The organism is Lactobacillus sp. ESL0684 (genome assembly GCF_029392675.1).
In the GTDB taxonomy this organism is placed as follows: Bacteria; Bacillota; Bacilli; order Lactobacillales; family Lactobacillaceae; genus Lactobacillus.
In genome coordinates, this window is the sequence record NZ_CP113941.1 from 280,686 (window position 1) to 338,356 (window position 57,671).

General features: G+C 39.1%; 47 protein-coding genes, 6 tRNA genes, 3 rRNA genes and 1 riboswitch (2 of these 57 cut by a window edge). Of the genes, 46 read left to right on the plus strand and 10 right to left on the minus strand.

Annotated elements, in window-relative coordinates; all coding sequences use genetic code 11:
• The 16 genes from serS to OZX56_RS01395 all read left to right on the plus strand — a co-directional run.
• Positions 1-1,228, plus strand: the 3' portion of a protein-coding gene (gene serS / locus OZX56_RS01320) for a serine--tRNA ligase (RefSeq protein ID WP_277139904.1). Its footprint begins 80 nt before the window's first position; 1,228 of the gene's 1,308 nt are visible here — the last part of the coding sequence; the start codon falls outside the window, past its left edge; its stop codon occupies positions 1,226-1,228.
• Positions 1,229-1,718: 490 nt separating this feature from the next.
• Positions 1,719-3,283 (plus strand): 16S ribosomal RNA (locus OZX56_RS01325).
• A gap of 208 nt (positions 3,284-3,491) precedes the next feature.
• A 23S ribosomal RNA gene (locus OZX56_RS01330) occupies positions 3,492-6,409 on the plus strand.
• Between the two features lie 88 nt (positions 6,410-6,497).
• Positions 6,498-6,614 (plus strand): 5S ribosomal RNA (rrf, locus tag OZX56_RS01335).
• The 16S, 23S and 5S rRNA genes sit together here with 5 tRNA genes alongside, the layout of an rRNA operon.
• A gap of 12 nt (positions 6,615-6,626) precedes the next feature.
• Positions 6,627-6,699: transfer RNA gene (locus tag OZX56_RS01340), tRNA-Asn, on the plus strand.
• Between the two features lie 6 nt (positions 6,700-6,705).
• Positions 6,706-6,795, plus strand: a tRNA-Ser gene (locus OZX56_RS01345).
• 79 nt (positions 6,796-6,874) lie between these two features.
• A tRNA-Val gene (locus OZX56_RS01350) sits at positions 6,875-6,947 on the plus strand.
• A gap of 76 nt (positions 6,948-7,023) precedes the next feature.
• A tRNA-Glu gene (locus OZX56_RS01355) sits at positions 7,024-7,095 on the plus strand.
• Between the two features lie 4 nt (positions 7,096-7,099).
• Positions 7,100-7,172 (plus strand) — tRNA-Val (locus OZX56_RS01360).
• A 64-nt stretch (positions 7,173-7,236) separates the two neighbouring features.
• Positions 7,237-7,323, plus strand: a riboswitch (SMK box riboswitch).
• A complete protein-coding gene (gene metK, locus OZX56_RS01365) occupies positions 7,321-8,520 on the plus strand; it encodes a methionine adenosyltransferase (RefSeq protein ID WP_277139905.1) in 1,200 nt (399 codons plus the stop codon). Its footprint overlaps the riboswitch before it by 3 nt.
• Before the next feature lie 18 nt (positions 8,521-8,538).
• A complete protein-coding gene (locus OZX56_RS01370; protein ID WP_277124856.1) occupies positions 8,539-9,993 on the plus strand; it encodes an MDR family MFS transporter in 1,455 nt (484 codons plus the stop codon).
• 128 nt (positions 9,994-10,121) lie between these two features.
• Positions 10,122-11,468: a 23S rRNA (uracil(1939)-C(5))-methyltransferase RlmD gene (gene rlmD / locus OZX56_RS01375; protein WP_277139906.1), complete on the plus strand. Its 1,347-nt coding sequence runs from the start codon at positions 10,122-10,124 to the stop codon at positions 11,466-11,468.
• 209 nt (positions 11,469-11,677) lie between these two features.
• Positions 11,678-12,682 carry a PTS sugar transporter subunit IIB gene (locus OZX56_RS01380; protein WP_277139907.1) on the plus strand — a complete coding sequence of 335 codons (1,005 nt, stop codon included), beginning with the start codon at positions 11,678-11,680 and terminating at the stop codon, positions 12,680-12,682.
• 15 nt (positions 12,683-12,697) lie between these two features.
• Positions 12,698-13,504 (plus strand): PTS mannose/fructose/sorbose transporter subunit IIC, encoded by an 807-nt coding sequence (locus tag OZX56_RS01385; RefSeq protein ID WP_277124850.1) that lies wholly within the window; start codon positions 12,698-12,700, stop codon positions 13,502-13,504.
• Positions 13,505-13,530: 26 nt separating this feature from the next.
• The gene (locus OZX56_RS01390; RefSeq protein ID WP_277139908.1) at positions 13,531-14,445 is read left to right on the plus strand and encodes a PTS system mannose/fructose/sorbose family transporter subunit IID; all 915 of its coding nucleotides are present in this window, start codon (positions 13,531-13,533) and stop codon (positions 14,443-14,445) included.
• Positions 14,446-14,451: 6 nt separating this feature from the next.
• On the plus strand, positions 14,452-14,811 hold the full coding sequence (locus OZX56_RS01395) for a DUF956 family protein (protein WP_277124846.1): 360 nt from the start codon (positions 14,452-14,454) through the stop codon (positions 14,809-14,811).
• Between the two features lie 50 nt (positions 14,812-14,861).
• Here OZX56_RS01395 and OZX56_RS01400 read toward each other — a convergent pair whose 3' ends face one another.
• Positions 14,862-16,229: an amino acid permease gene (locus tag OZX56_RS01400; protein ID WP_277139909.1), complete on the minus strand. Its 1,368-nt coding sequence runs from the start codon at positions 16,227-16,229 to the stop codon at positions 14,862-14,864.
• A gap of 163 nt (positions 16,230-16,392) precedes the next feature.
• Between OZX56_RS01400 and OZX56_RS01405 the strand changes: the two genes are divergently transcribed.
• Positions 16,393-16,947: a GNAT family protein gene (locus OZX56_RS01405; RefSeq protein ID WP_277139910.1), complete on the plus strand. Its 555-nt coding sequence runs from the start codon at positions 16,393-16,395 to the stop codon at positions 16,945-16,947.
• Positions 16,948-16,970: 23 nt separating this feature from the next.
• Here the strand turns inward: OZX56_RS01405 and galE are convergent, their stop codons facing one another.
• Positions 16,971-17,960, minus strand: a complete 990-nt coding sequence (galE, locus tag OZX56_RS01410; protein WP_277139911.1) for a UDP-glucose 4-epimerase GalE — start codon at positions 17,958-17,960, stop codon at positions 16,971-16,973.
• 151 nt (positions 17,961-18,111) lie between these two features.
• Between galE and OZX56_RS01415 the strand changes: the two genes are divergently transcribed.
• The 3 genes from OZX56_RS01415 (at position 18,112) to OZX56_RS01425 (ending at position 19,811) form a co-directional block, all read left to right on the plus strand.
• Positions 18,112-18,870 (plus strand): NADPH-dependent oxidoreductase, encoded by a 759-nt coding sequence (locus OZX56_RS01415; protein ID WP_277139912.1) that lies wholly within the window; start codon positions 18,112-18,114, stop codon positions 18,868-18,870.
• A gap of 68 nt (positions 18,871-18,938) precedes the next feature.
• Positions 18,939-19,011, plus strand: a tRNA-Thr gene (locus OZX56_RS01420).
• Positions 19,012-19,649: 638 nt separating this feature from the next.
• Positions 19,650-19,811: a hypothetical protein gene (locus OZX56_RS01425; RefSeq protein ID WP_277139913.1), complete on the plus strand. Its 162-nt coding sequence runs from the start codon at positions 19,650-19,652 to the stop codon at positions 19,809-19,811.
• 238 nt (positions 19,812-20,049) lie between these two features.
• On the opposite strand, the gene OZX56_RS01430 is transcribed toward OZX56_RS01425, so the two are convergent.
• A complete protein-coding gene (locus OZX56_RS01430; RefSeq protein WP_277139914.1) occupies positions 20,050-20,199 on the minus strand; it encodes a hypothetical protein in 150 nt (49 codons plus the stop codon).
• A 366-nt stretch (positions 20,200-20,565) separates the two neighbouring features.
• Between OZX56_RS01430 and OZX56_RS01435 the strand changes: the two genes are divergently transcribed.
• The 6 genes from OZX56_RS01435 (at position 20,566) to OZX56_RS01460 (ending at position 25,310) form a co-directional block, all read left to right on the plus strand.
• Positions 20,566-21,738 (plus strand): MFS transporter, encoded by a 1,173-nt coding sequence (locus OZX56_RS01435; RefSeq protein WP_277139915.1) that lies wholly within the window; start codon positions 20,566-20,568, stop codon positions 21,736-21,738.
• A gap of 79 nt (positions 21,739-21,817) precedes the next feature.
• Positions 21,818-22,168 carry a metalloregulator ArsR/SmtB family transcription factor gene (locus tag OZX56_RS01440; RefSeq protein WP_277139916.1) on the plus strand — a complete coding sequence of 117 codons (351 nt, stop codon included), beginning with the start codon at positions 21,818-21,820 and terminating at the stop codon, positions 22,166-22,168.
• A 255-nt stretch (positions 22,169-22,423) separates the two neighbouring features.
• On the plus strand, positions 22,424-22,717 hold the full coding sequence (locus tag OZX56_RS01445) for a PBECR4 domain-containing protein (protein WP_277139917.1): 294 nt from the start codon (positions 22,424-22,426) through the stop codon (positions 22,715-22,717).
• A 22-nt stretch (positions 22,718-22,739) separates the two neighbouring features.
• A complete protein-coding gene (locus OZX56_RS01450; protein ID WP_277139918.1) occupies positions 22,740-23,108 on the plus strand; it encodes a cupredoxin domain-containing protein in 369 nt (122 codons plus the stop codon).
• A gap of 16 nt (positions 23,109-23,124) precedes the next feature.
• Positions 23,125-23,391, plus strand: coding sequence for a cupredoxin domain-containing protein (locus OZX56_RS01455; protein WP_277139919.1), 267 nt, complete (start codon positions 23,125-23,127; stop codon positions 23,389-23,391).
• Positions 23,391-25,310: a copper-translocating P-type ATPase gene (locus OZX56_RS01460; RefSeq protein ID WP_277139920.1), complete on the plus strand. Its 1,920-nt coding sequence runs from the start codon at positions 23,391-23,393 to the stop codon at positions 25,308-25,310. Before OZX56_RS01455 ends, OZX56_RS01460 begins: the two co-directional genes overlap by 1 nt.
• Positions 25,311-25,343: 33 nt before the next feature.
• On the opposite strand, the gene OZX56_RS01465 is transcribed toward OZX56_RS01460, so the two are convergent.
• Positions 25,344-25,898 (minus strand): TetR/AcrR family transcriptional regulator, encoded by a 555-nt coding sequence (locus OZX56_RS01465; RefSeq protein ID WP_277124826.1) that lies wholly within the window; start codon positions 25,896-25,898, stop codon positions 25,344-25,346.
• An 89-nt stretch (positions 25,899-25,987) separates the two neighbouring features.
• Here OZX56_RS01465 and OZX56_RS01470 point away from each other — a divergent pair, with 89 nt between their 5' ends.
• Positions 25,988-27,592, plus strand: a complete 1,605-nt coding sequence (locus OZX56_RS01470) for an FAD-binding protein (RefSeq protein WP_277139921.1) — start codon at positions 25,988-25,990, stop codon at positions 27,590-27,592.
• A gap of 94 nt (positions 27,593-27,686) precedes the next feature.
• On the opposite strand, the gene OZX56_RS01475 is transcribed toward OZX56_RS01470, so the two are convergent.
• Complete coding sequence (locus OZX56_RS01475) at positions 27,687-28,766, minus strand: lipocalin-like domain-containing protein (protein WP_277139922.1); 1,080 nt, start codon at positions 28,764-28,766, stop codon at positions 27,687-27,689.
• Positions 28,767-28,882: 116 nt separating this feature from the next.
• On the minus strand, positions 28,883-29,476 hold the full coding sequence (locus OZX56_RS01480; protein WP_277139923.1) for a TetR/AcrR family transcriptional regulator: 594 nt from the start codon (positions 29,474-29,476) through the stop codon (positions 28,883-28,885).
• Between the two features lie 154 nt (positions 29,477-29,630).
• Between OZX56_RS01480 and OZX56_RS01485 the strand changes: the two genes are divergently transcribed.
• Positions 29,631-30,011, plus strand: a complete 381-nt coding sequence (locus tag OZX56_RS01485) for a hypothetical protein (protein ID WP_277139924.1) — start codon at positions 29,631-29,633, stop codon at positions 30,009-30,011.
• Between the two features lie 45 nt (positions 30,012-30,056).
• Positions 30,057-31,187 carry a lipocalin-like domain-containing protein gene (locus OZX56_RS01490; protein ID WP_277139925.1) on the plus strand — a complete coding sequence of 377 codons (1,131 nt, stop codon included), beginning with the start codon at positions 30,057-30,059 and terminating at the stop codon, positions 31,185-31,187.
• 111 nt (positions 31,188-31,298) lie between these two features.
• On the opposite strand, the gene OZX56_RS01495 is transcribed toward OZX56_RS01490, so the two are convergent.
• Both OZX56_RS01495 and OZX56_RS01500 read right to left on the minus strand, forming a co-directional pair.
• Entirely contained in the window at positions 31,299-31,862 is a 564-nt protein-coding gene (locus OZX56_RS01495) for a UbiX family flavin prenyltransferase (RefSeq protein ID WP_277124814.1), read from the minus strand.
• Between the two features lie 6 nt (positions 31,863-31,868).
• A complete protein-coding gene (locus OZX56_RS01500; protein ID WP_277139926.1) occupies positions 31,869-33,341 on the minus strand; it encodes a UbiD family decarboxylase in 1,473 nt (490 codons plus the stop codon).
• Between the two features lie 102 nt (positions 33,342-33,443).
• Here OZX56_RS01500 and OZX56_RS01505 point away from each other — a divergent pair, with 102 nt between their 5' ends.
• On the plus strand, positions 33,444-33,872 hold the full coding sequence (locus tag OZX56_RS01505; RefSeq protein ID WP_277139927.1) for an amino acid decarboxylase: 429 nt from the start codon (positions 33,444-33,446) through the stop codon (positions 33,870-33,872).
• A gap of 27 nt (positions 33,873-33,899) precedes the next feature.
• On the opposite strand, the gene mmuM is transcribed toward OZX56_RS01505, so the two are convergent.
• Positions 33,900-34,823: a homocysteine S-methyltransferase gene (gene mmuM / locus OZX56_RS01510; protein WP_277139928.1), complete on the minus strand. Its 924-nt coding sequence runs from the start codon at positions 34,821-34,823 to the stop codon at positions 33,900-33,902.
• A gap of 100 nt (positions 34,824-34,923) precedes the next feature.
• Here mmuM and OZX56_RS01515 point away from each other — a divergent pair, with 100 nt between their 5' ends.
• The 6 genes from OZX56_RS01515 to OZX56_RS01540 all read left to right on the plus strand — a co-directional run bounded on the left by OZX56_RS01515 (position 34,924) and on the right by OZX56_RS01540 (position 42,790).
• Positions 34,924-36,297 (plus strand): amino acid permease, encoded by a 1,374-nt coding sequence (locus tag OZX56_RS01515; protein WP_277139929.1) that lies wholly within the window; start codon positions 34,924-34,926, stop codon positions 36,295-36,297.
• A gap of 175 nt (positions 36,298-36,472) precedes the next feature.
• Positions 36,473-37,318, plus strand: a complete 846-nt coding sequence (locus OZX56_RS01520; protein WP_277124804.1) for a PRD domain-containing protein — start codon at positions 36,473-36,475, stop codon at positions 37,316-37,318.
• A 94-nt stretch (positions 37,319-37,412) separates the two neighbouring features.
• Positions 37,413-39,323 carry a beta-glucoside-specific PTS transporter subunit IIABC gene (locus OZX56_RS01525; protein WP_277139930.1) on the plus strand — a complete coding sequence of 637 codons (1,911 nt, stop codon included), beginning with the start codon at positions 37,413-37,415 and terminating at the stop codon, positions 39,321-39,323.
• Between the two features lie 17 nt (positions 39,324-39,340).
• On the plus strand, positions 39,341-40,795 hold the full coding sequence (locus OZX56_RS01530; RefSeq protein WP_277139931.1) for a family 1 glycosylhydrolase: 1,455 nt from the start codon (positions 39,341-39,343) through the stop codon (positions 40,793-40,795).
• A gap of 90 nt (positions 40,796-40,885) precedes the next feature.
• Complete coding sequence (locus tag OZX56_RS01535) at positions 40,886-41,350, plus strand: MarR family transcriptional regulator (protein WP_277139932.1); 465 nt, start codon at positions 40,886-40,888, stop codon at positions 41,348-41,350.
• 42 nt (positions 41,351-41,392) lie between these two features.
• Complete coding sequence (locus OZX56_RS01540) at positions 41,393-42,790, plus strand: MDR family MFS transporter (protein WP_277139933.1); 1,398 nt, start codon at positions 41,393-41,395, stop codon at positions 42,788-42,790.
• A gap of 49 nt (positions 42,791-42,839) precedes the next feature.
• On the opposite strand, the gene OZX56_RS01545 is transcribed toward OZX56_RS01540, so the two are convergent.
• Positions 42,840-44,192, minus strand: a complete 1,353-nt coding sequence (locus OZX56_RS01545; RefSeq protein WP_277124794.1) for a threonine/serine exporter family protein — start codon at positions 44,190-44,192, stop codon at positions 42,840-42,842.
• 132 nt (positions 44,193-44,324) lie between these two features.
• Between OZX56_RS01545 and OZX56_RS01550 the strand changes: the two genes are divergently transcribed.
• The 10 genes from OZX56_RS01550 to OZX56_RS01595 all read left to right on the plus strand — a co-directional run.
• On the plus strand, positions 44,325-44,579 hold the full coding sequence (locus OZX56_RS01550) for a Veg family protein (protein WP_277124792.1): 255 nt from the start codon (positions 44,325-44,327) through the stop codon (positions 44,577-44,579).
• A gap of 114 nt (positions 44,580-44,693) precedes the next feature.
• Positions 44,694-45,524, plus strand: a complete 831-nt coding sequence (gene purR, locus OZX56_RS01555) for a pur operon repressor (protein ID WP_277139934.1) — start codon at positions 44,694-44,696, stop codon at positions 45,522-45,524.
• A 58-nt stretch (positions 45,525-45,582) separates the two neighbouring features.
• Entirely contained in the window at positions 45,583-46,968 is a 1,386-nt protein-coding gene (gene glmU / locus OZX56_RS01560; protein WP_277139935.1) for a bifunctional UDP-N-acetylglucosamine diphosphorylase/glucosamine-1-phosphate N-acetyltransferase GlmU, read from the plus strand.
• 134 nt (positions 46,969-47,102) lie between these two features.
• Positions 47,103-48,653 carry an SLAP domain-containing protein gene (locus tag OZX56_RS01565; RefSeq protein WP_277139936.1) on the plus strand — a complete coding sequence of 517 codons (1,551 nt, stop codon included), beginning with the start codon at positions 47,103-47,105 and terminating at the stop codon, positions 48,651-48,653.
• 123 nt (positions 48,654-48,776) lie between these two features.
• Positions 48,777-49,829 carry a MupG family TIM beta-alpha barrel fold protein gene (locus OZX56_RS01570; protein WP_277124784.1) on the plus strand — a complete coding sequence of 351 codons (1,053 nt, stop codon included), beginning with the start codon at positions 48,777-48,779 and terminating at the stop codon, positions 49,827-49,829.
• 140 nt (positions 49,830-49,969) lie between these two features.
• On the plus strand, positions 49,970-50,839 hold the full coding sequence (locus OZX56_RS01575) for a MurR/RpiR family transcriptional regulator (protein WP_277124782.1): 870 nt from the start codon (positions 49,970-49,972) through the stop codon (positions 50,837-50,839).
• Positions 50,840-50,945: 106 nt separating this feature from the next.
• Positions 50,946-52,937: a glucose PTS transporter subunit IIA gene (locus OZX56_RS01580; protein WP_277139937.1), complete on the plus strand. Its 1,992-nt coding sequence runs from the start codon at positions 50,946-50,948 to the stop codon at positions 52,935-52,937.
• A gap of 7 nt (positions 52,938-52,944) precedes the next feature.
• Positions 52,945-53,841: an N-acetylmuramic acid 6-phosphate etherase gene (gene murQ, locus OZX56_RS01585; protein ID WP_277124778.1), complete on the plus strand. Its 897-nt coding sequence runs from the start codon at positions 52,945-52,947 to the stop codon at positions 53,839-53,841.
• Positions 53,842-54,040: 199 nt separating this feature from the next.
• On the plus strand, positions 54,041-56,494 hold the full coding sequence (locus tag OZX56_RS01590) for an SGNH/GDSL hydrolase family protein (protein ID WP_277139938.1): 2,454 nt from the start codon (positions 54,041-54,043) through the stop codon (positions 56,492-56,494).
• 241 nt (positions 56,495-56,735) lie between these two features.
• Positions 56,736-57,671, plus strand: the 5' portion of a protein-coding gene (locus tag OZX56_RS01595) for a ribose-phosphate diphosphokinase (protein WP_277124774.1). Its footprint extends 36 nt past the window's final position; the window shows 936 of its 972 coding nt (coding positions 1-936); its start codon is at positions 56,736-56,738; the stop codon falls past the right edge of the window.

A 57,671-nucleotide genomic window follows, 5' to 3' on the forward strand; every position in this document is an offset into this window, starting at 1 on the left:
AATTGATGAATTAATTGGCATCGATGCTGATCGGCGCCAGAGTTTGAATGAAAGTGAGCAGTTAAAGGCTAAACGTAACACTGTTTCTCAAAAAATTGCTCAAGCTAAACGCAATCAAGAGGATGCCTCTGCGGCGATTGCAGAGATGCGTGAAACTGGCAGCCAAATTAAAGAGTTAGACGCTAAAGTTAATGAATTAACTACAAGGCAGAATGATATATTGCTACGTCTACCAAACTTTCCTGATGATTCTGCACCAGTTGGTCCTGATGAAGATTATAATGAGGAAGTTCGTAAATGGCATGAACCGACTAAATTGACTTTTACACCAAAAGCACATTGGGATATCGGAACTGATTTAGATATTTTAGACTGGGATCGTGGAGCAAAAGTTTCTGGTGCACGCTTTGTCTACTATAAAGGTGCCGGTGCATTATTAGAGCGTGCAGTTTTTAACTTCTTTTTGGATGAAAATACCAAAGCTGGTTATACAGAAGTTATTCCTCCATATTTAGTTAATAAAGAATCAATGCAGGGAACTGGACAATTTCCGAAATTCACTGAAGACGTCTATACGATTGTTGATAATGATGATCCCGAAAAGGAATTAGAGCTGACATTAATTCCAACAGCAGAAGTACCATTGGTTAATTATTTCCGTGATGAAATTATCCATGAAGATCGTTTGCCAATTAATGTAACTGCCCTTTCTCCAGCTTTTAGAAGTGAGGCTGGTTCGGCTGGGCGTGATACGCGTGGTTTAATTAGAATGCATGAGTTTCGTAAAGTAGAAATGGTTAAGGTATGTAAGCCTGAGGATTCATGGGAAGAGTTAGATAAATTGACCCATAATGCAGAAAGCTTGCTCCAAAAACTAGATTTACCGTATCACGTTGTTGCACTAGCGACTGGGGATGCTAGTTTTACTAGTGCTAAAACTTATGATTTAGAGGTCTGGATGCCTCAACAAGAAAAGTATCGGGAGATTTCTAGCTGTTCGAACTGTACAGATTTCCAAGCACGGCGTGCGCAAATTCGTTACCGCGCGGAAGATGGTAAGCTGTATTTAGCACATACACTTAACGGTTCTGGACTAGCGGTTGGCCGGACAGTTGCAGCTATTTTAGAAAATTACCAAAATGAAGATGGTACAGTAACTGTACCGGAAGTTTTAGTCCCATATATGAATGGCATGAAAAAAATTGTTAAGCAACCAAGCTTGATATAAAGCTAAAAGAGATCTTTTATGATCTCTTTTTTTATTTTTTTAGAAAAAGTTTTGAATAAAATTTTATACTGAAAGCACTTAATACCGAATAATAACATCAACAAAATTGTTTTTAATCAAAGATATCCGTTTTAAAAAGGATTAATCGCAACTTTTTAAGTTAATAATTAGCCTAATTAGCGAACAAATAGTCAAACTTGACGAAGAAAGCAAAAGAGGGTAAAGTATTACTTGCGCTTGAGAGAGCTGGTTAGCTTAATCAGGTTAGCGAGAAATAAAGAGCAGAAAGTTATTGACAAGATCAAAACGGTCTGCTAGAATAGAAAAGCGCTGCTATAAGCAGCAGGTAGTACTTTGAAAACTGAACAATGTTTTCGCAAAAGTGTGCGGGTGTAAAAGCCCAAAACAAGAGCGAAGTCAATTTCGCAAGCAAATAAATCCGAGATGCAAATCTTGGAGAACGAATGAGCAAACATTCAAACAAACAGATAAAAATGAGAGTTTGATCCTGGCTCAGGACGAACGCTGGCGGCGTGCCTAATACATGCAAGTCGAGCGAGCAATTTTAACAGAATACCTTCGGGTAGGAAGCTAAGAGCGCGAGCGGCGGATGGGTGAGTAACACGTGGGTAACCTACCCTATAGATTGGGATACCACTTGGAAACAGGTGCTAATACCAAATAAGAAGTAAGATCGCATGATCAAGCTATAAAAGGCGGCTTTCGAGCTGTCGCTAAAGGATGGACCCGCGGTGCATTAGCTAGTTGGTAGGGTAAAGGCCTACCAAGGCAATGATGCATAGCCGAGTTGAGAGACTGAACGGCCACATTGGGACTGAGACACGGCCCAAACTCCTACGGGAGGCAGCAGTAGGAATCTTCCACAATGGACGCAAGTCTGATGGAGCAACGCCGCGTGAGTGAAGAAGGTTTTCGGATCGTAAAGCTCTGTTGTTGGTGAAGAAGGATGTATAGAGTAACTGCTATATATTTGACGGTAATCAACCAGAAAGTCACGGCTAACTACGTGCCAGCAGCCGCGGTAATACGTAGGTGGCAAGCGTTGTCCGGATTTATTGGGCGTAAAGCGAACGCAGGCGGGAAGACAAGTCAGATGTGCAAGCCCTCAGCTTAACTGAGGAATTGCATCTGAAACTGTATTTCTTGAGTGCAGAAGAGGAGAGTGGAACTCCATGTGTAGCGGTGGAATGCGTAGATATATGGAAGAACACCAGTGGCGAAGGCGGCTCTCTGGTCTGTAACTGACGCTGAGGTTCGAAAGCATGGGTAGCGAACAGGATTAGATACCCTGGTAGTCCATGCCGTAAACGATGAGTGCTAAGTGTTGGGAGGTTTCCGCCTCTCAGTGCTGCAGCTAACGCATTAAGCACTCCGCCTGGGGAGTACGACCGCAAGGTTAAAACTCAAAGGAATTGACGGGGGCCCGCACAAGCGGTGGAGCATGTGGTTTAATTCGAAGCAACGCGAAGAACCTTACCAGGTCTTGACATCTAGTGCAAATCATAGAGATATGATGTTCTCTTCGGAGACACTAAGACAGGTGGTGCATGGCTGTCGTCAGCTCGTGTCGTGAGATGTTGGGTTAAGTCCCGCAACGAGCGCAACCCTTATTATTAGTTGCCAGCATTAAGTTGGGCACTCTAATGAGACTGCCGGTGACAAACCGGAGGAAGGTGGGGACGACGTCAAGTCATCATGCCCCTTATGACCTGGGCTACACACGTGCTACAATGGTTAGTACAACGAGGAGCGAACCTGTGAAGGCAAGCGAATCTCTTAAAGCTAATCTCAGTTCGGATTGCACTCTGCAACTCGAGTGCATGAAGCTGGAATCGCTAGTAATCGCGGATCAGCATGCCGCGGTGAATACGTTCCCGGGCCTTGTACACACCGCCCGTCACACCATGAGAGTCTGTAATACCCAAAGCCGGTAGGATAACCGTAAGGAGTCAGCCGTCTAAGGTAGGACAGATGATTAGGGTGAAGTCGTAACAAGGTAGCCGTAGGAGAACCTGCGGCTGGATCACCTCCTTTCTAAGGAAGAGCGAATAGGTGGAGAGTAGGAATACTAAAAGAAGCCTAGGAGCAAGGAAGCACACAGAAGCGAAGACATTGTTTAGTTTTGAGGGTAGTACCTCAAGTTAGGACATTGAAAACTGAATATAATCTAGAAAAAACCGAGAAACAATCAAAGAGAAAAACAGATTGCACGAGCGACCGAGAGAGAAGATCTTATAGGTAAGGTCAAGAAAAAGAAAGGGCGCACGGTGAATGCCTAGGCACAAGAAGGCGAAGAAGGACGCGACAAACAGCGAAATGCTTCGGGGAGCGGTAAGTACGCAGAGATCCGGAGATATCCGAATGGGGGAACCCAATACAAGAAATTGTATTACTTATTAGTGAATACATAGCTAATAAGGGTAAGACGCAGTGAACTGAAACATCTAAGTAGCTGCAGGAAGAGAAAGAAAAATCGATTTCCATAGTAGCGGCGAGCGAAACGGAAAGAGCCCAAACCAGATGATTTATCATTTGGGGTAGTAGGACTGCAATAAAGGTAGTGTAAGAGATAGCAGAATTATCTGGGAAGATAAGCCAGAGAGGGTGAGAGCCCCGTAAGCGAAATTTCAAGCACGCTGAGCAGTATCCTGAGTAGGTCGGAACACGAGGAATTCCGATTGAAGCAGCGAGGACCATCTCGTAAGGCTAAATACTCACTTGTGACCGATAGTGAACCAGTACCGTGAGGGAAAGGTGAAAAGAACCCCGGGAGGGGAGTGAAAGAGAACCTGAAACCGTGTGCTTACAAGTAGTCAGAGCCCGTTAAAGGGTGATGGCGTGCCTTTTGTAGAATGAACCGGCGAGTTACGTTAAATAGCAAGGTTAAGTCATAAAAGGACGGAGCCGTAGCGAAAGCGAGTCTGAAAAGGGCGCAGTAGTTATTTGATGTAGACCCGAAACCAAGTGACCTACCCATGACCAGGTTGAAGGTGCGGTAAAACGCACTGGAGGACCGAACCCACGTAAGTTAAAAATTGCGGGGATGAGTTGTGGGTAGCGGTGAAATTCCAAACGAACTTGGAGATAGCTGGTTCTCTCCGAAATAGCTTTAGGGCTAGCCTGGTGCGAGAAAAGATAATGGAGGTAGAGCTCTGTTTGGACGAAGGGCCCGTCAAGGGTTACTGAATTCAGATAAACTGCGAATACCAGATATCTGCGCACTGGAGTCAGACTGCGAGTGATAAGATCCGTATCGAAAGGGAAACAGCCCAGATCACCAGTTAAGGTCCCAAAATCTATGCTAAGTGGAAAAGGATGTGGAGTTGCGTAGACAACTAGGATGTTGGCTTAGAAGCAGCCATCATTAAAAGAGTGCGTAATAGCTCACTAGTCGAGTGACGCTGCGCCGAAAATTTACCGGGGCTAAGCATAGTACCGAAACTGTGGATGCATTATGAAAGTAATGCGTGGTAGGAGAGCGTTCTAAGAGCGGAGAAGCTTAATCGAGAGGATAAGTGGAGCGCTTAGAAGTGAGAATGCCGGTATGAGTAGCGCAAGATAGGTGAGAATCCTATCCGCCGAAAGACTAAGGTTTCCTGGGGCAGGCTCGTCCGCCCAGGGTAAGTCGGGACCTAAGGTAAGGCCGAAAGGCGTAGCCGATGGACAACAGGTAGAGATTCCTGTACTGCATTAGATCGTTAATAACGATGGAGGGACGCAGAAGGTGAAGCACGCATGGCGCTGGAAGCCATGTTCAAGCGTTAAGTGAGAGAGTGAGTCAAATGCTTACTTTCGATAATCACAAGACGTGATGAGGAGCGAAATAAAAGTAGCGAAGGTGAAGTAGTCACACTGCCAAGAAAAGCTTCTAGTGAGAGCTAATGTACCCGTACCGCAAACCGACACAGGTAGTCGAGTGGAGAACACTAAGGTGAGCGAGAGAACTCTCGTTAAGGAACTCGGCAAAATAGCCCCGTAACTTCGGAAGAAGGGGTGCTGGTGTAAGAACCAGCCGCAGTGAATAGGCCCAAACAACTGTTTATCAAAAACACAGGTATCTGCAAAGTCGTAAGACGACGTATAGGTGCTGACACCTGCCCGGTGCTGGAAGGTTAAGGAGAGAGCTTAGCGCAAGCGAAGGTTCGAACTGAAGCCCCAGTAAACGGCGGCCGTAACTATAACGGTCCTAAGGTAGCGAAATTCCTTGTCGGGTAAGTTCCGACCTGCACGAAAGGTGAAATGATTTGGGCACTGTCTCAACGAGAGACTCGGTGAAATTATAATACCCGTGAAGATGCGGGTTACCCGCGACAGGACGGAAAGACCCCATGGAGCTTTACTGCAATTTGATATTGGGTAGCTGTTAAACATGTACAGGATAGGTAGGAGCCAGAGAAGATAGTACGCTAGTATTATCAGAGGCAATGTTGGGATACTACCCTTGTTTGATGGCTACTCTAACTAGGATCTCTAAGCGAGATTTAGGACAGTGTCAGACGGGCAGTTTGACTGGGGCGGTCGCCTCCTAAAGAGTAACGGAGGCGCCCAAAGGTTCCCTCAGAATGGTTGGAAATCATTCATAGAGTGTAAAGGTAAAAGGGAGCTTGACTGCGAGAGAGACAACTCGAGCAGGGACGAAAGTCGGGCTTAGTGATCTGGTGGTACCGCATGGAAGGGCCATCACTCAACGGATAAAAGCTACCCTGGGGATAACAGGCTTATCTCCCCCAAGAGTTCACATCGACGGGGAGGTTTGGCACCTCGATGTCGGCTCGTCGCATCCTGGGGCTGTAGTAGGTCCCAAGGGTTGGGCTGTTCGCCCATTAAAGCGGCACGCGAGCTGGGTTCAGAACGTCGTGAGACAGTTCGGTCCCTATCCGTCGTGGGCGTAGGAAATTTGAGAGGAGCTGTCCTTAGTACGAGAGGACCGGGATGGACATACCGCTGGTGTACCAGTTGTCTTGCCAAAGGCATAGCTGGGTAGCTAAGTATGGCAGGGATAAGCGCTGAAAGCATCTAAGTGCGAAGCCCCCCTCAAGATGAGATTTCCCATACGTAAAGTAGTAAGACACCTCAAAGACGATGAGGTAGATAGGCTAGGAGTGGAAGAGTAGTGATACTTGGAGCGGACTAGTACTAATCAGTCGAGGACTTGACCAAAAGCGAGTGCAATTTGGTAAGAGAGTGGAACGGTAAAAGAGTAGATTATATTTAGTTTTGAGTGTAAAAACTCAAAGAGAATAAAAAGTACGGTGGCAAGAGCAAGAAGGAAACACCTGTAACCATGTCGAACACAGAAGTTAAGCTTCTTAACGCCGAGAGTAGTTGGTGGGAAACTGCCTGCGAGGGTAGGACGTTGCCGTGCTTTTTTTAATATTCCGGCTTAGCTCAGTTGGTAGAGCGCTTGACTGTTAATCAAGATGTCGTCAGTTCGAGTCTGTCAGCCGGAGCGCGTTGGAGTGTTGTCCGAGTGGCTTAAGGAGCATGATTGGAAATCATGTATATGGGTTAATCCTGTATCGAGAGTTCAAATCTCTCACACTCCGTATTATGTTTGTCGCTTATTTGCTAATTGAAGTAGACAATACATAATTATTATGCTATTATGTTTTGAAGTGGTAGACTGGAGGATTAGCTCAGCTGGGAGAGCATCTGCCTTACAAGCAGGAGGTCACAGGTTCGAGCCCTGTATCCTCCATTGAGTAGTGGTGGTGTAGTAATTGCACCACCATTACTCATGGATTTGGTTATTAAATTCAAAATATTGTAATTATGACCCGTTGGTCAAGTGGTTAAGACATCGCCCTTTCACGGCGGTAACATGGGTTCAAATCCCGTACGGGTCACTTTGGAGGATTAGCTCAGCTGGGAGAGCATCTGCCTTACAAGCAGGAGGTCACAGGTTCGAGCCCTGTATCCTCCATCGTTCTGAGACTACCGGTTATCGGTAGTCTTTTTTATATGGTATAATTCAGAACGAAATATATTATCGGTTCAAGTCCTGAGAGGATTCACATTGAAGTGGAGATGCCTTGTAACCGAATAGCTATTGTCTATATAGGGGGACTATTATGGAAAAAAGATTGTTTACTTCAGAATCGGTTTCTGAAGGACATCCTGACAAAATCGCGGACCAAATTTCAGATGCGATTTTGGATGCAATTATTAAGCAAGACCCTGATGCCCATGTGGCTTGTGAAACGATCGTTACTACGGGTATCGTATACGTTTTTGGAGAAATATCGACTAGCGCATATGTTGATATTCAGGGAATTGTGCGTAAGACGGTTTTACGGGTTGGTTATGATAAGCCAGAACTTGGTTTTGATGGCAATAATTGTGCGGTATTAGTTGATATTGATGAACAATCACCGGATATTGCCGAGGGCGTCGATAATTCGCTTGAAATTCGTGAGCAAAAAGTTGATACGGATCAACTTGATCAAATAGGTGCAGGTGATCAAGGGTTAATGTTTGGTTTTGCGACTAAAGAAACGCCTGAATTAATGCCGTTACCGATTTCACTTGCGCATCGCTTAATGCGCCAGGTAGCACAATTGCGTAAAGATGATACTTTGAAGTGGTTACGTCCAGATGCCAAGGCGCAAGTAACAGTAGAATATAATGAGCAAAATCAGCCACAACGGGTAGATACTGTACTGATTTCAACTCAAACTGATGATCAAGTTTCAAATAAAGAAATTAGGCAAGCGATGATTGAGCAGGTAATTAAGCAAGTTATTCCTGCTAAGTATCTTGATAAGCAGACAAAATTCTTAATCAATCCTTCAGGTCGATTTGTAATAGGTGGCCCCAAAGGTGATTCTGGGTTAACTGGTCGCAAAATTATTGTGGATACTTATGGTGGCTATGCACGTCATGGCGGTGGTGCCTTTTCAGGTAAAGATCCGACTAAGGTTGATCGTAGCGCTAGCTATGCAGCACGTTACGTTGCTAAAAATATTGTAGCTGCAGGGTTAGCTGAACGTTGTGAAGTGCAACTTGCTTATGCAATTGGAGTCGCTCATCCGGTTTCTGTAATGATTGACACTGCCAAGACCGGTAAAGTAAGTGACGAATTGCTAACTAAGGCGGTTAGAACAATTTTTGATCTGCGTCCAGCAGGAATTATCAAAATGCTTGACTTACAGCGGCCAATTTATGAGCAAACTGCAGCTTATGGCCATTTTGGTAGAACTGACATTGATTTACCATGGGAAAAAACAGATAAAATTGCAGCTTTATGCGATTTTATCAAGCAAAATAAATAATTTAGAAGAGGAGTAAATATGAAAAAAACCAATGTACCAATAGTTACAATTGCGATTTTTATGACAACTTTTATGACTGCAATTGAAGGGACAATTGTGTCAACTGCTATGCCAACAATTGTTTCTGATTTAAATGGTTTAGAAATAATGAATTGGGTTGTTTCAATTTTTCTATTTATGACGGCTGTATCAACTCCTTTATATGGAAAACTGGCGGATAGCATTGGCCGTAAGCCAGTTTTTTTATTTGGAATTGCTTTATTTGTTATTGGTTCTGCACTTTGTGGTCAAGCCAATAATATGATCGAATTAATCTTATTTCGGGTTATTCAAGGACTTGGTTCAGGTGCCGTTCAGCCTGTTGCCATGACTATCATTGCCGATATGTATACTTTAGAAAAACGGACTAAAATGTTGGGATTAAATTCTGGCTTTTGGGGCGTTGCATCAGTTATTGCGCCACTGCTGGGTGGATTTATTGTGCAAAACTTGTCGTGGCATTGGATTTTCTATATTAATGTTCCGATTGGGTTGATTGCTTTGGCATTAGTAGTCATTTTTTTGAAAGAGCCAAAAGAAAAGAAGAGTGCCAAATTAGACTTGCAGGGAACATGCTGGTTAACGGTTTTGCTGTTGACTTTAATGTTTACTTTGCAAGAATTAGGGACGTTAAAGCCTGTAATAATTGGTTTGCTGATTATTTTAATTGGGATTAGTGCAGTTGCCTTTTATCATGCAGAAAAGCGCGCAGCAGATCCAATTATGCCGTTGTCAATGCTAAAGAATAAGGAATTTTTAGCAGTAAACTTAATTACCTTATTTATCGCTGGAATTGTTATTGGTTTTGAATTTTATATTCCAACCTGGATGCAAGGAATTTTGGGGACTAGTGCCACAATTGCTGGCTTTGCAGTAACACCAAGTTCAATTATGTGGGTCGTTGGCTCATTCTTTATTGGTGGTATGCTCAGCCGTTGGGGAGTTCGTAATACCTTCTTTGGCTTATTGAGCCTACTATTAGTTGCTGATGTGTTGTTATTAATAGTTCCTCTACATACTCCATTTTGGGTCTTTTGCGTAATTGCAACGTTAAATGGTTTTGGCTTTGGTTCAATAATAACGGCTGCACAAGTTCGTTCGCAGGTTTTAGTTGATGCTGAAAACGTTGGGGTTGCTACTTCTTTTAATACATTGATGAAATATTTAGGACAGACCATGTTAGTTTCTATTTACGGAATTGCCTTTAATACGGTAGTTGCTGATCAATTACGTCATTATCCCAAGTTAACACAGGGAATGATGAATAAAATTGTTTCTTCAGCTAAAGCCAAGGAATTAGCAGCTAACTTAGTTCCACAACTACGGCAAGTATTGTTTAGTGCTTTAAAAGGTGTCTACGTTATTTCCTTTATTGCGATTATTGTTTCGTTTGTGTTTAATTTTCTCTATAAAGGACGTAAAACAGAAGAATAATTGTTGATTTTGAGGCTAAGTAGGATCAGATCATGATGTTACTTGGCTTTTTATTTGTTATTATTGTTTAAAATAATTGTCCCTAGTAAAATATAATTATAAATAGTGTTTGTAAAAAAGGACCGAAGATGGAAAAAAATCAAATTATTGAATTAGAAATTACCGATTTGTCATACGAAGCAATGGGTGTTGCACATTATGAAGGCATGACAGTTTTTGTAACTAATGCTTTGCCAGGTGAAGTAGTTAGTGCAAAGGTGCTAAAAGTTAAGAAGCGCTTTGCCTTTGCTAAGATTGAAAAAATTATTAAGAAGAGTCCCAATCGAGTTGAAATTGAACTCAACCAATGGGTGCAAACAGGTCTAGCCTCACTAGCCCATCTTAGTTATGATCAGCAGCTTGAATTTAAACGTGAGCAGGTAGTAAATTTACTCAAAAAGGCTCACTTAGACCAAGTTGAAGTTGGTCAAACGGTGCCAAGTCCTGATCAAACTGGTTATCGTAATAAGGCCCAAGTTCCAGTGAGAATGGTCAATGGACAGCTTGAGATTGGCTTTTTTAGAAAACATTCCCATGATTTAGTCCCACTAACTAATTTCTTTACTACTGATCCAGAAATTGACCGAGTTTTAGTTAAAGTAAGGGATATTTTGCGGGAGAACAAAGTTCCAGCTTATGATGAGGTGCACAATAGCGGTGAAGTACGTTATCTTGATGTACGTCGCAGTCAGGCAACTGGCGAAATCATGGTAATTTTAGTTTGCTTAGATAAAGATTTTGCACAATTACCGCAAGTAGCAGAAGAAATTAAACAGATTGCCGGTGTCACTAGTTTGGTACTGAATCATAATCCTAAGAAAACTAACGTTATTTTGGGTAAAACGGATTATTTAGTGTTTGGTTTACCGCAAATTACAGATCGCATAGGTGAAGTTGAATTTAAAATTTCACCTGAAAGTTTCTTCCAAATCAATTCTAAGCAGACACCAAGATTGTATGATTTGGCCATTAAGCAAGCGCAACTTAAGCCAACAGATGTTGTTATTGATGCGTACTCTGGAATCGGTACAATTGGTCTGAGCGTTGCTAAGCATGTTAAAAGTGTCCGCGGAATCGAAGTAGTGCGTGATGCTGTTAAAGATGCTAATAATAACGCTGAATTAAATGATATTCATAATGCCAAATATTTTGCTGGTAAAGCTGAAGAACTAATGCCGCGTTGGGCTAAAAAAGGAATTACAAGTGATGTAATTTTTGTTGATCCACCAAGAAAAGGCCTGACACCGGAGTTTATTGAAGCCGCAGTTAAGACCGGTCCGCAAAAGATTGTCTATATTTCTTGTAATCCTGCAACTATGGTGCGGGATTTACAAGAATTCCAAAAGCAAGGATATGATTTTAATCGAATCGATCCAGTTGATATGTTTCCACAGACTCCTCATGTTGAGGCTGTCACGGTGCTTACCAAAAAATAACTTAATCAGGCACAACTTATAAAATATTTTTAAAGCTTAGCTCATGAAACTATTAGACTTTCATGAGCTTTTTATTTTATCCACAGCAAAAACTATTTTGTTGATATCATTGAGTTTTGACGGGTATTTACTGTGGATAAGTTATTTATTAACTCTACTTGTATGGTATAATTGGAGCGGATACATTTATTTTAAAAGGGGGAATTCGCATGGTGGGAATTATATTAGCCAGCCATGGTGGGTTCGCTGATGGGATCGCGCAATCTGCGCAGATGCTGTTTGGCGGACAAGAAAATTTTGCCCATGTCATTTTGACACCTGAAGAAGGGCCAGATGATATTCGCAATAAGATGGAGCAGGCTGTAGCTTCATTTAAAGAGTGTACGGATGTACTGTTTTTAGTTGATCTTTGGGGAGGAACCCCCTTTAATCAGGCTAATGGGTTACTTGAAAAACATCCTAATTGGGCAGCAGTTGCTGGAATGAATTTACCAATGGTTGTTGAAGCTTTAACGCAGCGTTTGACTAATCCGGATGCTTCGGCGCATGAAATCGCGACTGCAATTGTGGAACCGGCTAAAGATGGTGTTAAAACTAAGCCAGTTGACTTGATGCCGCAAAACAGCCAAAAACAAGCAGCACCAAAGGAAAGCATAGCTAAACAAGCAATTCCTGAAGGTACTGTTGTTGGTGACGGTAAAATTAAGATTGTGTTAGCACGAATTGATTCAAGGTTATTGCATGGTCAGGTAGCTACGGGCTGGATTCCGACGATGCATCCTGATCGGGTGATCGTGGTTTCAGATAGTGTTGCCAAAGACGAAATGCGCAAAAGTATGATTCGTGAGGCAGCGCCTGCCGGTGTTAAGGCACATACAGTTCCACTAGCTAAAATGGTTGAAATTGCTAAAGACCCACGTTTTGGTGATACTAATGCTTTGCTATTGTTTGAAAATCCTGAAGATGTTTTAGCAGTAATTAAAGCCGGTGTTGAGATCGAAACGGTCAATGTGGGTTCGATGTCGTATGCACCAGGCGATGTTAATGCGAATAATGTGTTATCAATGAATCAAAAAGACGTGGATACTTTCCACGAACTTGAAAAATTGGGTGTTAAGTTTGATGTGCGGAAGGTACCAACTGATAAGACGGGTGCTTTAGAACCAATTCTCAATAAGGCACAGAATTTACTTAATGAGCAAAAGAATAAATAAAAGGAGAGCGAAAAAATGAACGCTATTCAAATGATTTTAGTGGTTCTAATTGCCTTTCTCGCAGGGATGGAAGGAATCTTGGACCAATGGGAGTTTCACCAACCATTGGTGGCTTGTACATTAATCGGTTTGGTAACTGGACACCTTGACTTAGGGATTATTCTTGGTGGGCATTTACAAATGATTGCTTTAGGTTGGGCTAATATTGGTGCGGCGGTTGCACCAGATGCAGCGCTAGCTTCAGTAGCATCGGCAATTATTTTAGTTCAAAGTGGCAAAGGTACTGATGGTATCGGGATGGCCACGGGAATTGCGATGCCGTTAGCTGTTGCTGGGTTATTTTTAACCATGATCGTACGGACTATTTCCACAGGGATTGTCCATATTATGGATGCAGAAGCTAAAAAGGGTCATTGGCGCAAGATTAATATGTGGCAATGGATTGATGTTTGTTTACAAGGATTAAGAATTGCTATTCCGGCTGGCTTACTACTATTAATTCCAACTTCGACTGTGCAGTATTGGCTTGGATTAATGCCAAAATGGTTAAGTGATGGAATGTCAATCGGTGGTGCCATGGTGGTGGCTGTTGGTTATGCAATGGTTATCAACATGATGGCTTCTAAAGAAGTATGGCCATTCTTTGCTATTGGTTTTGCATTAGCAGCAATCAAGGACTTAACCTTGATTGCTCTAGGCGCAATTGGTCTAGCGATGGCGATTATGTATCTGGCACTTGAATCAAAAGGCGGCAATGGTGGTACTAATTCGCAAGCAAGCGATACTGGTGATCCACTCGGCGATATTATTGATGACTATTAAAGTGATATTAAGAGGAGGATTTTATAATGGCTGATAAAAAAATAACATTGACCAAGGCCGACCGCTTCAAAGTTATGTGGCACTCGCAATTTTTGCAGGCTTCTTGGAACTATGAAAGAATGCAAAATGGTGGTTTTGTCTATTCGATGATTCCAGCATTAAGAAAGTTATATCCGAAAAAAGATGAATTAGCAGAAGCTTTAGAGCGGCACCTAGTCTTCTTTAACGTGCACCCGTATCTAGCTTCCCCGATTCTAGGAGTTACCTTAGCGCTAGAAGAGGATAAGGCTAATGGGGCTGAAGTTGAAGATGAGGCGATTCAAGGTGTGAAGGTCGGAATGATGGGACCTTTAGCTGGTGTTGGTGACCCAGTCTTTTGGTACACGGTTCGGCCAATTGTTGGCGCACTTGGTGCATCGATGGCGATTCAAGGTAATATCTTGGGACCAATCTTATTCTTCGTAATTTGGAACGTAGTGCGCTTAGCATTCATGTGGTATACGCAAGAATTTGGTTATAAAGCTGGTTCAGCAATTACTAACGATGTATCTGGTGGATTGCTGCAAAAGGTAACCCGTGGCGCGTCAATGATGGGGATGTTTGTCCTTGGTTCGTTAATTGAACGTTGGGTTAATATTAACTTCACGCCAATTGTTTCTAAGACACCTGTACAAAAAGGTGGCTACATTGATTGGGGGTCCTTACCAGCAGGAGCTAAAGGAATTCAACAGGCGTTGTTGCAACAGCAACAAGGATTGTCGTTAACTAATTTTAAGACGACGACGCTGCAACAGAATCTTGATAGCTTAATTCCGGGATTAGCCGGATTATTGCTGACATTCTTCTGTATGTGGTTACTCAAGAAGAAGATTTCACCAATTGTGATCATCATTGCGATTTTCATTGTTGGGGTTGTCCTGCATGTTTTGCACGTTCTTTAATTTTATATGGTTAAATCGAGTAATGCCGTAAGTGAGTTATCGATTAGCGCGACTTGGTTTCGGGGCGTCGCGACTTATGGCAAGGTAATGATTGGCGATCATGCTTTTGAATTCTATAATGACCGTCATCTTGAAGATTATGTCCAGATACCGTGGGATGAAATCACCTATGTTGTGGCAGATGTTCATTTTGGTGGACATTATATTCCGCGATTTGAATTACGGACTAAAAGTAATGGAACGTTTATTTTTTCAACGCGAAAAAATAAACAGACGCTACATGCAATTCGTAATCATTTTCCGGCTGATAAAATGCGCAAGTCATTAACTTTATGGCAAAAAATCAAAGCTAATTTTACTAAATAGAGCATAAAAATACCTCCTTAATTTTGATAGTTAAGGAGGTGTTTTTTTAATTAATTTTGTTTTGTACGAAATATTTTAGTGCTAGCAGCTAAAACTGCAAATAACACGATCGCGGCAATCATTGAAACACGATTGTCTGGTAGGATAAGCAGTAAAACAATCATTGAGACAAAGAATAAAATAGTTGCGTAATCAAGGTATGGGAATCCCGGCATCTGAAATTCAGTTAGCTGATCAGGAGCTGTATTTTTACGGTAAGCAATGTGAGTTAAAAGCATCAAACACCAAATGATTAAAAACATACTTGTTGAAGTTGATGAAATAAAGCTAAACGCTTGATCACCAATTACAACGATAATAATTGGTGCTATTGCCATTAGGCAGGCAGATAGCATCAATGCGTTTTGTGGTAGTTGTCTGCGCAAATGGCCAAAGGTCTGACTCCATTTTCCTTTACCATCAAATGAGACTGAAAACAGGATGCGTCCCGCACTATATAAAATACTGTTGGTTGAAGAAACCGCGGCAGAGATAACCACGAAGTTAATAATTGATCCAGCGTTCCGAATTCCAGTTGCTCCAAGCGCCTGGACGAATGGACTAGAGTTAGTGGCTACCTTATTCCAAGGGATGACTACTAGGATAGCGACAATAGCTAGCACGTAGAATAAAATGATTCTTAGTGGTACCTCATTAATTGCTTTTTTAATTGTGGTTTGTGGATTTTGAGCTTCAGCAGCGGTTAAACCAACTAATTCTACGCCGACAAAACTAAAAATCACCATTTGAAATCCTGACCAGAAGCCAGAACTGCCTTTAGCAAAAAAGCCACCATGTTTGACTAGATTATCAAGTGCGACTGGGCCAAAGCTGGTTTGATCGCCTTTTATTAGTAAAAAGCCAACTAGTAATACAAAAGCGATAATCGTCACAATTTTAATAATGGCAAAACTAAATTCTAGGTTGCCGAATAGTCGAGCTGATAGCAGATTAATAAATAGCAAAACAACAATAGTAACCAGCCCTGGAATCCAAGTAGGTAAATGAGGGAACCAATACTGAAAGTAAATTCCTAAAGCGGTCATTTCAGCCATCCCCAAGGTAATCCAACTGAGCCAATAGAGGTAACCTGTGATATGGCCAATATCATTACCTAAATATTTTTCGATGAAATCGATGTAGGTATGCTTGGATAAATCGGAAACAATTAATTCGCCTAATGCCCGCATTAATAGAAATAGAAAAATTCCGACAATAATATAAATTAAAATTACACTTGGACCAGCTGCTTGAATACTATTACCCACACCGAGAAATAGCCCAGTCCCGATGGTACCGCCTAACGCAATTAATTGAATATGTGCATTGGTCAGGGTACGCTCATAGCCAGTGCTATTTTTAGGATCTTCCTTACTCATTAAACTACTCCTATTCTTAAATAATATATAACACCTTATTATTGTAGCAAATTTGAATGATTTATGCTTTACTGGGACTGTTAATATTAAATGATAGTGGTAAATAAGATTGTTTTTTTGCCGAAATATCAGTATTATTAAGAAATGGTTAAGGAGGTTAAAAATGTTTAAACTTACAGAGTTTATGGTTAATGATTTAGCAATTCAACTGGTTTTGCCAGAAGTCAGTCAAGCAGAAGCGATCTATCAACAAGTAGCTGACAGTCGTGCTAGTCTTGCTCGCTTTCTGCCTTGGGCTAAGTCGATGTCGAGTGTGCAAGATGAAGCAGAATTTATCAAAATGACTAGAACTAAAACTGCTAATTATGAAATGTTAGAATTGGTGATTACTGTTGCTGGTCAGCCAGCGGGAATGTTAGATTTACATCAAGTTGATTGGACTAATGAAAGTGCGGAAATTGGCTATTGGTTAGGCGAGTCATATCGGGGTAAAGGGATTATGACTGAAAGTGTGCGGCAATTAGTAGCCATCGCTTTTAATGAATTAGGCTTGCACAGACTTAACTTATTAGCAGATCATAAAAATACGACCAGTCGTGCTGTTGCACAACGTTTGAATTTTACCCATGTGGCACTTTTACGAGATGAATTTAAGCATGATAACCAATTTCACGATATGGATTTATATACGATAATTAATGAAATAAAAAATGACTAGCTCAGTTTGCTAGTCATTTTTGTTTAATCATTATAGCCTTGGGGATGAGTTTGGTGCCACTTCCAAGCACTAGTCATAATTTCTGTTGCACTTTCATGACGAGGCTGCCAGTTAAGAATAGTGCGAGCCTTAGTTGAATCAGCAACTAGCGAATCTGGATCGCCGGCACGGCGTGGCCCAATGGTATAGGGAATTTCTTTGCCAGTTACGCTACAAGCAGCTTGCAGGATTTCTAAATTAGAATAACCGTGTGCTGTACCTAAATTGAAGACATCTGATTGATTAGTTTTGACTAAGTGATTTAAGGCTAACAAGTGAGCATCAATTAAATCTTCAACTTGGACATAGTCGCGCACATTAGTTCCGTCAGGAGTGTCATAGTCATTACCAAAAATAGTAAATTGTCCATCACCTGAAACTGCACTGCGTAAAATATTTGGAATTAAATGGGTTTCTGGGCTGTGATCTTCACCAATACTGCCATCGCTTAAAGCACCAGCAACGTTGAAGTAGCGCAAGGCAATTGACTTAATGCCGTCAGCCTTGTCTGCCCAATGCATAATCTTTTCCATCATGGCCTTGGTGTCACCATAAGGATTAATCGGATTCAGCAGTGAATCTTCGGTAATTGGCAGTTTTTGCGGGATACCATAAGTTGCAGCGCTAGAAGAAAAGACGAGATACTTAACATCAGCATCTTTCATTGCTGTCAAAAGGGCGATCATGCCAGAAACGTTGTTATCATAATATTTGAGCGGCTTTGCTACAGACTCTGGTACTAAAGAATATGCGGCAAAGTGCATGACTGCATCAATTTTTTCATTACGCAAAATTTGGCTGACTAAGAACTGATTTTGGAGATCGCCTTGGTAAAACTTGGCTTTAGGATCGACCGATTTTCGATGACCGGTGTATAAAGCATCCAATACGATTACTTGATTGCCAGCTGCCAGCAACTTCTTGACTGCGATTGAACCGATATAACCGGCTCCACCAACGACTAATATACGCATAATTGCCTCCAATTAAGAATCTGGTTTTAGTTAAATTTTACCATAGCTATTAGGAAAAAAGTTTAACTTTTCGCAAAATAGGTTTAATTGACACTAAGCAAAATTTGCCATAAACTTACTTTTAGTAAGAAATAGAGAAAGAGGTAAGTAAATGATTCATAATGAAACAATCGATCAGCAACTTGAGCATCGTTCAATTCGTAAATTTAAGGCTGAAACTTTAAGTGTAGACGAGTTAACTACTTTATACACGGTTTTTCAACATACAGCGACCAGCATGTTCATGCAAAATGCTTCGTTATTGCATATTACGGACGAACATAAGAGAGCGCAAATTCGGCAATTGTGTAACCAACAATATGTTGGTTCAGAAGGTGATTTGTTCATCTTTGTCGTGGATTTATATCGTAATCAGCAAATTCGCCAGCAATTGGGACAAGATGATGGACGAGTGCATACGACTGATATTTTCTTTCAGGGATTGGATGATACTTTGTTATCTTTTCAAAATGTCGCCAATGCGGTAGAGAGCATGGGATTGGGCATGGTGCCACTTGGTACGATTAACGACCACCCGTTAGAAATGCTCAAAGTTCTGGATTTGCCTAAGTTAACTTTTCCAGCGTTAGGAATGCAGGTAGGCGTACCTGATCAACAGCCACAACTCAAGCCGCGTTTACCACTGAAATTTACTACCTTTGAAAATGAATATCCACGCGATTTTAAAGTAAGTGATTTAGCAGATTATGATGCTGAAGTGACGACTTACTATGATTTGCGGGATGCTAATCGCCGCATTGATTCATTTACTAAGCAAATTACTGGCGACAAGCTGAACGACAAGCGGATTGATCGTGACCAATTACCGCAACTATTGCATGAGCAGGAATTATGTCTTGATTGGCAATAATCAGCAAAGGAGTGTAATTTAATTTGCACGCCTTTTTTAGTTCTGGTATAATTTAAACGTTGCGAGTTGCTGATTTAGCTCAGTTGGTAGAGCGTTTCCCTCGTAAAGAAAAGGTCGCCAGTTCGATTCTGGCAATCAGCATTTTTAATAGTAATTCAAAGTAATCAACCTTGATTTATCAACGTTTTTCGAAGATAAGTTAAGGTTGATTTTTGTTAATAATAGATATTTGGCACCAAAAATGGCACCAATAAAATTGATGTGGTGCCAAAATTGAAATGGTGGAGCAGAATATATGTTGAAATGGTGGGCTTTATACCCGCTTTTTATGCTGGAATATGTAAATTGATTTAAGAGAGATTTATTCTAAACACATGCTTTTCTCTTGAAGATAATTGAGTTAAATAATTATCGTACATTTTAGATAGTATTTTATCTTTAGTAAGCTCAGAATGATTAAATTTTTTAAAATTGTGCATAGGTTATATCTGTAAACTCTTTTAAATGAATATTGATCTGTGAAGTATTAAATGAATATTGATCTGTGAAGTATTAGATACAAAAACTATGACCTAATCGATCCAATAATCAGTAATCACGAAAATAATGTAAATTACGAATTTACCGATAAATTCATAATTAATTTTTGTTATAATTAATAGTGAACATGAGCAAAAAGCTAGATAGTGGTGACTAATTTCTAGACTGAGGAAGTGGTTCCTATGGTGTAACAGCTATCAACCTTAGATTTCTAAAGAAAGGATTAGTCAAGTATCCACATGGATATTGTTATTGCCTTTGGTCTAACCATTGCAATAATTATTTTGGTATTGGCGACAGTAGTTAAGCAATTAAATCTGCTTATTACTGAAATTATCAAGATAGTTAACGCTTTGAACAAGCTAAAGGCTGCTTTAAAGAAATTTAAAGCGAAAAAATAACCGCTCTAGTTCGATGGCTGGCGGTTATTAGTTGTAATAATTGTTAAGTCACCGCTTTTTATGCGGAAACCCATGTTCAGGAAGTCTTAATGCCAATAGGGCTTCCTTTTTGTTTACAACAATATTATAGCATGATCCTAAAGAGTAGGCAATTTAATAATTTTTTGGGTTAGTGTCAACTTTTTGTGGGTAATAAACTCTTAGCCTTTACCTGCTGCTTTTCGTAGTTTTTGCTTTTTTAAATTATTTGCTCTGGTAATTCAATTAATTGTCCACCATTAATGATTCCTTGATTCCAATAATGGGGCTTGGCTGCTTCTCCAAACTCAGCCTGCAACTCTTCATAGTACGGTAAGCTCTTGGCTTTAACCCGTTGATCTACTTGCATAATTCTTTGCGCTTTAGCAGTTTCGTTAGCGTAAAGTATTTGTGAGGAAAATAAAAAAAGAAGTTTACTACAAGCCTTACAACTTTTGTTAGATAATTTGACTGCTAATGCTAATAAGCTACTGGGTAATCAGCATTTTTAAGAGAAATTCAAAGTAATCAACCTTGATTTATCAACATTTTTCGAAGATAAGTTAAGGTTGATTTTGTTTAATAATAGATATTTTTGAGTAAGACATATGCTGAAATGGCAGGCTTTATGCTCGCTATTTTTGTGTAACTGTGAGTAATTATAAAAAATCTGTTTGACTTCATATTTATATATCTATATAATTCGATATATAAATTAGAAGGAGGGCTAAATAAAATGTTTTTAAATTATAAAAAGTCTGAAAATACAGTAGGACTTTTAACGTTAGGGCTAGGCGGTTTTGGTATAGGTCTAGCTGAACTGGGAATTATGGGATTGTTACCCAATATTGCTGAAAGTTTTTCAATTAGCGAAAGCTTAGCTGGGTATTTGGTTTCTGGATATGCTTTGGCAGTTGCAGTTGGTGCTATTTTGATTCCCTTAATTTTTCGAAAAACCGAACGTAAAAAATTGCTTTTAGGGTTAATTATACTTTTTATCATTGGCAATGCGCTTTCGGCATTATCGGCTAATTATTTAATGTTGCTAATTGGTCGAATTATTGCGGCTTTATGTCATGGTGCTTTTTTTAGTGTAGGTTCAGTCGTAGCTGCTGCTTTGGTTCCTGAAAACAAAAAGTCTAGTGCAATCGCTATAATGTTTGCTGGATTGACTGTTTCAAATGTTGTTGGTACGCCATTAGGTACTTTTTTGGGACAAGCTGCTGGTTGGCGGATAACTTTTTGGGCGATTACTTTAATTGGAGTTTTAACTTTTATTGGCATCACTTTCTTTATTCAGGTAACTGTGACAACAGAAAAAGATTTGCAACTTAGCCAGGAAATTATTATTTTCCGTAAGCCACAAGTTTGGTTGTCAACTTTGGTTAGCATTCTAACCTTTGGTGGACTGGTTGGACCATACTCTTACGTTGCTTTTATTTTAACTAAAGAAACTCATTTTCAAACTTCGGAGGTTCCTTGGATACTATTAGTATTTGGTGTTGGAACTTTAATTGGTAATTTTATCGGTGGGAAAGCGGCTGATCATAATCTTGATCAAGCCTTATTGAGTATTATTTTGGGTATGGTTGTAGTCCTAAGTATTCTTTTTGTGATCATTCATAATCAAATATTAACCATTATTTGTATGTTTTTGTGGGGTTTAATTGGCTACGCAACTGCTCCGGGTTTACAAACACGTTTGATGAATTATGCTGCTGAAGCTCCAACGTTAGGATCAGGTGTTAATATTGCTGCTTTAAATGTTGGTAATGCTGTTGGTGCCTGGTTAGGTGGATTAACAATAGAGGCTGGCTTTGGCGCAGCGTCACCTTTGGGTGTTGGTGTAATTCTTAATATTGGTGCATTAATTATTTTAACTATTTCGGTATTTTTGAATAAAAAGTAAAATGATTTGTTCTTTCACAGCAAGCGAAAAATCATTTATACTAGAGAGGGGATAAAACATGTAACAGAGAGGTTTTATAATGGCAATGGCGCAAAAAAACATTAGTGAAGAGCAAATAAATGAGCTTACGCAATTCTTAAAGGCCTTAAGTAATCCAATACGGCTAAAAATCTTGATTTATCTACAAGAACCACGACGCTATTTTCCAATTGAGCAGGCAATTGCTGACCCAGATACTGTTGGTGTTTGTGTAACACAAATTCAAGAAAAGGTAAATTTGGCACAGTCTACTGTTTCTTCTTATATGGCAACTTTGGAAAGAGCGAATCTGGTTATTTCAACGAGAGTAGGTAAATGGACGCATTATAAAAGAAATGAGCAGCAGATTCAGAAATTTACTGAATTATTAAGCAGCAAATTGTTGCAATAAAGCCGTATTATCCAAGAAATTTTGATGGTTAATAATACTTGCTTTATATTTCAAAAGTCATGTAACATAACTTTTGAAAGCAGATAACTAGAGTATCTGTTAGATGTAGATCTGAGTTAGGTGAATTGGACTTAGTTGCACTTTCTCAAGGAGTCTTTGAAGGGTTGTGTGTGAACACCTCGAGCCAATAGAAAACACTCATTGTGAATAATTTTAGGAACTCTTAGGAGTTCCTATTTTTTTGAGAGAAAATAAATGATGGTTGAAAAATCTGAAAAGGACTTATTAATAACAGCTGCAAGAGAGTATGAAAAGCTAATTGATAAAAAAATCAAAATGATACTAGGACATAAAGGAAAAAGTGAATCTGTCACTATTCTTTTTGATGCTAGTGACTTTCATCATTTGGCTGGCTTACATAAATTAACTGAGTATCGCAAGAAACCAGGCAATCAGCCTGTTTTTTTGTATAATTTGAGCCAAAAAAGTTGCAGTAATGTTTACAAATGTAAATCATGTGGTATCATAAATATAAGTTTACAAGTGTAGACAGTGATTTGGGAGAATAATTATGAGGATCAGTGTAGCAATTATTGGATTAATATTAATCGGCTTTATTGTTTGGTGGTTTTTTGGTAAACATGATGTGCAAACTGAGCAAGCAACGATAGCTTCTGCAAAACAAAAAATTAATATTGAAGTTAAAGGTGGATACTCACCAGAAAAGATAATCTTGCAACAGGGCGTACCAGCAACGCTCAACTTTACAAGAAGTGATTCGTCGAGCTGTCTCGATCATGTGATTTTCCCTGACTTTGGGATTAATCAAGAGTTGCCGCAGGGTAAAGCAGAACAGATAAAGATTGATACCAGTAAGCCAGGTGAATATAGCTGGCAGTGTGGTATGAACATGTTTCATGGCACGCTGATCGTGAAATAGTTTGGAGGTAATTAAGATGGAGCAAAATCAAGCCAAAGTAATTGTTGATGGTGGCTTTAAACCTGATGTTGTTAGTTTAAAAGAAGGCTTTCCTGCACAACTTATTTTTATCAGAACTAGTGATCAAGGCTGTTTAAATCACGTGAATTCTACTACGCTAGCTTTTTCTGCTGAATTACCGCTTAATCAGCCAGTTACGGTTAATCTGCAGCCTTTAAAATCGGGGAATTATGATTTTAGTTGTGGTATGGAGATGTTTTTTGGCAAAGTCGTGGTTGAGTAATGAAGCTTAAAACTCGTTTTTGGATTTCATTAATATTATCGTTGCCAATGCTAGTATCAATGCTTGTAGAACCTTTTACAGGCTGGATGTTACCGGAATGGGCCATGTGCGTTTTAACTACAATTATTATGCTAATTTCGGCTAGGCCATTTGTTCAGTCTGCTTGGGCATCATTCAGCAAGCACCATGCCAATATGGATACACTGGTTGCGCTTGGTACTTTAACGGCTTATTTATACAGCGTTTATGCAATGGTGACAGGTAAAAGTGTCTTCTTTGAGAGTGCAGCGTTTGTGATAACATTTGTTTTGCTAGGACAAGTTCTAGAAGAAAAGATGCGCGATAACGCTTCTAACGCGATTGACAAGCTAGTAGGTTTGCAAGCGAAGGATGCATTGGTAAGAAGGAACGGAGCTTTTGTCAAAGTGCCAATTGATGAAGTCAATGTGGGAGATTTCGTCCAAGTTAAGCCTGGACAAAAAATCCCGGTAGACGGCGTAGTTTCTTCTGGCAGTTCAACGATTGATGAATCAATGGTCACAGGTGAAAGTATGCCCGTGCAAAAGAAAATAGGTGACAAGGTAATTGGCTCAACCATCAATACTAATGGCACTCTGATTTTTGAAGCGCAAAAAGTCGGCAGCGATACTATGTTATCCCAAATAGTTGACATTGTGAAAAAAGCCCAAAATAGCCATGCACCGATTCAAAATTTAACCGATAAGGTTTCCGACGTTTTTGTTCCCACAGTGCTAATAATCGCCATTGCGACTTTTATTATCTGGTATTCGCTGATTGGCGCCAATATTGCTGATGCACTAATTTTTGCGGTTTCAGTAATGGTAATCGCCTGTCCTTGTGCTTTAGGTCTTGCTACGCCTACGGCACTAATGGTTGGTACTGGTAAGGGTGCCAAAATGGGAATTTTAATTAAAAATGGTGAGGTATTAGAAGCAGCCAACAATTTGGATACAATAGTCTTTGATAAGACTGGTACCATTACCAACGGCACTCCGGTAGTAACTGATATTATCGGTGAAGATCAAAACAGGATTTTAGCAATTGCTTCGAGTTTAGAAGCAGCTTCTGAACATCCTCTTGCAGCAGCCATTTTAGCAAGTGGCAAAGAGCATAATGCCAAAATTACTAAAGTTGATAATTTTAAGGCGGTTGAAGGACAAGGTATTGTTGGGGAACTTGCTGGAGAAAAAGTCTTGGTTGGCAGTAGCAAGCTATTTAGTAACGAGAATTTAACTATTGATTCTGAAGTAGAAAAAAGCATACAGCGATTGCAAGCAGAAGCTAAGACAGTTGTTTTGGTGGGACTTAACAGGTCTGTTATTGGTGTGATTGCTATTCAGGATGCTCCTAAGCCAACTACTAAAACTGCAATCACCGCGCTGAAAAAACAAGGCTTACGAACGGTAATGCTAACTGGAGATAACAAGTTAGTTGCACAAGCAATTGCCAAGCAAGTTGGTATCGAGCAAGTTATCGCTGATGTATTGCCGATAGATAAGGCTAATAAAATCAAAGAATTACAAGCTTCTGGTAAAGTTGCCTTTGTCGGTGATGGAATTAATGATGCTCCCGCTTTAACACAAGCTGATGTCGGTATTGCCATGGGGTCTGGGACAGATATTGCTATTGATTCTGGTGGCATTGTCCTTGTTAAAAATGATTTGCTCGACGTTGCTAAAGCATTAGAATTAAGTAAGCAGACCTTTAACAGAATAAAATTGAATTTATTTTGGGCGTTTATTTATAATATCTTGGGAATTCCAATTGCCGCAGGTTTCTTTGCCAGTTTTAATTTGGTTCTCAGTCCGGAAATAGCGGGATTAGCGATGGCTTTTAGCTCATTATCTGTTGTAACTAGCTCAATTTTACTGGGTAAATCTAAGATAAAGGTAGCTTAGACCATGTATTAATTGCCTTATAAAGAATAAATTTTATTGTAAATCTGGAAAACATTGTTCAATGGTTGCAACTATTGATTCTCTGGAAACCTTATTGCTATTTAAAATACAATAGGTCATTAAGCTTTGCAAACCACCAACACTGTAATAAAATAATTGCTTATTATTTCCACTCTCTAAATCCCATTTAAAAAATTTTTCTACCATTTCTTTGGTATAGATATTGGTATTAGTAATTAATAATTCATTTAAATCATGATCTTCTAAAAAGTCGATAAAGTCATCTTTAAGTACCTTATCTACAAAGGCGTTCCAAAAGTCATGGTTAGTAATATCTTTCTTTTTTATGGTTTGACTAAAAAAGTTCTTGAAGTCTTTATCTAAATAGTTAATTAGAATATCTTCTTTGTGAGTATAATAGCGATAAAACGAGGTTCTTGAAACTCCAGCCCGTTTACAAATTTCACTTATTTTTATTTTAATAAACTTTTTTCTTTGCATTAGTTGAATTAAGGCAATAAAAAGATATTTTTTGGTTAAAGTTTCCTTTTCAGTATATTGCTTGTTACATTTTTTACTATCTGTCACAATAACTCCTCAAAAGCTAGCGCTTTCAAAAATACTATAGTATAACAACATTGTAGGCACAATCGTTTTACTTGAGAAAGGAAGTTAACATGACTACAAGTACTGAAATCATTGAAAAGTGGAGTAAGAAACCACAAGATATAGAGGATATCAAAGAAACTCGAACAGCTGATATTGTGATAGTTGGAGCAGGCTTAGGCGGAATGGTCGCCGCTGCAAAAGCATCAGAATTAGGTTCAACAATAGTTATAGATAAGATGCCACATATTGCTGCTGTTCGTCAAGCTGAATGGGCTTTTGATTCAAAATTTCAACGTGATGCTGGTAAAACTTTTACAGCTGAGGAAAGAGAAACAATTATTGGTGACTTAATGCGCGATGATCACTGGTCGATGGCTAATCAAGCAGTGGTAACCTCTTTTGTTGATCAGAGTGGTCCTTTAATTGATTGGATTAAGCCGATTATAGAAGAAAACTCGGATATTAGGTTGGAACTTGAACCAGGATGGGGCCCATATGGTATTTCCTATGGAAGACCAGGTTATCCAGAACCAGATTGGTTTGTACCGTTAAAGAAGTACATGGAAAAAAATGGTGCTCAGATTATTTTGAATATGCGCGGTGAGCAATTGGTTCAAGACGGTAATGGTAAGGTTACGGGTATAATTGCTAAAAATGAAGCTGGAGAATATATTAGATATAATGCTAATAAAGGCGTTATTTTAACTACCGGTAGTTTTGGTAAGAACCAAGAAATGATGGAGGACTTCTATCCACGTGAGGAAAGATATTCTCATGATATGTTTTACCCGCAATCAACTGGAGATGGCCACATTATGGCTTTACAAGCTGGTGCTGATATGGAATCAATTGCTTGGGGCGATAGCTTTTTAACTTCAGATGTTAGATTTAATAATCATACAAACTCGACTAGTTTAGCTGACATCGTTTACTGGCCAGCATATGCTTGTTTACCGCAATTGTATGTTAATCATAATGGTGAACGCTTCATTAATGAAGGTGGGTACAAGGCTGGAGAAAATCCATTGTTTTGTGATACAGCCAATGAAATGAGAATTGCAGATGGCATTTTTTGGCAAACACCAGATAATAAAGCCTGGTCAATCTTTGATGACAAGACAGAAGAAAAGTTGGATAAAAAAGCTAAGACCAAAGAAAATGGTGTCTTGCACATTGGTGGTGTAACTACTAGTTGGCCATCACCAGGTATGAATAATCGTAAGAAGTTGGAACGTGATGTTAAGGATGGTATTACCGTTAAAGCTGATACTATTGAAGAATTGGCAGCTAAGATTAATGTTCCGGTAGATAAGTTAAAAGCTACAGTTAAGCGCTACAATGAAATGTGTGCTCAGGGTACAGATAGTGACTTCATTAAAGAGCCTATTTGGCTTAATTCAATTGATGAAGGACCATTTTATGCTTCTAGAATTACTTCAACTCCTTGCTGTACGCGTGGTGGAATTGTAATTGGCCCTCATGGTCAAGTTATGGACCGTAAAGGTAGACCTATTGAAGGCTTGTATGCTGGTGGTACTACAGCTGGTTCAGCATTGGGCTGGCAAACAACAATCAACATTTGTATAGTTTCACAAATGTTTGGTTGGTTAGGTGTTCAAGATGCTTATGGCGTTCTAAAGACACCAATTCACAGTTATGAAAAATTAGTATAGGGACTTATACGTGCGTTACTAATATGGCTTAAAATAAATAGTCTTAATAGCTGGAATAAAGAGCTATTAAGACTATTTTTGATTTATCTATTTTTTAAACATCCAGCGTTTTACCAAAATACATTTCTTCCCATAAACCTTGGCTAGACTGTGTTTCTATAACTTGGTCGTCATCAAACACCTCTAACTTAATCTTACCGGAGAACCGTAAGTATGCGCCATCAAAGCCGGCTAATTTGGCTAATAACTTCTTAATTCCAGAAATTTGATCGATGAAAGAGATTCTGCTGATTGTTTTTTCGCGAAGGTAAGATATTTTGTAGTGATGCTTACCATCATTATAATCGTAAATAATTTGATTATGAAAAGGCTTTTTTGTTTGTTCATCAATTTGTTTGTCTTGTTCAGAATAGGTCATATATTTAGGATTGTCAGCTAAAACTTGATCTTTTTTAGCCAAAAAGAAAATTGGTAACTTTTGGTAGCCATATTTTTTCTCAGCAGTCATATAACTAGAAATAACCGTGTAATCGCCAATATTAGCGCGCCCCCAGTACCAGTGATGCATAACTTTCATTAGAGCGACATCGCCCCAATTATGATCATGATAGCAGTCGCCGGTTAAAGTTTGTTCTTTTGACGCAATGGTTACTTTAGCAGTAACTTTTCCGCGCGGAGTGGCAGGTAACCAACCAAAGTTGTTTTCATCGTGATCACCAAAAAAGATACAGACATTACGCCGCCAGGCAGGAGTGACGTTGTCAAATTCTAGTTCAACGGTAATCTTCGGAGAAAACACCCCGATTTGATAATGCTTTAGATTGCCTCTGAAGTAATTTTGCCCGATTTTGACATTACAATCATCTTTGGCAGCTGAAAATTCTGCTGGCGTAAATTCAAGATGATCGCTAATTTTGCTGCCATCTGCTTGAGTATGTTCAATATCTATAGAAGGTTCCAACTCACTACCAGGATTAACCGCGGATTTAGCAAAAAAGGTAATCACTAATTGTGAACCATCATTTAGGTTTGCATCAAAATACCACCATTCATAAGTTCCTTTGGTATTTGGATTAGTTCTAATACCATCTTCCCAAGTGGCAATTGTGTGTTTATTTATATCATATTTCTTAAAATCTTCGCTAGTATCAGCTAAACGTGCTCGTTGTGTCATGTGATTCGTCCTTTATGATTGCTAGTAATTTACTTACTACTATACAACTTCACCATAAGCTGATATTAGTCATGTGTCAATTTTTTTGCTGGGAATAAAAGTGGAGTTTAGTCAGACTATGTTTGATAGTTAAAGAAAATTCCATTAGTAATGATTGGACTAATAATGGTAGCTAACAGTTCACTGAACTCTTGAGGACTTTTTTGAAAATTGGTTTTCACCCATTCAACGATTAGGTTAATAATTAATCCGGTTAGAGCTGCTGAAGCATAGTTTTCTGGAATTGCAAGATATTCAGTTAAGTGTTTTTGTTGCCAGATCTTTTGATCTGCTGTAGTTAATTTGCTAATGAATGCTGGTGCACTTGCACTAGATAACAAAACAGAAAATTTTTGTTTATTATGATAAATGTAATTGATAAATTCGTGATAGTAATTTTCAAGTTGTGCAGAATCAAGTTCCTTAGTGAATAATTGCGGCGCTTGATTAGCTGTCTGCTCGAACTCAGAAATTAAGTCTTGCTCGACAGACTCAAGCAATGCAAATTTATTAGCAAAATATTTGTAGAAAGTTGCGCGGTTGACTTGAGCTAGGGCTAGAATTTCTTTAATACTTATTTTCGAAAAGTCTTTGGTTTCCAGTAGCTGCCAAAAAGCTTCTTTAATTGCATGTTTGCTTTTTTGAATTCGTTTGTCTTCTGATTTGGTCATAAGTAGTTACCTTCTGTGATATTAAACTTTTAGTTATAGTTTATTGGTTGACATAAGCGATATTCGTATTATACTTCAGTCATAATAAATAATAAACTTAAGTTTATTATTTAGTGTGAAAGGTAGCTTATAGATATAGAAAGGGACTATAAAATTGACCGAAATAGAAACAATGCACTATTATGTGTTAAAGAAGAACCATGCAAAAATGGTAGCGGCTTTAGATAAGGCTTTGGACTATCAACGCCAGAATCCAGCATTGATTCGATATACTTTATCTAGAACATTTTTCCGTGAGGATCCAGACAATCCTGACCGTGAGATTTGGATGTTAATTGATGAATCGACCAATCATGATGATTATGCAAAGACAATGCTTTCAGCACAAGAGGATCCAACAGCTGAAGAATTTCGCGAAGCATTTCTTGACTTTGCAGTCCCAGCATCAGCTTCATTGAGCGGAGTGCCGTCATTAGACCATGTCGTTTGGCAAGAAATTCCTGAAATGCACGTTGAATTACCAGAAAATAAATAATATTTACTAACTAGAGCTAAATTTTTCTTAGCAGGAGGTATTAAAATGTCACAAGGTAGAATTATGAATCGTCCTGAGGATTATAAAAAGTTAGGAATTAACCCAAACAAAGTCGAAGCTTCAGAAGATGGTCGCAGGGATAATGATCAACCGGGTCATGCTGAAGTTTGGTACTTAGATTGCAGTTTTGATGATAAATCAACGCTTGTCTTGGGTTTTAGACCTAAGTCAGTTGATCATGTTGATCAGGCAGGGGATAATCCGAACGTTGCTATTAATTATACTAGTGCAGCTGGTAAGCCATTTTATGATTATCGGTTGTATGACGTGCAAGATACCTTCTCTAGTCGGGATAAGCTTGACTTAAAATGGGGTCCTAGTACTTTAGTTGGTAAAGACTGGCAAGAATATGATATTCATATTGAGCCAGAGCCTGATCAAGAAATCGTAATGGAAGGCAAGAGGTCTGTTAAGCACCAGACGGCAGTTGATCTGCATTTTAAAGCTCAAGTGAAGCCGTTTAGACCTGGTAGTGGTTATATTACCTTTGGACCAAATGATGAATATTATTATAACTTCATTTGTGTAACTAAACTATCTGTTAGTGGTAAGGTGACAATTGCAGGTGAAGAAAAAGCAGTTACTGGATCGGCTTATTATAACCACCAATGGTTTAATATCAGTCCTGTCAATGCTTTTCATCATTGGGTTTGGGGTAGACAAAACATTGGTAATTATAGTGTCTTACTTTATGACATGGTCGGTGCTGATCGCTTTGGCCAACCGAGAATCCCATTATTAACTATTGATGATAATCAGGGCAAGCGAATTTTTGAAAATACCAGTGCTGATGATGTTAAAGTTGAGATTTTGGATACTTATGTGCAAAAAGAAACCAATAAGGTGATGCCTAAAAAATTGCATTACGTTTTTACACATCCGGATATTCAAGTTGAGTATACTATTAGCAACCCTAAGGAGATCAATACGATTGATATCTATGGAATGTCGCCTACTGCTGCGCAGAAACAGTTTGATAAAATGGAAATGCAACCAACCTATACTAGATTTTTGGCGACCACAGAATTGAAAATTACTCGTTCAGGAAAAACAGAAACAATTGCAGGTTCAATGCTTTATGAAATTAATTTTGTAGCTAAGAGTTTGCAGGATTAAACCAAAAAATAGGAACTTTATTTTCTCTAATTTAGATAATTTAACTATAATGAAATAACCCTCGAAGTTAGAACAACTAATTTCGGGGGTTATTAAATTTAGTAAATTTTTTTACTTTCCTTGCCAGCGTTTAGCTACTTCATTTTTAATTCCTAACGCGTCTAAGATTTTCATTGTTTGATGATCAAGTAAATCTTGGATAGTTTTAGGCTGAGTATAAAAGGCTGGAATTGGTGGAATAACTTGTACTCCAATTTTGGCTAGTTTAGTCAAGTTTTCAAGATGAATAACGCTAAGTGGTGTTTCGCGCGGAACGATAATCAATTTACGTTGCTCTTTAATCATGACATCGGCAGCTCGTCCAATCAGGTTGTCGGCATATCCTTGAGCGATACCTGATACAGTCTTCATGCTGGCTGGCACAATTACCATACCATCGCTTAGAAATGACCCGCTCGCAATAGCTGCACCTTGATTGTGTTCATCGTAGGTGTAATTAGCTAGAGCTGTAACTTCTGCTAGGGTTAGGCTAGTTTCGACTGCTAAGTTCCTTTTAGCCCAGGTGCTCATGACTAAATGAGTTTCAACGTCAGGCATTTGGCTGGTTTTCTTGAGTAAGTCAATCGCATAAGTGGTAGCAGAAGCGCCAGAAACGCCAATTATTATTTTCTTCATTATTACTTACTCCAAATATTTACGCCAATCTGGTACCTTCATAAATTGTGCTCGTTCAAATTGATCCTTCATATCAAATGGCACTGTACCATCGATTACTAGTTTGGAACTCATTCCTTTGAACCGAATTGATTTCGGATCATATTCTGGCCGCTCCGATGGATCTAATGGGTGATTACGCATCCCAGATAAAACCATTAAGTCTTTGTCAGCTTGAAATCTGGTGTTCATAGTCCAAACAACATCATTCATATCAAAGATATCGACATCTTCATCAACTAAAAAGACTGTTTTCAATTCTTTGAATGCAGCAAAAGCTAAGATGGCAGCTTGCCGCTGGATACCTTCATCGGCCTCATTATCTTTATGAATTTGCATGATAGTCATTAGTTTACCGCCGCCTGCTGGTGGGTTATATACATTAACGACTTTGCCTGGAATAGCTTTATTAGTTAATTGCAAAATGCTGGCTTCGGTTGGGATGCCTGCCATACTAACATGTTCTTCGCTAGGACCGATTACGCTTTGCATAATTGGATTTTGACGGTGTGTTACGGCAGTGACCTTAATGACCTGAACAGCTGGGTTGGCATCACCGTCGTAACCAGGAAATTCAGGCATTGCTTTACCGGTGTGGGTGTTAATATCCTCTTGAATTCTTTCATGGGGCATAATATAGCCTTCAATGGTGTATTCAGCACGGGCAATCGCCTTTTCATCGACAGAGACACCGTTAACTAATTCAACGGCTTCTTTACGTAAAGCTCCAGCAACACCTAGTTCGTTATAACCAAGTGGGGTGGTTGGCGGTTCAAAAGTGGTACCAATGGTAATAGCGGGATCTAGTCCGATACTAATAGTAATTGGCATCGGTTTATTAGCTTTTTCGTATTCGTCAGCAAATACACCGATATGGCGACCGCCTGGCATAATGTAGATTGCTAATTTATCTTTGCCCTCAATACACATCCGGTGGATAGTCACGTCGGAAATTGACTTGTCCATACTGGAACCGAAGACGACACCAACGGTAATATATGGTCCAGCGTCTTGCGGGGTATTGGTTGGTGCTGCTACTAATTTGCGTAGGTCAAAGCCGTCCTCTGTTGCTAAATGCACTACTTCGTGACTGGGCGCGTCTGCTTCGTCAACTAAAACTGGCGCCACGGGTGTAGTTACAGCATCATTAAAATATTGCCCTAAAGTGCGCCAATCATGATGGAGAATTTTACCTACCCGTTTACGGCTAGCCATTAGTCCAATCAAGACACGGGTATTTGGAAAACCTTTGACGTTGTTAAACATCATTGCTGGGCCTTCTTTAGTAGGACGCTCAACAGTTCCTCCGGCACCGATATAACGGTAAACACCAGCTAGTTCTGCATCAGGATCGACAGCTACATCGGTTTCATGATAGTTTTGCGGATCGTCTTCAATTTCACTCAGGACTTTACGTAAGTCCCATTTGTTATTTGTCATCTAGCTTCAGCTCCTCTAAAATAAACTATAACTAAATTAGTTATCTATTCAGCTTACTCGGTTTAGAAAAAAGTAGCAAATAAGATATTAAGAGGATAAATTATGACAAAGCAAAGTTTTCAATCAACAGTAACAGCACTGGGTTTTACAATTACACTGGAAGCAGAATTTATTGGTCCTGATCTGGCAATTAAAATATTTGGCGGTGATCATCCACATATTGGTACGGTTTGTTTTGTTGATCAGACTGGTGATATTCAGGATCGTCCTTTTCCTAGTCATGATAATCGCTTGCATAAAGATGGTATTTTAGCTAAACAAATCTTGACTATCATTAAGGATAATCTTCCAGGATTGTGCGTTGTCTTAGCTGGAGTTCATGTTGATCAGATTAGCCAACGGCAATTAGCAATGACCAGTGAAATGACGCAGCAGTTGGGGCAGCGATTGCATAGGTGGTTATCGCAAGTTGAAGTTAATTGGTCACAGCCAAAGTATTATGGAGCAAATGAACAACCCAAAAAAGAGTAGCATTGAGCTACTCTTTTTCTGACGCAACTAGTTAATCTCATCAAATGCTCGAGCAATTTCTGCAGTCTGCTCATGATTAGTGGTGCAGCAGCTGCCAATTAGGTGAGCACCAGCAGCATACCATTTCTTAGTTGCTTGGTAAAAATCGATCTTTTCTGGTAGGTCTTGCCAAGTCTTAGTAGTCGGATCATAAGAAGCACCTTGATTAGGATAAACCACAATTTCCTTACTAGTTAGTGGCCTTATTACCTTAACTGCAGCTGTAACTAGGTTAGGATTAGTACAATTAATGCCAACTGCAAAAACTTGGGAGAATTGATTAACTACAGTAATCGCTGCGGCTAGGCTAGTGCCATCGCTAATAGTTTGAGCATCGCGCAAAGTAAAGCTAACATAAACTGGATATTTAGGATAATTGTTTTCCATCCAAGTTAAAAGGCATTTAACTTCCTTTAGGTTGGGTTGGGTTTCAATCGCAATGCAGTCTGGCTTTTGCTCAATAATGGTCTTCAAACGCGGTAAATGAAAAGCTAAATATTCTGCATCCGCTAAATTGTAGTCACCACGGTATTCGCTGCCATCGGCTAAATAAGCGCCATAAGCGCCAACTGTGCCAGCAACGAAGGTATGTTTACCAGTAATTGTTTCATAGTCATCTCTAGCTTTTAGCGCGACTTTGACTGCATCGACAATAAAGTTTTTTGCCTGCTGATTAGTATAACCTGCTTTTTCAAAGGCCTGAACATTAGCTTGATAAGTGTTGGTGATGATTAATTGCGCACCAGCCTGTAAATAATTTCGATGAGTTTGATACACGGCTGGTAAGTTATTAGTTAGTGCAGTTGCTGTCCATAATTTGTTGTTGGTATCCACGCCTTGTGCTTCTAACTCATCGGACATAGCACCGTCCAGTACCAGTCCCTTATATTGGCAAGTTTGTAATAAGTCCATCGTATCTCCTTAAAAAACTATTGTAATTAGCAAGTAACAGTAATATTATTTTAATTATTATAATCTTATTTAATCCACATAAACAAGAGGGAATAAAAGTATGGGTAAGAATAAACATTTAGAACGTAAAATGGAATCACGACATATTCGTATGATTTCGTTAGGTGGGGTAATTGGAACAGGACTGTTCCTGAGTTCCGGCTATACTATTCATCAAGCTGGACCTGTTGGAACAATTATGGCTTATTTGTTGGGGGCACTGATCGTGTATACGGTAATGTTGTGTCTTGGCGAATTGGCAGTGGCGATGCCTTATACAGGGTCATTTCATGTTTATGCTAAAAACTATATTGGACCAGCAACGGGGTTTGTGGTTGCGATCTTATACTGGTTAACATGGACAATCGCTTTAGGCTCAGAATTCACGGCGGCCGGATTAATTATGCAGCAATGGTTTCCGCAAGTGCCAGTCTGGTGCTGGAGCTTGGTATTTATGGTAGTAATCTTTTTGATTAACTTCTTTTCGGTACGCATTTTTGCTGAAAGTGAATTTTGGTTGTCAGCCATCAAGGTGTTTGCGATTGTTGGGTTCATCATCTTAGGCTTTTTGGCAATTATTGGGGTTATTCCGCTTGAAGGGATGCATCATGCGCCAGGATTAAGTAATTTGACTAAAAATGGTTTATTCCCTAATGGTTGGTATGGCGTCTTTACGACGATGTTAACTGTTAACTTTGCCTTTTCTGGGACTGAACTAATCGGTGTGACAGCTGGCGAAGCTAAAGATCCAGAAAAGACGATTCCACAAGCAATTCACACAACTTTGTGGCGGCTAATTATTTTCTTTGTCGGGAGTATTGTTGTCTTATCAGCTTTAATTCCCTACAAAGTAGCAGGAGTTACCCAAAGTCCCTTTGTTTATGTTTTAAAGCAAATGCATATTCCGTTTGCAGCCGATCTGATGAATTTTGTAGTGTTAACTGCGATTGTTTCGGCAGCTAATTCTGGGTTGTATGCTTCGTCAAGAATGTTATGGTCACTAGGTAATGAAGGGACGATTCCTAAATTTTTTGCCAAGACTAACAAGAACGGTGCACCCAATGTGGCGTTAGTCTTTAGTATGCTGGGTGGGATTTTTGCGTTAGTTTCTAGTGTTGTAGCAGCTGATACCGTTTATCTAGTATTAGTATCGATTTCTGGCTTAGCTGTCGTGATTGTCTGGATGGCGATTGCGTTAAGTGAACTTAACTTCCGCAAACGCTTTTTAAAAGAAGGCCATCAGCTAAGTGAATTGAAATTTCGTACGCCTGGTTGGCCGTTTGTACCATACTTTGCCTTAATTGCTAGCGGATTATCCTGCATTTTAATTTGGTTTGATCCGCAACAGCGAATCGCATTGTATTGTACAATTCCATTTGTAGCAATTTGTTATTTAATCCATTATATTTGGATGAGAAAAGCAACTAAAAATTAAGTTAAAAATACTGTTGACACCGCTTACTATGTTTGCTATAGTAAGCGAATGAAAAATAGGACTGTTACGGATTTAATTATTCGGCATAACCTACGCTTAAGAATGTTCCGGCTGATTCTACTTTAGTGGAATTTTCTTTAGCGTATTTTTTTATGGAGTGAATAGAGGTGATGCGATGTACTTTCAAAAGAAAATCAATAACAATTTTGCTTGGGCACTTGATGGTGATGAACATGTAATTGTTGGTGGTAAAGGAATTTCTTTTAATAAAAAAGTAAATCAAAAAATAGCTGATAGCCAAATTGAACGTGTTTTTCGTCCAGAAGAGTTGAAGCAAGATAGTCAAGTTGTTGGTAAATCTTTTGAAGATATTGACCCACAGGTCTTAACTCTAACGCAGGAATTGACGAAAAGGGTGCAAGAACGTTTAAAAAACGTTGACTTTAATAACAGTCACTTCTTAGCTTTAGCTGATCATTTGGATTATGCTTTAAAGCGTGGTGCAAACACGGATTATCCCGAAAATTTGCGCTGGGAAGTGCGAAAAACTTATCCTGAAGAATATGATGCTGCTCTTGATTCATTGTATTTCATTGAGCAGCAAACGGGAATTAGACTACCAAAAAGTGAACTAACCTTTTTAACTTATCATTATGTTGATGCGCAAAGCAACAATGATATTGGGCAGGAGCAAAGTGCTAAACTGGCTGAACTAACGAATCGTGCAATTGAAATTGTGCAGTATCACTATCAATTGATTTTGGATCAGAATTCTGCTAATTACGTGCGTTTTGTGACGCATTTACGCTTCTTTATTTTGCGGCAAATGCATCACGGCAAAGAACCAGTTTCCCAAGTTGATCCGCAACTACTCGCGATTGTAAAGCAGAATTATCAAAAAGCTTATCAAGCTGCCCAGCAGGTTGGAGAAATGTTAACGGAAAAGATTGCTTGTCAAGTTAGTCAAGAGGAGTTATTTTATCTAACTCTGCATATTGATCGCGTGACGAGAAGACAATAATATTTGGACTGTTACTGTTAAATCAGGCATAACCAAATAAAACTAGAGGAGTACTTTAGTTTTATTTGGTTATTTTTTTGAAAAAGGAGAAAAAATGAAAAAGGATTATAATGAATTGGCGCGGCAGGTAATTGAACTGTCGGGTGGTAAAAAGAATATCACTAATGCTTGGCACTGTGTAACGCGGTTACGCTTTAACCTAGTTAATAAAGATCTTGTTAAACTGGATGAAATCAAAAAAGTTAATGGCGTAATGGGGGCACAATTTTCAGGTGACCAATTTCAAGTAATTATTGGCAATGAAGTTGAGGATGCGTTTGATGCGGTACAAGGCCAATTAGGCAATATTGCTGCTAATGATAATGAGTCGGACGAAAAGCCAAAAGAAAATGTTATTAGTCGGTTAATGGACTTTATCTCAGGAACATTTACGCCAGCTATGCCGGCCGTGATCAGTGCGGGTCTATTAAAAGGGGTTGTTGCAATTATTCAATCCTTCAAGTTAATGGCACCAAGTAGCGCTGGTTTTGCAATCTTGCAAATGGTTTCAGATAGTGCTTTTTACTTCTTGCCATTCTTATTGGCAGTTTCTGCAGCACGAAAGTTAAAGACCAATGAATACTTGGCCATGAGTATTGCCGGGATTTTGCTATATCCAACAATGGTTAACGGCTATAACGCGCTAGCTGCGGGTAAGCATATTGCCACGCTGAAGTTATTTGGTGTATTGCCAATGCCTTATCTATCTTATAGCTCATCTGTTATTCCGATTATGCTAGCCGTTTGGTTCTTAAAGTATGTCTACAAGTGGGTTAAGAGTTGGATGCCTAAATCAATTACGATTATGTTTAGTCCAATGCTAACTATGTTAATTGTTGCACCGGTTACGTTAACTATTTTAGGACCTTTAGGTAATTATATTGGTAATGGATTAGCTGGTATCATCCTCTGGTTGTTTGATAATGTTGGGTTTGTAGCAGGAGCCTTATTAGGTGGCTTCTGGCCATTGTTAGTCATGACTGGGATGCACTGGGCACTAAGTCCAATTGGCTTACAAATCTTTAGTCAACAGGGATTTGATAACTTCTTAACGCCATCAACTATTTGTGCTACTTTTGCAATGGCTGGTGCTACTTTTGCTGTATTTTTCAAGACTAAAAATGAAGATATGAAACAAGTTTCCTTATCATCTGGTATTTCTGCTGTATTAGGAATTACTGAACCAGCAATGTACGGTGTGACTTTGAAGTTAAAGCGTCCGCTAATTGCCGCTATTATTGGTGGTGGTATTGGTGGTGCCATAATGAATATCTTCCAAACCAAATCATTTGGGATGTCAATGCCAGGGTTAATTGCTATTCCGGGATTCATTGATCCGCATAATAGTATGAATTTGATTATTACGATTATTGTTTCAATTGTTTCTTTTGTGATTGCTTTTGTTGCTACTTGGTTAATTGGCTTTGATGGTGATGGCAAGCGTAAAGCGACTGAAGAAGTTGCTGATACTGAAACTGAGTCAACTTCCCCTGTTCAAAGTACTGGCAAGCAGATTAAGATTGTTGCTCCAGTTAGTGGTAAAAATGTTCCAGTAGAGAAAGTTAAAGATGATACATTCGCTAAGCAAATTATGGGTGAGACTACTGCCATTGAACCAAGTGCTAATGATATCGTGGCACCTTTTGAAGGAGAAATAACACTAGTTGCGGAAACTAATCATGCTATTGGGCTAAAGAGTACCGATGGGGTTGAGTTGCTAATTCACATGGGAGTTGATACAGTTGAACTTAAGGGTAAGCATTTTATCCCTCATGTTAAAAAAGGCGACCATGTAAATCAAGGTGATTTACTAATGGAAATGGACGTTGAGGCAGTTAAGTCTGCAGGTTATGATCCAGTTGTTTTATGTATTGTAACTAATACTGCCGATTATGTTGATGTGATTTCGATGGTTGAGGCTGAAGATATTGTTGTTGGCGATAACATCGCCGCAGCAGTTGAATAATAGAGAGGAACTTTTAATTGAGTAAAGTATATCGTTTTCCGGAAAACTTCTTATGGGGTGGTGCTACGGCTGCCAACCAATTTGAAGGGGCGACTAGAGAAGATGGTAAAGGTTGGACAACTGCTGATACTGCCAAGTATGAACCAGATCCTAAACTAAGGATGCAGCAAATGCTTGCACCGATGACTACTGAAAAGGTTGAGGCTGCGCTAAACGATCAAGCGGGCCTATATCCTAAGCGTTATGGTGTCGACTTTTATCATCATTATAAAGAAGATATTAAATTGTTAGCTGAGATGGGCTTTAAAACCTTCCGCTTTTCAATCTCTTGGGCACGAATTTTGCCCAATGGCGATGATGATGAGCCGAATGAGCAGGGCTTGCAGTTCTATGAGAATGTCATCGATGAATTGCTCAAATATAATATTGAGCCATTAGTAACTATTAGTCATTATGAATTTCCGTTGGCTTTGTCACTTAAGCAAAATGGTTGGGCGGATCGGAAGACGATTGCTGCTTTTACTCATTATGCAGAAATTTTATTCAAGCGATTCAAGGGCAAGGTCAAATACTGGATTAGCTTTAATGAAATGAACTTTATTACAATGACTGGTTATCTGGCTGGCGGAATTTTAGCTGATAAAAATGGTGATCAATCAGAAACTCAAGTTAACTATACTGCCATGCATCATCAATTAGTAGCAGCAGCCCAAGCAACTAAATTGCTTCATGAAATTGATCCTGCTGCTCAAATGGGATCGATGATTGCGCGAATTGAGAATTATCCAGCTACTTCTAAGCCTGAAGACGTGATGGCTAGTGTTGAGTCTGATCATGCTAACTTCTTGATGATGGATGTTTTGGCAAATGGCGAATATCCTAGCTACGCTAAGCGCTTGTTTGCAGATAATCATGTTACTCTTGATATTACCCCTGAAGACCGTCAGGTTCTCAAGGAAAATACTTGTGACTTTGTCAGTTTTAGTTACTATATGTCGGGTATCGCTGGTGGTGAAGGAGAAGAAACCGCTGGCAATTTGATGAGTACTAAGAAGAATCCGTACCTTAAGACTAGTGATTGGGGGTGGCAAATTGACCCAGTTGGTTTAAGAGTCTCACTAAATAAGATTTATGATCGCTACCATAAGCCAATTTTCATTGTTGAAAATGGTTTAGGAGCTAAAGATGAGCTAACTGCTGATCACCAAGTTCATGATGATTATCGAATTTCTTATCTGCATGATCACATTGAGCAGATTGGTGAAGCCTTAGAAGATGGCGTTGACGTAATTGGTTATACACCTTGGGGTTGTATTGACTTAGTCAGTGCTAGTGGTAACGAAATGTCCAAGCGTTATGGCTTTGTTTATGTTGACCAAGATGACCAAGGTCACGGCAGTCTAGCGCGTTACAAGAAAGATTCTTTTGCCTGGTATCAACATGTGATTGCTACTAATGGGACAGAACTATAATTAATATTTATTAAAATACGGAACTCTAGTAGTTTCGTATTTTTTGTATATTGTGGAAAAACAGCAATAAATGTAGTATGCTATATAATTATGGAACAAAAAATTACTAAGCTACTTTTACAGCGACTAGGACCAAAAATTAAAATTGCCAATACATTGATTGAAAAAGAATTAAATAAGCAGTTTGCGAATTTGTTTGCAGATTATTCTTTAACTGGTGCCCAAATTTCACTGTTGGTCTACTTATATGATGCTGGCGGCCGAACTGTTACTCAGAAGGAAATTGCAGATACATTTGTTTTGAGTCATCCGACTATTCGGGGAATTGTAAGGCGACTCGAAGCTAGCAACTTAATTGAAACTGCTCGTTTAAAAAGTGACCAACGACAAATTGTCTTGACTTTATCGGCAACAGGTTTTGCTTTACTTAAAGAGAATATTGCTCAGATTCATACAATCATGAATGGGATTAATGAGCAAATTGTGTTGGGTCTCACCGAAGCAGAAACTGCCCAATTAGAACAATTTTTAAATAAAATTATTGGTAATTTTTAGTTTTTTTCTAAAAAGGTAGCTTACTACATAAAAGGAGTAAAAATGAAACAGGATAGCAAAACTATTTCTCAATCAAAAAGAATTTGGATGATGTGCGTACTTTTATTTGGTGCGTTTGTATCATTGCTGGCTGAGACTTTTTTGAATAATGCAATGCCAACAATTATGCGTTCTTTTAATGTTACTCAGGCTACAGCTCAGTGGCTGACTACGGGTTATTTGCTAGTAGTTGGGTTAATGATTCCAATGTCAGCTTGGATTTTCGAATCGTTTAGCCTAAAGCAGAATTATTTGACAATGATGGGTATCTTTTTTGCTGGTTCAATTATTTGTGTTTTTGCACCTAATTTTCCGGTATTGCTGATTGGTCGAATCATTGAAGCTGTTGCAGCTGGTGGCTTAATGCCATTTATTCAAAATGTGATTTTGCTAATGTTTCCTCCTGAAAAACGGGGAATAGCAATGGGAATTACTGGATTAGTAATTGGTTTTGGACCTGCAGTTGGGCCAACTATTTCTGGTTTAATTTTAAAGTATGCCGACTGGCAAATGTTATTCATTGTTTTAAGCATAGTTAGTGGATTAGTGGTACTATTGGCGAGCTTTGCAATTCAAAATATTACTACGCCTAAAAATGTTACCACTGATGTTATTTCGTTTTTAGAAGCAATTTTCGGTTTTGGCTTAATTTTGTACGCTCTGTCTGAGATTGGTAATACTGGGAAAATTACGCTCATCTTAGGCTTATGTCTAATTGGTGGTTTGGTGATCATTTATCTATTTTGCCGGCGACAATTAACATTAAGTGAGCCACTATTAGATGTGCGCGTTTTTAAAAATTTAAAGTTTGACCTTTGTACAATGCTAAGTACCATTAGTAATATTGCGATGGTCGGGATTGAGTTAGTCTTGCCGCTATATTTGCAGACAACCCGTAGTCAAAGCGCATTGACTGCTGGATTGGTCATGATGCCAGGAGCATTAGTTATGATTATCTGTAATCCGATTTCGGGCGGTCTATATGATAAGCTGGGGATCAAGAAATTATCACTATTTGGCTTTATGATGTTGCTACTAGGCACTTTGCCGATGCTTGATTTTGATAATCAGACCAGTTTGGTACTGATAGCTTCATGTTATGCTCTACGAATGGTAGGGATTTCTTTTACAATGATGACAACCTTTACGGCTGGAATTAACCAAGTTGCTGGCAAACTAACTGCTCATGCTAATGCAGGTTCTTCTACAATTCGTCAAATCGGTGGTTCGCTTGGTACAGCGTTAGTGATGATGGTAATTACCTTAAACTCGGCTCATGCTAGTGCAAATAATGGGGCAGTACAGGGTTATCATTGGGGCTTTATTTTGATGTTAATTTTTGCATTGGTTGGTTTAGTGAGCTCATTTTTCTTACCAGTTGCTAAGGCAGAACATAAATAATCAAAAAAGACTGAAACAACTAAATTTCAGTCTTTTTTCGTGGGCAAATTTAATCTGCATGACGCCACTTAGCATCAGTTAAGATGCGGGCGGTTAAAAGCCCCATTGGCAATGCAATAATAATCATTAGCGCATTCATAATCCAATAGGCACCAACGTTAATCTGGGTGACGCCAAAATCAAATGCTGCGCGATACATATATAGTCCAGGTACCATAATGACGATAGCAGGAACTGTAATCGCAATTCGCGGAAAGCCGACTTTATCTCGAACAAAACTAGCAATTAATCCGGCAAGTAATGCTCCGATAAAGGCTGCTAGAGCAGCTGGTAAATGAGTTAAGTCGACTAAACTTAAGCGTAGTGTGTTGGCTAAAGCACCAATCAGCGCTGCTACGATTGCCATTGGTAATGAAGAATTAAACATAATTGAAAAACCAAACACTCCGCCAAAGCTGGCAAGTAATCGGAAACAAGTTAGTAGTAAAAAATTTAAATGTAGTTGCGGCATTGAACCAGGCGTTAGATTGAGGCTTAATGCTGCGCCCCAACCGACCATCGTAGCAATCATGATGATTAGAATTGCATAGGTTAAGCGTTCTAAACCTGAGCGCATATCTAGTTTAGATAGATCAAGTCCCGAAGTAATAAATGGAAATCCAGGAATCACATAGAGCATGGCACCGATGTAGCCGTAAACGTGATCATGATGCCAACCTAATAATTTTTGTCCTATTAAAAAGCATAAAAAATAAACTCCGCAAGATATAGCAACTGCTACTGCGATTTTAGCAATTAGGGTAATCTTCTTTTTACCCATTAGTCCATGAACATAGTTGCCAATGAGTGCTCCAAGAAAACTGCAGCACATTTCTGGAAGACCGCCACCAAGCAAGAAAATGAAGCAGCAACAGGCGATTCCAGCACACAAAGCAGTAGTGATAGTTGAATAGTTTAAGCTATGATGATTAATTTGATCTAGAGTTTGATGAATTTCACCGATCGTCCATTCTTTTTGTCCAGTTTCAAATTGGCGTACCAAGTTTTCCAATTGGTTAAGTTTATTCATGTTGACTGCAGTTGTTGGTAAAGATAGAGTTTGTGAATAAGATTTGTTGTTAACATCAAAGCAAGTATAGTTAATTGAAACTAAGCCAATATCAGCTGAGCAGGTAATCTTAAGCGCTCGGGCGATAATATTCATCGAGTCTCTAACCCGCCATGCCCCAGTTCCACAGGATAGTAGCATCAAGCCAATTCTGCCAACTAACGAGCCTTTTTCAACTAAGGTAATATTTTTAAGTGGTGTGTCATCTGGACTTTTAAAAAACTCTTTCCATTGAATACGCATGTGGTGATGACTTGATAAATGACGTTGCTCAGTAGTCTGATTTTCTTGCATAAAAAACTATCAACCTTTCTAATTATAATTGGTTCCTATTCTAGCACATGACAGATATCTGCTCTGATTTAGTAATAATTGCAATAATTACTAAAATGTGGTAAAATCGACCCTTAAAGGAGTTGTTATTTAGTGCCAACATCAATTATTACCATTAAGCAGGAGTTGGATTCACATTTAGGTGATCCTATAACAGTTGTTGCAAGAGCTGGTCGTAAGAAGATCACAAAACGCCGCGGTGTTTTGAGAGAGACCTTTCCAGCAGTTTTTGTAGTTGATTTAGATCAAGATCAGAATAATTTTGAACATGTATCTTACAGTTACACTGATTTGTTAACCAAAAATATTTCTTTGAAATTTGATGACGGAGCTAAGGCAACCGAATAAAATTAGGCAATAGAACTTTTGGCATTGACATTTTGTAAAAATGTTGGTGTCTTTTTTGTTGGCTTAAGGTATAGTATTAAAAGACTAAAAGACAAACATTAGAAAGGAGAAATTATGAAACGTTCAGAGAGGTTAGTAGATATGACTAAATATTTGATGGAACGACCACATAAATTAATTCCACTACCGTTTTTTGTAAAGCGTTATGGTGCAGCTAAATCATCGATTTCTGAGGATTTAGCAATCTTAAAGCACACTTTAGCTAGCAACCAGGACGGAATTTTAGAAACTTTAGCAGGAGCTGCAGGAGGGGTACGGTATATTCCGTTTTGGGGTAAAAGCCATGCTCAAGAATATCTTCGAGAATTGGTTGAGCTGATCGAAGACCCCCAACGAATCTTGGCGGGAGGATTTGTTTACCTATCTGATATTTTGTGCAATCCCAGATATTTGGATAAAATCGGTAAGTTAATTTCGACGCGCTATGCTTACTCCAATATTGATGTGGTAATGACAATAGAAACTAAAGGGATCCCTTTGGCTCAAGTAGTTGCGCAGTATTTAAACGTTCCTTTCATCATTGCTCGCAAACATTCTAAGGTAACAGAAGGTGCCTCGGTTTCCGTGAACTATATTTCATCCTCTCTAGATCGGGTTTCCAAGATGGAATTGCCAACAAGGGTCTTGGAAGAAAACTCCAATGTCTTGCTAGTCGACGATTTTATGATGGCCGGCGGTACTTTGACAGGGATGCAGCAATTAGTCAAAGAATTTAATAGTACTATTGCGGGTGTTTGCGTTTTGTGTGAAGCAGATTTTGATGATGTGAAGTTAATTGAAGGGCATCTTTCTTTAGTCAAAATCGAAAAGGTTGATAGTGAAAAAGGCAATATCGTAGCCCAACCTGGCAACATTGTGGATCATACCGATTTTAACCGCTTTTAGTATTAAATGATATACTAGAATCTAGTTGCAATTTAAGAATATAAAGAGGTTAAAATTAATGAAAAAGTTTGTAGTTGTCCTTGCCGCTGGCAAGGGTACCCGAATGAAGTCGAAGCTGTATAAGGTCTTGCATCCAGTCTGTGGTAAACCGATGGTTGAACATGTAGTTGATGCAGCGCAGGCAATTGCTCCTGATCAAGTTGTGACCGTTGTTGGTAATGGTGCTGACGATGTCAAGCGGGTTTTACAGGGAAAGTCTAAGTTTGTTCTGCAAGAAAAGCAGTTAGGCACTGGTGATGCAGTGTTAACCACACAAAGCGAATTAGCAGATAAAACTGGTGCAACGTTAGTAATTACTGGAGATACTCCATTATTTACTAGTCAAACACTACAAAAGTTGTTCGATTATCATCAAAAAAAGGGTAATGCCGCTACGGTTTTGACAGCTCAAGCGCCTGATCCATATGGATATGGTCGAATTATTCGCGATGAGCAAGATAATGTTTTACGAATTGTTGAGCAAAAAGATGGTAATTCTGATGAACTAAAAGTTAAAGAAATCAATACTGGTGTTTTCTGCTTTGATAATGAGCAGTTATTTGCTGCGCTAAAAAAGGTAAATAACGATAATGCTCAGGGCGAGTATTATTTGACTGATGTATTAGAAATTTTGCGTAATGAAGGTCAGCGAGTTGGTGCTTATAAAATGCATGATTTTAGTGAAAGTCTTGGTGTTAATGATCGTAAGGCACTGGCTCAAGCTACTAAAATCATGCAAAAAAGAATTAACGAAGAGCATATGCAGAATGGTGTTTCTTTTGTTGATCCAGATACGGCTTATATCGATGCCAGTGTCAAGATTGCTTGCGATACGACGATTGAGGCCAATGTTGTTATCAAAGGCACTACTGAAATTGGTAGCAATTGCTTGATTACTTCGGGTTCACGGATTACCAATTCAAAGATTGGTGATGCTGTAACTATCACGTCATCAACTTTGGAAGAAGCTGAAATGGCTGATCACACGGATATCGGTCCTAATTCGCACTTGCGTCCCCAAGCGATTATTTGTAGCGGTGCTCACATTGGTAACTTTGTAGAAATCAAAAATGCGACTATCGGTACTAACTCTAAGGTTGGTCATTTAACGTATATTGGTGATGCAACACTTGGTAGCGGAGTAAATGTTGGCTGTGGTACAATTTTTGCTAATTTTGATGGCGTTAAAAAGGATCATACCAATGTTGGTGATTGTGCCTTTATTGGTTCTGGCGCGACGCTGGTTGCTCCAGTTAATGTAGCTGATCATGCTTTTGTGGCCGCAGATTCAACAATTACTAAGGATGTTGGTCGCCATGAACTGGCAATTGCCCGCGGCAGACAAGTTAACAAGCCAGATTATTGGCAAAAACTAGCTTTATCTAAAAGTACAGATTGGCAATAACGAATTACCTTTTTTACAAAAAGGTAATTGTGTTAAGAATCATTAACGACTTGGTAACAATGGTTTACACAGCAAGTATTTAAGTTACAATATTGGATAAATAATTGATTAAAATTGATGTGAGGTAGAAATATATGAAATTAAGTCATAAATTGCTAATGGTTTCGGCTGCAACGCTAATGGGTGTAAGTCCTGTAGTACCTGCGGTTCAAGCGACAACCGTACAGGCTGCTAAGAAGACTTCAACTAAGAAACCTGCTTCCAAGAAGGGCACAATCAAATTAAGCCATAATGCTTATGTTTATGACAAAAACGGTAAGCGCTTAAAGGAATATATGGGTAGCTCGAAGTATACCACTATTGCTAAAGGTGTGACGCTCAATTATAACGGCAAGAAAAAAATCGCTGGTAAGCAGTATTATTCTTTAGGCAATAATGCTTATGTTAAGGCGACTAACGTTGGCTATGTCGATGGCAAGAAAGTAAAAAAAGCTAAGACTACCACTGCTACTTTAAAAAAGAATGCTTACATCTATGATGCTAATGGCAAGACCGATAAGCAGAAGCTTAAAAAAGGTACTAAAGTTAGTGTTGACCAATTAATTTATATTGGCAAAAAATTGTATTACAGAATAAGTGGTCAGACCGATCAGTTTATCAAGTCAGCTAATGTAGCCAGCACAACGGGCCCGGACCTAAAGCCAGTTAATAACAAGCCTAAACCTGCTAATAAGCCAAGTGACGATCAAAAGGAATCAACTGTCATTACCTTGAATCATAATGCCTATATTTATGATGGCGAGGGTAATACTGAACATGACTCAATCAAAAAAGGTAAACAAGTTACAGTTGATAAATTACAATACATTGGCAAGAAACTATACTTCCACATTAACGACAGTAATTATCCTGGTGACGATCAATGGGTTAAGAAGAGTAATGTTGGTGTAATTACTGGTAAACAGCTTGAACCCGCTAATGATAAGCCAGGTGTCGACCATTCGCAAACTATCATTACTTTGGGTAAAGATGCCAGTGTTTATAACAATTTGGGAGTTGTGCAACCAACCCAAACTTTTGCCAAAGGTCATACTGCACGCGTAACTGAATTGCGGTACATCTGGGTTTCAGCAGATAATAAGGCAGAATTATTCTATAAACTGCAAAGTGATAAAAATGGTGGTTATATTAAAGATGACGATGTCAGCGAAATTAGTGGACCAAAATTAAGTCCAGTAAATACGCCGCAAGATGCTAAAAATGATATTACGGTTGCCATGCCATCAGACAAGACTGCCTTGCAACAAGCTCTCAACCAAGCTGCAACTGTTAAAGGCAGTGACGCGTATAAATTATCAGCTAAGACCTTGCGTGATAATTATGATTCGGCTATTACTAGTGGTAATCAGATTAACACAGGTAGCTCAACTATTGGGCAAGTTAATGATGCTCTTAAGAAAATTAATACTGCTCAAGCAGCACTTAATGGTAAGAAGATAGTGGTTGCGGACTTGAACAATCTGACGATTGCTGAAGCTGACCAAATTGCTAGTCTTGCTGCAACTGCTAACGATGTTGATGTTAATGCTATTCAATTTAGTGATAACAATTCGACTCTCACAATTACTGGTTCAAATAGTTTTGCTCAAAAATTAAATATTGCTGATTACGCTACAACTAAGTAGAGATATTAGCTAATAAAATTAAGCGACTTGGAGAAATTCTAGGGTCGCTTTTTTTAATTGTATAAAATGTGGTAACATTAACTAATTATAAACCGCTATTATTTACAAGGTAAAGGGGATAAAATGCTAGGTTTTTCAATGTATCTGGGACGTGATTTAACGGCTCAAGATTATAATTACTTATTGGCGATGCATAATGCTGGCTTTGCGACTGTTTTTACATCGCTGCAAATACCAGAAGATGATGCAGGCGTCGTTTTGACTCGTTTGGGTGAATTGACTAAATGGTGCAAAAATTTGGATATCGATATCGTTGCCGATGTGTCACAGGAGGGTTTGGCACGAATGGGGCTTAGCCTTGAAAACTTTGAGCAAATTCAGCAATTGAATTTGACTGGATTACGAATCGATGATGGAGTTGATGCCAGCCTAATTGCTAAGCTGTCTAGATCAATGCCTATCGCCCTTAATGCCAGCACTATCACATCTAGCGAGATTACTGCGTTGCGTGAACATGGAGCAGATTTTGATCATTTGCAAGCTTGGCACAATTATTATCCACGCCCTGAAAGTGGTCTTGATGCTAATTGGTTTAAGCAAAAAAACGCTTGGCTGCATAAGCAAAACTTGCAAACTATGGGCTTTATCGGTGGAGATAGCACTAAACGTGGTCCAATCTATGCTGGACTACCAACGCTTGAAAAGCAACGTGGTGAAAATCCGCTAGCGGCAATGCTTGAATTGCAACAATTAAATTGTGACCACGTTTTTGTTGGGGATGCAGCCTTGTCGTCAGAAGCAATTGCCAGTTTTACTGATTATCTGAAGAATGATACCTTAACTTTGCATCTAGCAAAAGAGTTGCCTGAACTAAGTAGTCAAGTTTGGCATAATCGTCCAGATGTAGCGCGTGATGTGGTACGCTTGGTTGAAGGTAGAAAGCGGCAGTCCTTTGATGTCACGCCGCAATCGGAATCGCTGCCTCGTCCAATAGGAACGATTACTTGTGATAATAGTCGCTATTTACGCTATCAAGGTGAGTTACAAATTACTAAGAAGGATTTACCAGCTGATGAGCGTGTTAATGTACTTGGTAGAGTGGTAACTGCAGATTTGCCAATTTTGGCGCAGATTGATGCGGGCCGTAGGTTAACCTTTAAGGTTGCTAAAAACTAAATAAAGTAGCGATTGTGTTTTAAAGTGCGTATTTAACGAGCTTTTGAAAAAAGAAGTTTTTTTTTATCATTGATGTTGAAATACTTTTTCAAAAGGGATATAATGAAAACGAATTCAAATTATAACTAGTAGGTGAAAAGATGAATTTTGAGAATCGAGTTGAAGCAACTCGGAGAAATCTGACAACTTCTGAAGAGAAGATTGCCGATTATATTTTAGGGCACCCTGAAACAGCAGTTAAGATGAGTATTAGTGAATTGGCGCAGGCTTCTAAGACAAGTGCGGCAACAGTTTCAAGACTAGTTAAGAGTCTGCAAATAGATTCTTATACTGCAATGAAAGTGATGATTTCGGTTGACCTAGCTAATCAGACTGATGCTGATGCTGATGAAAAACTTGATGTCACTGCTGATGAGTCCTTTACTTCGATTTGTAATAAGTTGATTAGTAATGAAATTGAAAATATTAATCAAACTAAAAACTTACTTCAAGAAGATATATGTAATGCGGTGGTTGATCGTTTACTAAAGACCAAGACAATTTATGTTTTTGGTGTTGGCGCGTCAGCTCTTTCTGCTAAGAATATTTATCAGAAGTGGACCAGAATTGGTTACAACGTTGTTTGGGAAGAGGACATCAATGTTTTGCTAGCACAGCTTAGCAGTGCCAAGGCAACCGATACTTTGTGGCTCATTTCTAATTCTGGAGAAACACCGGAATGCTTATACCTAGCTAGTTATGCTCAAGAGCAACATATCTTTACAATTACGTTGACAATGTTTGGTTCCAATAGCCTGTTTAAGCTAGCGGATTTAGCATTGACTACCTCTAAGCCAATTGAGCCAGATGTGCGTGTGGGAGCAACGAATTCTTTGACGGGTCAGTTTTATTTAATTGATGTTATTTTTTATCTTTATTTTAGCCGTAATTATAAGAAAAGTCTCAAGGCTATTACTGCTTCACGGCAGGTAGTCCAAGACTATCGGAAGAGTTTTAAATTTAAAAAATAATCTATTATTGGTATATTTAGTCTGCTATTGCTATAACAAGCTAGATTTGCAAAGCTGTATAATTGGTATTATAATGTTTTTGATTTTAATGTAGGAGGTTACGAGAATGAGTGCTGATAAATATAGTACGATGGGCGAAGAAATTTACGCTCAAATTGGCGGCGTTGCCAATGTTAAGTCCTTGTATCATTGTATGACCCGAATTCGAATTGCGATTCGCGATAATGATCAAGTTAATCTTGCTGGACTCAAGCAGATTGACGGTGTACTTGGAGTGGTCGAAGGCGATACTCTAGAGATTGTGCTTGGGCCAGGGGTTAATACTAAGGTTGCGGCCAGTATGGTAGCAAAGGCTGGCGTAAAGGAAAATGATCCTTTCCCAGAACAGGCTAACTCATATGCTGCTGATAAAAATGCAGTTACGCAAAAAGCTGATGAGGTTCATGCTGCGCACAAGGCAAGTCTGAAGAAGACTTGGTGGCGGACGGCTTTACAACACATTTCGGCTGTTTTTGTACCGTTAATTCCAGCTTTTGTTGGTGCCGGACTTATTTCTGGTGTGGCAGGTATCTTGAAAAACATGCTAACTGCTAAAATGTTGCCAGCAAGTTGGACATTAGGCATAACTGTTCTTAGTGTAATTGCTAGTGGATTATTTAGCTATCTTAATATCTTTGTTGGGATCAATGCTGCCAAAGAATTTGGTGCAACTCCCGGACTTGGTGGGATTATTGGTGGAATTGTCTTCTTACCAGGTGTAGTAGCACCAATCACTATTCCCAACATTTTCAATGGTCAGCCGCTAGCAGCTGGTCAAGGAGGAATTATTGGGGTATTACTCTCAGTTTGGCTGTTGTCTTATGTGGAGAAGTTTTTCCATAAACATATCGCTGATTCGATAGATATTATCTTTACACCGTTTTTGACTTTGTTAATTATGGGATTGTTCACTATTTTCATTGTGATGCCAATTGCCGGTTGGGTATCTAATTCACTAGTTGGTGGTATTAATTGGGTTCTGCAAGTTGGTGGTCCAGTTTCAGGTTTTGTTTTAGGTGTAGCTTTCTTACCAATGGTAATGTTTGGTTTACATCAAATCTTGACGCCAATTCACTTACAAATGATTCAAAAAATGGGTTATACACCTTTGTTACCAATGTTAGCAATGGCTGGTGCTGGTCAAGTCGGTACAGCTATAGCTCTTTGGATTAAGTGTCGCAAAAATAAGGAATTGACCAAGTTAATCAAAGGTGCTTTACCCGTTGGTATCTTAGGTGTCGGTGAGCCATTAATTTACGGTGTTTCATTGCCACTAGGTCGGCCGTTTATTACTGCTTGTATCGGTGGTGGTATCGGTGGTGCCGTAATTGGTGCATTCGGTAACGTAGGGTCGATTGCGATTGGTACTTCTGGTTTAGCCTTAATCCCATTAATCGCTGATCATAAATGGTTACAATATTGTATTGGACTATTAGCTGCTTATATTGGTGGTTTTATCGTAACTTATCTTTGGGGTGTTCCTAAGTCAGCTATGGTTGCTAAGAATGAAGATGGTTCACTGGTTGAAGATGCCAAGCCTGAATCTGTAGTAGCACCAACAGCTGTGCCTGAACCTTCTACTGCTACAACTAAGAGCGTAGCAGTTAATCTAGTTAGTCCAGTTAGTGGTCAATTAGAAGATTTAAGTTCAGTTAATGATGACGTTTTTGCACAAAAAATGGTTGGTGATGGCTTTGCAGTAGTACCCGATTCAGGTACAATTGTTGCTCCAGTTGCCGGTACAATTGTAGCGGTTATGGAAACTAAGCATGCGATTACTATGAAGTCGGAACAAGGTAATTTGGAAATGTTGTTGCATTTTGGAATTGATACAGTAGATTTGAAGGGTGCACCATTTGATATTAAAGTTAAGGCTGGACAAACAGTTGAACGTGGCCAAGAATTAGCGCAAATGGATCTGCAGGCTGTTAAAGCAGCTGGTAAAGACACAGTAATTATGACCATGGTAACTAATATGGATCAGGTTAAGCAGATGTCACCAATAACACCAGCAGCAGTTAAATCCGACCAAAATATTATGACAGTAACAACTAAGTAGGGAATTTATGGAAATCAAAAATTTAGTAACTGAAACACGTAATCCAGCTACCACCCACATTGACACAATGTCAACGCTTGAAATGGTTAAAACGATTAACCGTGAAGATCAAAAAGTCGCTGAGGCGGTAGCAACACAAGCTGAACCAATTGCCCAAGTGATTGATGCAGCTGCTAAACTTTATGCGGCAGGCGGACGCCTTATATACGTAGGTGCTGGAACTAGTGGTCGTCTAGGGGTGCTAGATGCAGCAGAATTAGTGCCAACTTATGGAATTAAATCTGAGCGTGCCATTGGTTTGATTGCTGGTGGACAGAAAGCAATGTATCATGCTGTTGAAGGTGCAGAGGATTCTGCTGAATTAGGTCAGCAGGATTTGCGGAATTTGAACTTAACGGCTAACGATACAGTCATTGGTCTAGCAGCGAGTGGTCGAACACCATATGTAGTCGGCTGCCTTGATTATGCTAAAGAAGTTGGTGCATTAACCACTTCAATTGCTTGTGTACCTGATTCAGTTATTGGTGAACATGCAGATATTGCGATTGAAGCTGTTGTTGGTCCCGAAGTTGTAACTGGATCAACAAGAATGAAAGCCGGTAGTGCTCAGAAAATGATCTTGAATATGATTTCTACTGGAATCATGATTCGGCAAGGTAAGGTGTACGAGAACGTCATGATTGATGTGCAGCCGACTAATGCAAAATTAGTTGATCGTGCATGTCGCATTATTAATGTGGCAACTGGTGCTACTAAACAGGAGGCATTGACCACACTAGAGAAAACTGATAATAATGTTGCTTTAGCTATTGTGATGCTTAAAACAGGTAAGGCTCAAGCAGAAGCAGCTAGCTTATTAGAAGCTAATCATGGTAATGTTAGTCAAGTTTTACAAGCTGATTAGATAGTTCTAAGTATAAATTTTCATAATAAAAAAACAATTTTCGCTAGCTAGTGAAAATTGTTTTTTATTTTATGCTTATTATGTTGAAAAAATAAATTATTAATCACTTTTTATTTATAGTGTAGTAAACTCATTGAAAAGCTGCTAAAATTATCCACAGTGAAAATGTTTTATTAATGTAATTATAAGAAGGAATTTTATGAAAAGTACGAAGCGAGCTTTTTTATTAGCTGCTGCTACTGGGTTCGCATTGTTATTTAGCAGTGTGTCAGTTGTTAGTGCTGATGTTAAGACGTTTGATGCAGAAAGCTATCAAACTGGGAATAAAGAAGTGGACCAATGGGCAGATTTAACAGATACTAAATTTAAACAATTGGTCAGTCCGATTAATAACGAGCAACCGCTAGCTAGGAAAAATAATTCTTTGGGAATGATTGTACCAGATAATTATTGGCAGCCAGAGCGCTATTGTAATTTGGTTAATCTAGAACCTGCAAGCGGGCATAGTTTTTCACAAGGATCTAGTAAATCGTTTCAATTAATTGATAATAGTCAATCAGCTTCTGTGACAGTGCCACATTATTTACACCATAATAAGCGTTGGGTTGATGCAATCTATACTTTTAAGTTGAAAGGCGATAATACTAGTCACGATTGGGCTAAGTCTAACAGCCGAGCTAGTGTATACCTAAATCTTGGTACATCATATAATCGGCGTAATTGGTTCAGTTTGTGGACTAACAGTGCTGCACCACATGGCTATTACCAGACGGATGTGTCTTCACGCTGGGATATCAACGTGAAGTTTGTCTATTCAGATGATCAAAGTCCGGTTAAAGCGACTGGTACGGTAGAATTTCCAAGTGTAAATACTCAATTTATGTATGCTTTCGATAAGCAGCAAATGCTTAAGAATGGTGATCGTATTTATGGTCCTGCTCCTACTGGTAATAAACAAGGGATTTTGCGTGGGAATCTCGATAGTAATGGTCAATATTTCGATGTGCGTGGTGCTAGCAGACAAACTGGTTCAGGAACTTATAACGCCGAGACAACTTTTCTTTATGTTTTCCACAATGGTGAACTGAATTTTACTAATGTAAAGACTGGTTCAACTTATCCTAATGCAATGTTTAGCCGTAATGTTAGTGAACCATATATTGCCCAAGAAGTGCCATATGGCGATCTAGTTGGAACAATTAATAAGCAAGGCAAGATTACTGAAACAAGTGATGATCAGGTGGATGATCAAATTCCTGGTACTGCCCAAGTTCGTTTGTATCAAGCATTTCCTAATCAGCCAACTGCGCAAACTGTTAAGCAATATCAAGTACAATTAACTTTACCTAAATATGCGAAGTTAACTGGTCCAGAAAACTTAGAACTTAATAATTATAATTACCAAAAAGATGCAGCTAAAATTCTTAAGACTGCTAAGGTGAGTGATCCTAAGAACAATGCTAATGGAACTCAGACTTACACGATAACTTTTGGTGATGGCAAAACAGCGATTAATGATAATAATTTACAGCTCAAGATTAATGCACAGATTGACTGGGATAATCCGGAATTGTTAACTACTCTTAAGCAAAATTTTGTTAAAGCAGCGGATGGTCAAAAATATTTGGCAGTTAAAGCTAAAACCAAGACGATTATTGATGGTAAAACCATGGACAATGGTCAAGTTACGACCAAGGTTGAGGAACCAAAAGGTAAAGTTAACGTTCATTATGTTGACGGCAACCAGACTGACTTACAAAAGCCAGTGTCATTAGCTGGCGTGGTTAATGCTGGTTTTGATATCGAAATGCCACAAACTGTAGTTGATACTTATAATGAAGAATATCAAGTAACTGGTGACGTTAAAAATGCTGCTGGTGAAAAGGTCGATCCTAAGAAGTTAAGATATCAATATAACAGTAACAAGCCCCAGGACCTCTATGTAATTTATCAAGATACTGGCCATAAGTTTGCTTCAATTCTTAACGGTAAACGTGTCGGTTTCTTAGGTTCGTCAGTAACCGTTGGTTGGCAAGATCACAACCATTCATTTGTGGATAACTTACGTGAACAAGACGGCTTAGTAGCCTTTAAAGAAGCAGTCACAGGAACAACGCTGGCAGGTCAAGGTAGTAACACTTATGTTCATCGTTTACTAAAGATGAAAGATGGTAATACTGCTGCTGGCGCTAGCAAGGGTAAAAATGCTTTAGCATATGAACCACTTGACGCCTTTGTTTTGCAAGTTTCGACTAATGATGCTAATTCTGGTTACAAACTTGGATCGGTGAGTGATTCTAAAGAATTGCAGGACTTTGATATTAATACCGTTGCTGGTGCGATGGAATATATCATTAAGTATGCTGAGGATACTTGGCATTGCCCGATTATCCTGTATACAGGTTATTATGAAAACAATGCTAAATATCAACAAATGGTGGATTTAACATACCAATTACAAAAGAAATGGCATTTCACCTTGCTTGATATTTATCACAATCAAGAAGTTCATGATTTATTCAGCTCCGATAAGACTAAGTATGTGTCAGCTAATGACTTTATCCATCCCAGACACGCTGGATATCAAGTATGGACAGATCTTTTCCGTCAGACGTTAACTGATGTATTTAATAATGAAGTTACGGATAAGTAGCTAATTATTAATAAAAATCAAATATTCTCCAATCTACTATTTTCTTTGTTAAGTAAGAGCACAGATTGGGGAATTTTTGTTTTAATGAAGAATATTATAGATTTTTAACTTTTTCTAGTTAAAATAGCTCCAAAGACTTGAATGTCGCGTGTTAAAGTTGAATAATAAAGAGAAAAGCGTCCTTTTTTAGTCAACTTTTGGTAGAATAATAAGTTGTTAACATGTTTTTACGGAGGAAATTATGTCTTATAAAGACAATATAATGTTGTTTGCCCTTAATTCAAACGGTCCGCTTGCTCAAAAGATTGCTGATCGCGTTGGTGTGCCGCTAAGTAAGTCAAGTGTGCAACGCTTTAGCGATGGTGAAATTCAAATTAATATTGATGAATCTGTGCGTGGCAAGGACGTATATTTGATTCAATCAACTAGTGCACCAGTCAATGATAATTTAATGGAACTACTAATTATGATTGATGCGGTTCGGCGTGCTAGTGCGCAGACGATTAATATTGTGATGCCATATTATGGCTATGCTCGTCAAGATCGTAAGACGCGCTCACGTGAGCCAATTACTGCCAAGCTGGTAGCAGATATGTTGCAAACTGCTGGTGCAACCAGGGTTTTATCATTAGACTTACACGCACCGCAAATCCAAGGATTTTTCGATATCCCAGTCGATAATCTAATGGGAGCACCACTATTAGCAGATTACTTCTTGAGTAATCACTTAGAAAAAGATGCCGTAGTTGTCTCACCAGATCACGGTGGTGTTACTCGGGCGCGGAAGTTAGCTGAATTTTTAGGAACACCAATTGCGATTGTGGATAAGCGGCGTCCGCGTGCTAATGTGGCAGAAGTAATGAATATTATTGGTGATGTTAAAGGTAAACGTGCAATTATCATTGACGATATGATTGATACTGCTGGCACGATTACATTAGCTGCACAAGCCTTAATTGATGCAGGAGCAACTGAAGTTTATGCCAGCAGTACACATGCCGTGCTTTCTGGGCCAGCGGTTAAGCGGCTAAATGATTCTCCGATTAAAAACTTAGTTTTGACTGACTCAATTCAACAACCTGCAGAAAAGCAGCTTGATAAGACCTTGCTAGTTTCAGTAGGACCGCTGATGGGGGATGCAATTAAGTGCATTCAAGAGCATAAGCCAATTAGTCCA

Bases quoted from the DNA above. Each gene is read 5' to 3' on its own strand.
- OZX56_RS01400 (WP_277139909.1), bottom strand. From the start codon at position 16,229: ATGAGTAAGGAAGATCCTAAAAATAGCACTGGCTATGAGCGTACCCTG.
- OZX56_RS01565 (WP_277139936.1), top strand. From the start codon at position 47,103: ATGAAATTAAGTCATAAATTGCTAATGGTTTCGGCTGCAACGCTAATG.
- OZX56_RS01460 (WP_277139920.1), top strand. From the start codon at position 23,391: ATGAAGCTTAAAACTCGTTTTTGGATTTCATTAATATTATCGTTGCCA.
- OZX56_RS01425 (WP_277139913.1), top strand. From the start codon at position 19,650: ATGGATATTGTTATTGCCTTTGGTCTAACCATTGCAATAATTATTTTG.
- OZX56_RS01480 (WP_277139923.1), bottom strand. From the start codon at position 29,476: ATGACCAAATCAGAAGACAAACGAATTCAAAAAAGCAAACATGCAATT.
- OZX56_RS01435 (WP_277139915.1), top strand. From the start codon at position 20,566: ATGTTTTTAAATTATAAAAAGTCTGAAAATACAGTAGGACTTTTAACG.
- galE (WP_277139911.1), bottom strand. From the start codon at position 17,960: ATGCGTATATTAGTCGTTGGTGGAGCCGGTTATATCGGTTCAATCGCA.
- OZX56_RS01385 (WP_277124850.1), top strand. From the start codon at position 12,698: ATGAACGCTATTCAAATGATTTTAGTGGTTCTAATTGCCTTTCTCGCA.
- OZX56_RS01415 (WP_277139912.1), top strand. From the start codon at position 18,112: ATGATTCATAATGAAACAATCGATCAGCAACTTGAGCATCGTTCAATT.
- OZX56_RS01525 (WP_277139930.1), top strand. From the start codon at position 37,413: ATGAAAAAGGATTATAATGAATTGGCGCGGCAGGTAATTGAACTGTCG.
- OZX56_RS01490 (WP_277139925.1), top strand. From the start codon at position 30,057: ATGTCACAAGGTAGAATTATGAATCGTCCTGAGGATTATAAAAAGTTA.
- OZX56_RS01575 (WP_277124782.1), top strand. From the start codon at position 49,970: ATGAATTTTGAGAATCGAGTTGAAGCAACTCGGAGAAATCTGACAACT.
- OZX56_RS01520 (WP_277124804.1), top strand. From the start codon at position 36,473: ATGTACTTTCAAAAGAAAATCAATAACAATTTTGCTTGGGCACTTGAT.
- OZX56_RS01470 (WP_277139921.1), top strand. From the start codon at position 25,988: ATGACTACAAGTACTGAAATCATTGAAAAGTGGAGTAAGAAACCACAA.
- OZX56_RS01570 (WP_277124784.1), top strand. From the start codon at position 48,777: ATGCTAGGTTTTTCAATGTATCTGGGACGTGATTTAACGGCTCAAGAT.
- metK (WP_277139905.1), top strand. From the start codon at position 7,321: ATGGAAAAAAGATTGTTTACTTCAGAATCGGTTTCTGAAGGACATCCT.
- OZX56_RS01535 (WP_277139932.1), top strand. From the start codon at position 40,886: ATGGAACAAAAAATTACTAAGCTACTTTTACAGCGACTAGGACCAAAA.
- OZX56_RS01540 (WP_277139933.1), top strand. From the start codon at position 41,393: ATGAAACAGGATAGCAAAACTATTTCTCAATCAAAAAGAATTTGGATG.
- OZX56_RS01505 (WP_277139927.1), top strand. From the start codon at position 33,444: ATGACAAAGCAAAGTTTTCAATCAACAGTAACAGCACTGGGTTTTACA.
- mmuM (WP_277139928.1), bottom strand. From the start codon at position 34,823: ATGGACTTATTACAAACTTGCCAATATAAGGGACTGGTACTGGACGGT.
- OZX56_RS01440 (WP_277139916.1), top strand. From the start codon at position 21,818: ATGGCAATGGCGCAAAAAAACATTAGTGAAGAGCAAATAAATGAGCTT.
- OZX56_RS01455 (WP_277139919.1), top strand. From the start codon at position 23,125: ATGGAGCAAAATCAAGCCAAAGTAATTGTTGATGGTGGCTTTAAACCT.
- glmU (WP_277139935.1), top strand. From the start codon at position 45,583: ATGAAAAAGTTTGTAGTTGTCCTTGCCGCTGGCAAGGGTACCCGAATG.
- OZX56_RS01450 (WP_277139918.1), top strand. From the start codon at position 22,740: ATGAGGATCAGTGTAGCAATTATTGGATTAATATTAATCGGCTTTATT.
- OZX56_RS01500 (WP_277139926.1), bottom strand. From the start codon at position 33,341: ATGACAAATAACAAATGGGACTTACGTAAAGTCCTGAGTGAAATTGAA.
- purR (WP_277139934.1), top strand. From the start codon at position 44,694: ATGAAACGTTCAGAGAGGTTAGTAGATATGACTAAATATTTGATGGAA.
- OZX56_RS01515 (WP_277139929.1), top strand. From the start codon at position 34,924: ATGGGTAAGAATAAACATTTAGAACGTAAAATGGAATCACGACATATT.
- OZX56_RS01370 (WP_277124856.1), top strand. From the start codon at position 8,539: ATGAAAAAAACCAATGTACCAATAGTTACAATTGCGATTTTTATGACA.
- OZX56_RS01445 (WP_277139917.1), top strand. From the start codon at position 22,424: ATGATGGTTGAAAAATCTGAAAAGGACTTATTAATAACAGCTGCAAGA.
- OZX56_RS01395 (WP_277124846.1), top strand. From the start codon at position 14,452: ATGGTTAAATCGAGTAATGCCGTAAGTGAGTTATCGATTAGCGCGACT.
- murQ (WP_277124778.1), top strand. From the start codon at position 52,945: ATGGAAATCAAAAATTTAGTAACTGAAACACGTAATCCAGCTACCACC.
- OZX56_RS01475 (WP_277139922.1), bottom strand. From the start codon at position 28,766: ATGACACAACGAGCACGTTTAGCTGATACTAGCGAAGATTTTAAGAAA.
- OZX56_RS01405 (WP_277139910.1), top strand. From the start codon at position 16,393: ATGTTTAAACTTACAGAGTTTATGGTTAATGATTTAGCAATTCAACTG.
- OZX56_RS01390 (WP_277139908.1), top strand. From the start codon at position 13,531: ATGGCTGATAAAAAAATAACATTGACCAAGGCCGACCGCTTCAAAGTT.
- OZX56_RS01580 (WP_277139937.1), top strand. From the start codon at position 50,946: ATGAGTGCTGATAAATATAGTACGATGGGCGAAGAAATTTACGCTCAA.
- OZX56_RS01590 (WP_277139938.1), top strand. From the start codon at position 54,041: ATGAAAAGTACGAAGCGAGCTTTTTTATTAGCTGCTGCTACTGGGTTC.
- rlmD (WP_277139906.1), top strand. From the start codon at position 10,122: ATGGAAAAAAATCAAATTATTGAATTAGAAATTACCGATTTGTCATAC.
- OZX56_RS01495 (WP_277124814.1), bottom strand. From the start codon at position 31,862: ATGAAGAAAATAATAATTGGCGTTTCTGGCGCTTCTGCTACCACTTAT.
- OZX56_RS01545 (WP_277124794.1), bottom strand. From the start codon at position 44,192: ATGCAAGAAAATCAGACTACTGAGCAACGTCATTTATCAAGTCATCAC.
- OZX56_RS01380 (WP_277139907.1), top strand. From the start codon at position 11,678: ATGGTGGGAATTATATTAGCCAGCCATGGTGGGTTCGCTGATGGGATC.
- OZX56_RS01430 (WP_277139914.1), bottom strand. From the start codon at position 20,199: ATGCAAGTAGATCAACGGGTTAAAGCCAAGAGCTTACCGTACTATGAA.